Origin of the sequence: Mycobacterium sp. 2-64, from assembly GCF_035918375.1 — a bacterium.
Taxonomy (GTDB): Bacteria; Actinomycetota; Actinomycetes; order Mycobacteriales; family Mycobacteriaceae; genus Mycobacterium; species Mycobacterium intracellulare.
In genome coordinates, this window is sequence record NZ_CP142361.1 from 2382945 (window position 1) to 2439458 (window position 56514).

Consider the following 56514-nt stretch of genomic DNA (forward strand, 5'->3'; position numbering starts at 1 on the left):
CGGGATCAACAGCACCAGCACCCACAGCAGGCTGTAGCCGTAGTTCTGTCCGGCCTGCACGTACGTTGCGACACCTCCGGCGTCGTTGTCTCCGACCATCACGATCAAGCCGGGCCCGATGATCGCCAGCATGGTGGCCAGGCGGATTTGCAAGCTGCGCGGACGGGCGGTGTCGCTGAGGCTGATTCGGCCCAGTGCACCTTCGATGTCGCCGAGGTGTGCGCTGTCGAGCACCGCGGTGCCGTGCGGCGCCTCCAACACTGTGTCGGAACCGGGGCGGTCCAAGATCGTCATAGCCATTCTCCTTCTTTGCTGCTCATCCAGGTCAGGTCTTCGCGGCCGGGCCTGGCCCAGGCTCTCGCCGTCGCCAGCCGTCGGGGATCGTGGCTTTGAGCACGTCGTCGACGGTTACCACGCCCAGCACCTGAGCCTCGTCATCGACCGGAATGGTGTGCAGTTTGTAGTCGGCCATCAAGACCGCGACATCGCTCACATCGGCATCGGCAGCTACCAAGATGACATCCGAAAACATCAGTGTTACAGCCGCATCCGAACGTTCGTTTGCAACAGAGCGATCACTGACACCACGCCAGCCAGCTGCCCGCACTCGCCGAGGACGTGCAGCTGCATACGCCCATGTTTCGCAGGAGACGATGTCGACATTCATCAATCCGCCTGCGCTGTGCGGGTTGAATCCCAACAAAGGCAGACATTTAGGGTGCGCTGGGGTACGGACATCGACTCCAGAACACGGTGCCGGGTGGGAGCGGCGCGAATTGAAGGTCGCGTCGGCGGCGTCGTCGGCACGCATCCGAGCGAGCAACGCGGCGACTTCGTGGGAGGGCGGCCAATGTGGCCGCCGGGTGTCTTCAGCAGTCCGAACGGGTGGAGCGGTCCTCGGGCCTCGATCCACAACTTGTGCATGTGACCCCTCCTTGGCGCAACGTGTGGATCAGTGGTGGGTGGTGGTGGCACAGGCGCGGCAATACGGCTGCCGCGCTAGGGTTAGGCCCAGCTGGAGCCGACGGCGCTGTCGGTGCTGGCCATGTTGGAACCGGCCGTTTGTACTTTGCAGCCGTGGGCGTGGGCCTGGTCGTAGATCACCTGGAAGTGGCGGCCCAATTGTGTGATGAACTCTTCGCAGGCCGTCGAGCCCGCCCCGCCCCAGAAGTCTCCGGCGGCAAGCACATCGCGAATGATGGCCTGATGCTCGGCCTGTAGGGTGGCGGCTTGACCGCGGATCAGTGCCCCGTGGGCGTCGACGTCGCCGAACTGGTAGTTGATTGTCATCGGTGTTCTCCTCACGGGTGAAAAGCGGTTAGTTGCCCAGGATCTGCTGGGAGGCTTGCTCTTGGCCCTCGTAGTTGCTGGCGTCGCGGATGAGTCCGTCGCGCACCTCGTGCAGCATGGTGACGATATTGCGAAACGCGATGTTCATCTGGCTCACGGTGTCGTACGAGGTCGTCTGAGCGGTACCGCTCCAGCCGGCGCCGGCGATGTTTTGCGAGGATGCCCACATCTTGCGGGCCTCGTCCTCCACAGTTCGGGCGTGCACTTCGAAATGCCCTGCCATCGAGCGCATCTCGTGCGGGTCGGTCATAAAACGCGTAGTCATCTGAATGTCCTTACCTAGCACTCATCGAGTGCCATACAAGCGGTGAATGGTGGCCGGACGGCTTATGCGGTTTGGGGCCGTCGAACTGAGGCTCGCAGCCGATCCCCGTATCTGCTATCCGGCGATGGGTGAGCGGGCCATTACGGTGAGCCGGAGCCCGTATTTGGGAGCACTGCCTATGTGGTTCCCGGCCGTGCTCGCCATCGGCATGCCGGGCATCATGGGCATCACACCTCCCGGAGGCGCGCTTAGGGGTGTCGCGCCCAGCGCTGAGGCCAGAGGGCTTGTCGGTGGGGCTAGGGCGGTCCAGCTCGCGGGCACCGATAACGGGCCGATCGACGCGGCCTGACCCAGGGCCGCCGATGCGCCGCCGCCGGAGCCCAGGCCAGCCAGGCCCAATAGGCCTCCGAGGGGGCCGGTGGTGACAGCTTCTCCGATCGCGTTTCCCGCCGCGCCCCCGGCTGCGCCGGCGCCCAACAAGCTCGTAAAGGCACCCAAAGTGTTACTCGGGGTGTAGAACCCGGACGAAAAGATGGTGTTCCAGATATTCGCGTTGGGCCCCCACTGGTTCCAGAAGTCGTTGAGCTGCGGATTCCCAGACCCAGACCCAGGCAGTTGGCCAAGGATTTCCGAAAGTCCCGACGTCGACGACGAAGACGACGCGGGTGCCGCGAGGCTCTGCAGCTTCGTGGGCACCGCTGAAGTCAACTGCGACAGTGCGGTCTGCGTGCCCGCACCTGCCGGCGTACCAGTGGCCTGGCCGACTGCGGCGGCCTGCCCGGCCAGCCCGGCCGCATTCGTTGTCTGTTGTGGCGCGGTGAACGGCGTCACCTTCGAGGCGGTCGCCGAAGCGGCAGCGTATCCGTACATCGCGGCCGCGTCTTGCGCCCACATTTCGCCGTAGTGAGCCTCGGTGGTCGCGATCGCCGGCGTGTTCTGCCCCAAAACGTTGGTCGCGACCAACGCACACAAATGGCTACGATTGGCCGCGATGACAGGCGGGGGCACCGTCATCGAATACGCGGTCTCATAGGCACCCGCGGCCGCAATGGCCTGGGTGGCGGTTTGTTCAGCGTGCATCCCGGTCGTGTTCATCCAGGCGACAAGAGGTGCTGCGGCGGCCGCCATCGAGATCGACGCCGGGCCGCGCCAGCCTTCGCTGCTCAATCGCGAGATCGCCGAGCTGTAGGAGGTCGCCGCCGAACGCAATTCAGCGGCCAGCCCGTCCCAGGCCGCGGCGGCGCTGAGCAACGGCGCCGAGCCCGCGCCGGAATACATTCTTGCGGAATTGATTTCGGGCGGCAACGCGCCGAAATCCACCATCATGATCATTGCTACACGCCTCCTTTAGCGGGCCGCGATTGTGTTGAGGGCCTCGGTGGCGGCGTACGAAACGGCACTGGCCGCCAAGGTCTGCACGAACAGATCATGAACTGCTGCGGCTTGTGCGCTCACCGCTTGATACAGCTGGGCGTGGGCAGCGAACTGGACCGCGGTCAATGCCGAAACCTCTTCGGCCGCTGCAGGAATCACGCCCGCCGTGGGCCTAGACGCGGCCGCGTTCTGGGCAGCGAGCCCTGAACCGATATTGCGCAAATCATCGGCTGTCGTCGCCAGCAATTCTGGCTGTGCGGTCACAAAAGACATCGGACTTCTCCTCAACGGAATGCAGACTGAAGGCTGCGGATGTGGTCGTGTCAAAGCACGCCAAAACAACACACGCCCCGAAACGGACACGTGCAAGTGATAACCGAAGCGGCGCAAGCCGATTCAGATAGTGGAAACGATGCCGGGGCCGGATCCGAACGAAATGCTCATCGGACTCGGATAGGGACTATCACCGCGATTCATCTCGCTCTCACCTCCTCACGGCCAGGGCACACGGGGGTGCCAACAGTCGCACACCGGGGTAAGGCGACCCGGCGATTTGGCCGGGCGCGGCCCCCTCTCGTCAGAGCTTTGGCACCACACGGCGTATCCGGTTGAGCCGGAAGCCACTTGGGCTCAACCCTTAAGCCGAGAAGAGCTGTCCTGACCCGGGGCGTCTCTCGACGTTCGAGGTCAGTGGCCTATATCCGTGCAGACGCCTCACCTACCGAGGTTTATGCGAACGTTATCTTCGCACTCAAGGCGGCACCAGTCAACCCGGCGCGTTGACTCACCAACAATGCCCGCGTGCCCCCTTCGTTGTCCCAAAGAGAAATGCTGCCCGCGAAGTGGCGTGTTGAAGCGGCGAAACCGGTGCGGCGCAGCAGGCCCAGACGATGGGATTGACGGTGGGTGAACGCCAGCGTTGCACCGGGCCTCTACTAGGCCGTGCTGGGCATGCCGGCTGGCATGTGGCTGGCGCCGATGCCGGGTGAGCTGGTGAGGATCTTGCGGCGGTTCGGCGCACTGGACATTGATGGCGACACCGGGGGCGCTGCTGTGACCGCGCCATATCGTCGGCCATCGATTGCCGTGTGGCGCCCGAAGGCGAGAAGTACGAATTGACGGACCGTTGACGCAACCGAACCGAGATCATGCAAAGCAGCCAAACCGGCGCGGGTTAACGCTCGATCTGGTTCGTTAAGTGAGCTGGTGGTGAGCAAGCGCTGAACGAGTCGTGTCAAGTCGGGAACATATTGTCCCAGCAAGGCTTTCGCCGACGACATCGTTCCCGTGCGGTGCTAGCTTCGAGTTTGTCATGAGAATCGACGTTGCCGATCCGACAATGCCGCGATCCCGTTTGGTCGCGGTAACAGCCGCAGTATGGTTGATGTTGTGGATGGTAATCGGTGGCGCACACCACCACGAAAGTAGAACTAACTCAACGGATCTGGAAATCGTTGCCGGTGAAGCGGCAACTTCGCTTGAATCGTCGCAAGTGGTCAGGGATCAGCTACCCCCAGACCATGCACACGCAAAAAGAGATTCGTCGACACACCACGACGACCAGTTCATGGCCGTCGCCTTGACACCGTCCGTGGCCGCGTTGGCGAGTTTCGGCGCCGCAGTCAGCCCAGTTGGGGGGGCGGGGTGGTTGGCTTATCCCGCGGCGGCGCCGGTGCGGGGTCCGCCCGCTGCGCTTGCAGTGCGTTGCGCCGGTCGAGATCTGTTGATCCGGCTCTGTTTGTCTCGTCGCTGATCAGTTATCGTCAGGCCGCTGCGCGCTTCGCTTGGCCGGCCGGTGAACGTTTCTTACCAATTGTCGCGTGTCGCGCGCTAATGGAAGTGACGATCAAATGACTGACGTTAATCCCTGTGGCAACGATCCATATTGCTGGCCAACTGTTTCCGCCATTCGGGCGCGGTCCTGCTGGCGGCGCGGGCCTGCCGCCCATGTTCGGTTGGGCGTCTTGGCGGGGCATGCGCCGGCGCTGAGCGTCGCGGCGTTGCAGGGCGTTTCGGACGCGTGGTTTCTGGGCGAAGCTTTTCAACTTCGACCCAGGTGACAGCATGAAAGAATTCGTTGTCATCCACAGGGTCGAAAAGGCGCGCCCCCGCGCCGCATTGCTACCTGCGGCGCGGATCGTTGAGTCGGCTTGCGGCAGCCTGGGTTTGAGACCCGCTTTGGCGGGCTGGGTATGTGGGGATCCGGTAACGGTTGTCGCCGATACCGCGATGGAACCGAGCATTCGGCGGATGCTTGCTGCCTGCGCCGCCGATGTTGTCCTTGTCGATGCACCGGACCCAGTTGATGGATGGCGGCAAGCCCGCAAAAGTCGTGTCTCGCAGTCGTTTGCTACCGATCCCGGTGCATGGAATGCGGATCAGTACAACAACTGTTGCACCGTCGCCGGGCGTCGATTGCGGGTCTTTGAATTGCGCGTCCAGCAAGGCGAGATCGATGTGGTGGTGTGCGCAGCGGGTACCGGCCGCGATCCGTCCGGAGTCCTGCGACTGCTACCTCACCAGAGTGAGCAGGCGCCGAAATGCACCTCGGTTTTGCACGATTGGCGGATCTCCCTGGACAACCCGCCTTTTCTGCTTCTTTGCCGCGGCGATGATCGGTTCGTATGCATCGATCTTCCAGGTCGACCTCGACCTGCGTCTGCAGGCTTCGGTACTGACACTGCGGTTCCAAACGTTGTTCGGCGCAGTGACATTCGTTATCTTAGGTGTAGTGGCCGTCGTCGGCGAGTTGCGGATCACCCGCTGGTTCTCCGACAGGTAAGGTTGCGGGCCGAGCTTGACTGTCGGTCTAGTCATACCTGCTGTGTCGTACGTGCCGCTGATGGTCCTGCCCGTCAGTCAGGGTTTAGCGACGTCAGCTGCCTTCGGAGCACTTGTAGTCTCCGCAGCGCTGCTTGTGCTCGGTTCCGCCGCGGTGATCCCACTCGAAATGCCCATCGTAGCTACTTCTGGCGGCAACCGTTTAGTGACAACACATTACAGGTTCTGCAACTCCATGCTCGGAATCTCGCCCTTGATCGGCAATTCCGCGACGAGGGTGATTTTCGGCGTGGTACTACGTTGGAACCGTACCGCAATACTGCTGGACAGCAGCGTTTTTTGTGGGCGTTGCTGCGGTATTTGCGCTCAATCGCCTTCGTCCGACCAGCGGTCATCAAACCGGCATCGCCTGAACCGCAACAGAGCCTGCCTTGCGGCGGAGGAAGTCAACACCGAAGAAAGAAAATGACGCAATTCATATCAGGAAGCGAAATGGAATGTCCGACAAAGCAATTGTAACCGGGGATCTAGTCCCCAGCCGTTTCGAAAGGATGCGATCATGAGCGGACACGGCCACGCCCACGGGCATGGACATGGACATGGACGTACAGCGGATGCTGACCGGCGGTGGCTGGTTGGCGCCCTGGCGGTGATTACCACATTTATGGTCGGCGAAGTGGCGGTAGGAATCGTTGCACGATCGCTCGCCCTGATCTCGGATGCGGCGCACATGCTTACTGACGCGGCCTCAATCGCGTTGGCGCTGTGGGCTATCGGTTTGGCAGCACGGCCGGCGGCGGGCCGTATGACCTACGGATGGCGACGGGCAGAGATCTTGTCTGCGTTGGCCAACGGCCTGACTTTACTAGTATTGGCGGGGTGGCTGGCCTATGAGGCGGCCCGTCGGCTGATGGACCCGTCGCCGGTCACCGGCAAGCTGGTGCTGATGACGGCGCTGGTCGGGGTCGTGGTGAACGTGGCCGCGACGTGGATGATCAGTCGCGCTAATCGCTCCAGCCTCAACGTCGAGGGCGCTTTCCAGCACATCCTCAACGACCTGTTCGCGTTCATCGCCACGGCAGTCGCCGGCGTGGTGATGGTGTTCACCGGGTTTGCGCGTGCCGACGCGATCGCCACGCTTGTCGTGGTGGTGTTGATGGCAAAGGCTGGCACGGGGTTGGTGCGTGCGGCAAGCCTGGTGCTCTTAGAGGCCGCGCCTTGCGGGGTCGAGCCCGAAGCAATCGGACAGGCGATGGCGGCACGCGACGCGGTGGTGGAAGTTCACGATTTGCACGTTTGGGAAATAACGTCCGGGCAACCGGCGCTTTCGGCGCACGTGATCGTGGACGCGGACCGTGATTGCCATAACACCCGGGCCGAGTTAGCGGAGTTGCTGGCGCACACGCACGGAATTTCACACATCACGCTGCAGCTTGAGCACGAAAAGTCAAACGGCCTCAACGAACACGATTTGGACGGAGCCTGCGCGCACTGCGCAGACCCGCACGGTCCCACGCACCGCTCGACTAACAGGCGGGCCCACGACACCGAGTCGGCCACCAGAGGCATCAGCTCTTCGTCGTTGTCGGATATTCGCGGTTAGGAATTGGGCTGTTATGAGGTTCGGGAGCGGTAGCGGGCCACGGCTGCGGTGTGTGGTGGCGGTCTGCTTGGCCGTGTGGGGGGTCCTGATTGGCGCCGACAGTGTGATCATGAATTCGCAGGCTTTGGCAGTGCATCCGGCACCTGCGGTGTCCTCGGCAAGTGGTGGCGGTCAGCCTGCTCTCAGCGTCGATCATCCGCATCTGGGCAAGGGATCGCCGAGCGAGCATCCCGAGCAGTTCACGACGGCGGTGTTGCCGCGCTCGGGCGCTGCGGTGGCGATGCTGATCGTGTTGGGTGTGGTGGCGGCCGTGGCGGTGGCCGGTGGGCTGGGCCTGCTTGGGGTGCCCGCCGGGCGGGGCCCACCGGGCGCCCCGGCTTTTGCGCTCACCGGTCAAGAGGTCTTGACCCGGTTCTGCTTGTCTCGTCGCTGACTGGTCAGCGTCAGGTCGTTTCTGCCCTTTGTGGCGGCGGCGGCCGGTGACCGCTGACCCATGTCAACTGCCGCGCCCTGGTTCGCGGCTCCCGCATGAAAGCGACGAAATCCCATGAACGAAGCTCTTTCTTTTGACAACACTGGTGTTCACTCCCTCGCAGCGTTGAAGGTTCTCGAGCCGCGCGACTGCAGACAGCCCGCCCCCGCCACTTCCCGGCGACCCGCCGCCCTGGTCGGCGATACGCCGGTGCTGCGGGTCTCGGCGCCGCTGAGCCCGCCCGATCGCGGGTTTTGGGCCAAGTTGGAGGGGTTTAACCCCGGCGGCAGCATGAAAGACCGACCCGCCCTGCACATGGTCGAAGCCGCCCGCGCCCGCGGCGAACTCACACCCGGGGCGCGCATCGTGGAATCCACCAGCGGCAGTTTGGGTTTGGGGCTGGCGTTGGCCGGCCAGGCCTACGGGCACCCGGTCACCGTGGTCACCGACACCGGCATGGAACCCATCGTGCGCCACATGCTGGCCGCCTACGGCGCCGACGTCGAGCTGGTGAGCCGGGCGCACCCGGTCGGGGGCTGGCAGCAGGCCCGCAAAGACCGCGTCGCCCAAGTCCTGGCCACCCACCCTGGCGCCTGGTGCCCCGACCAGTACAGCAATCCCTACAACATCACCGGCTACCAATCACTGGCGCTGGAGCTGCTCGATCAGCTCGGCGGCGTCGATGTGCTGGTCTGCTCGGTGGGCACCGGCGGGCATTCGGCGGGGGTGGCGCGGGTGTTGCGCCAATTCAACCCCGACATGAAGCTGATCGGGGTCGACACCATCGGCTCGACGATTTTCGGCCAACCCGTCGCCAGCCGGTTGATGCGCGGGCTGGGCTCGAGCATCTATCCGGCCAACATCGACTACGACGCCTTCGACGAGGTGCACTGGGTGGCCCCCGCCGAGGCGGTGTGGGCGGCTCGCGCCCTAGCGGCCAGCAACTTCGCCAGCGGCGGGTGGAGCGTGGGGGCGGTGGCTTTGGTGGCCGGCTGGGCCGCGCGCACCCACCCCAAAGACACCCGCATCGCCGCGGTGTTTCCCGACGGGCCGCAACGCTACTTCGACACCATCTATAACGACGACTACTGCCGCGAGCACCAGCTGCTGGGCTGGCAGCCCATCCCAGGACCGGCGGTCATCACCGACCCCAGGCAACGCGTGGTGACCTCCTGGACCCGCACCACCACCGTCACCAACCCGGCTTTGGTGTTGCGATGAGGGGCTTTATCGCACGCTTTCGCGGGTTCGACGGGCCCAGTCGGGTACTGATGCTCAACCAGTTCGGTATCAACGTGGGTTTTTACATGCTGATGCCGTATCTGGCCGGGTACCTGGCTGGCCCGCTCGGGCTGGCCGCCTGGGCGGTCGGGCTGGTGCTAGGGGTGCGTAACTTCTCCCAGCAAGGCATGTTCATCGTGGGCGGCACTTTGGCTGACCGGCTGGGCTACAAGCCGTTGATCGTGGCCGGGTGTGTGTTGCGCACCGGCGGATTCGCGCTGCTGGTGGTGGCCCAATCGTTGCCGGCCGTGCTGATCGCCGCCGCGGCGACCGGGTTCGCCGGCGCCTTGTTCAACCCGGCGGTGCGTGCCTATCTGGCCGCTGACGCCGGGGATCGCCGCGTGGAGGCCTTCGCCATGTTCAACCTGTTCTATCAGGCCGGAATCCTGTTGGGCCCGCTGGTAGGACTGGTCCTGGTGGCCGTCGACTTTCAGGTCACGGCCGCGGCAGCGGCGGCCGTGTTCGCTGTGCTGACCGCGGCGCAGCTGTTGGCGTTGCCGCAGCGCGGTGTCGAGTCGGCGCCGCGTCAGAGTTCGTTTCTGCAGGATTGGCGGGTTATCGCCGGCAATCGGCCGTTCCTGCTCTTCGCGGCGGCGATGATCGGCTCATACGTGTTGACCTTCCAGGTGTATCTGGCGCTGCCGCTGCAGGCGTCGATGCTGACACCACGGTCCGGAAAAGCGTTGGTTGCAGCGCTTTTCGTCATCTCGGGCCTGGTTGCGGTGCTCGGACAGCTGCGCATCACCCGCTGGTTCACCAAACGCTGGGGACCCGGACGTAGCCTGGCGATCGGTGTGGCCATCCTGGCGGCCTCGTTTGTGCCGCTGACGGTCATTCCCGACGGCCATCGATTCGGGACACCGGCGGCGGTGGGAGCCCTGCTGCTATCGGCGGCGATGCTCGCCGTCGGTTCCGCCGCGGTCTTCCCGTTCGAGATGGACACCGTGGTCTCCCTGGCCGGGGGCCGACTCGTGGCCACCCACTATGGGTTCTACAACACCATTGTCGGAACAGGAATCCTCGTCGGCAACCTGGCCACCGGATCGATATTCGCTGCGGCACAACGCCTGAGCGCCGACGCACTGGTCTGGGGCGGGCTCGTTCTCATCGGCATCATCGCCACGGTTGCGCTCAACCGCCTCCAACCCGCGGGCCGCGCGGGACCTGCGTTTCCTGATGCGCGGGTGGGGTCTTGTCCATCAGAAGAAGTCCAGGCGGAAACAGTCAGGAGCAGATCATGACGTTTGTGACTACCCAGCCGGCGGCTTTGACGGCGTTGCAGTTTGCCGCACACGCGCAGATGTATCAGGCCGTCAGCGCCCAAGCTGCGGTGATCCAAAAATTGTTCGCGAACACCCTTGGCATTAGCGCTGATTCGTATGCGCTCACCGAGGTTGCCAACGCGGTCGCGGCCGGCTAGGCACTGCGAGGTGAAATGATGGATTTCGCAGCTTTGCCACCCGAGATCAACTCGGCAAGGATCTATGCCGGTCCGGGCCCGGGCTCGATGGTGTCCGCGGCGGCGGCCTGGGAGGGACTCGCCGAGCAGCTATATTCGGAGGCCGCCTTCTATTCCTCGGTGGTTTCAGGGCTGACCAGCGGACCGTGGCTGGGTCCGGCGTCGGCGGCGATGACCGCCGCGAGCGCCCCCTACGTGGCGTGGATGGACACCACTGCCGAAATGGCCCAGCAGACGGCTTCGCAGGCCATGGCGGCCGCGGCCGCCTATGAGGCGACGTTTGCGATGACGGTGCCGCCACCGTTCATCGCGGCCAACCGCAGCCTGTTGATGTCGCTGATCGCGACGAACATCCTCGGGCAAAACACACCGGCGATCGCGGCCACCGAAGCGCAGTACGCGGTGATGTGGGCCCAAGACGCCGCCGCCATGTACGGCTACGCTGCCGCCTCGGCGAGTGCGTCGACTTTGATCCCGTTCACCCCGCCGCAACCCACCACCAACCCGGCCGGCCCAGCCGGGCAAGGGGCCGCGGTCGCCCAAGCCGCCGCCAGCTCGGCCAGCACCGACACGCAGGCGGTCCTGTCGCAGGTGACCTCCACGGTGCCCACCGCCCTGCAACAGCTCGCATCGCCGCTGTCGTCCACGTCCGAGTCGTCCACCGGGTCGCTGTCGTCGCTGAGTTCGTCGCTAAGTTCCATGAATCCCGCGTTGTCGATGACAAGCTCGTTCGCGTGGATATCGAGTGCACTCCTCTCGAACGCGAATCAGATGAAGTCTCTGATACCGGCCGTCAGCGCCGCCAGCACCGCCCCTTCGGGATCGGGGCTTACGGGCGCACTCGCTTCCGGCGCGCTGGGAGCACCCGGCTCAGCAGGACTCGGTGGAGCGGCGGTATCGGCGGGTGTGGGCCGGGCGGCCACGGTCGGGGCGCTGTCGGTGCCGCAGACCTGGGCCTCGGCGGCCCCGGCACTGAGTCCTGCCCCGACGGCACCGTTCAGCCCCAACCTGGCCACTGTCCCAGGAGCCACAGCAGGCGCTCCCGCAAGCATGCTCGGCGCGCCGATGGCAACGATGGCCGGGCGCGGCATAGGCAACGTCGTCGAAACCGACCTCCGGTTCATGCCCCGCCTGACGGTGGTCCCGCCCTCGGCGACCCTCGGATAAAAGGAGGAACACCAATCCCTAGCCGCGGACGCGTGACGTGGCCTCGCCCTATTGAAGCCATAGCCACAATCGGTCTGTCAGAATCAACGGTCGAGTTCATCTTGCTCGGACACGCCGAGCGTAAGCTTGGCGGAAGACTGACCATGTCCAAAGCATTCGGTTCAGCCGCGGTGGAGCTAGGTCGAAGACCAGGAGCCTTCGGTCGCGGTCTTGTGCCCAGGCGCAGCGCCACGCGGATCGCGATAAGCGCCGAAATAATCGACGCGGCGTCGGTGCATTAACACAAGAAGTTGGCGCCCAGCCCGACGATCACCACGGCGACCAACAATGCCAGGATCGCGCCTCTCTAGATCCCAGAGACCCGAAGCTGCAGTGGCGGCTGAATTGATCGATAAAAGACAACCCGGCAGCGCATCAGTCAGAGCGGCGCGACACTTACCGGTACCAAACCACGACCAATCCCGACCGCCTGGAAACAATCAATGTCAGTGGTGCCCGCCACGGTATCCTCCGTGGCGACCACCGTAATAGCCCTCCCCGAACAAGCCACCCAAAAACCCTCGCGGGCGCGGATTTTCGACGTACCCCGGCTGGGCCGCGTACTGCTGAGGCGGGTACCCTGCCGGCGGTGGCTGTGGGGGTTGTTGTGGGGCGGCGTAGAACTTGGCCTCGGCTTCGGAGAGCTGCTCGAGTTCGCCGCGGTCAAGAAAAACGCCGCCGCAACCGGTGCACTGATCGATGGTCACCCCGAAGCGCTGCACCGGCAACATCTGCGACACGCACCGCGGACACAGCAGCGTCGATTCGTTGGTCTGTTTTGATTCACGTTCGCCTGTCACTTGAACCTCCCTAAAGAGGCAACGGCAAATGCCTCACCCACCTAGGCTAACAGACATAAATGCATGCGCATGTACGAATGCGGGCGATTTGGGTGTGCGGCTAGCCTGCTGGTGCTCGGTCAACAAGGGGGGCGTGCGCGGGCTCGAGGGCCGATATTGCGCTGGCCATTCGGCTGCTGCGCCGGCGGCTATACCACAGGATGGCCATCGCGATGGCCAGGCAGGCGGCGGCCGGAAGGAGCAGCGCGTTGTGGCCCAACCGGCCGCCGATGAGCGCTCCCGTGGCACCGCCGCCGATGAACAGCACCACGGTTGTCGCGAGCACAGTGGCTTTCCATCTATCCACTCCATGGTGGCGGCTGCGGCCCAATATTAAACCGAGGTCGGTGATGGTGCCGGTGAAGTGCGTGGTGCGGATTGTCATCCCGGGAAAGTTTGAGGTCATCGCGTTTTGCAGCCCGCACGCGGCCGCGGCTAGCAGGGCCTTGAACCCGGGAATCTCGATGCCGGCGGCGGCTAGCAGCAGTGCGGCCTCGGCAAGCAGGACCGCGGCGTGACGCGCACTGGTGTGGGTCTGCACCGTAGCCAGTACCGCTCCGGCCCCAGCGGCTCCAGCCAAGAAACCCCCCACGATCAGCGCGATCATGCAGCTCTCGTATAGCAATGGGTTGGCCGAATCCATGCCGAGCTGGGTGCTCAGAGCGGTCAGGTTGCCAACGGGAAACGCCAAAACCAGCAGTGCGACCGAATTGATGAATCCGGCGATTCCGGCCAGAATCCCACTGTAGCCCAGCACCAGCACCCGCAAGCGCGTTCCGCGGGTTTGCATGTGCGGCATGTTTTTCCCTGTCCGGTGATCGGTGGTGGCACAACGCTACCAAGACCGCGTTAACAGACGTCGCCCCGCCAACCTGCTGCCTGAGAAAACTACGGAATCTCGGGTCGGCCGCACTGCTGGCATCACCACAACCGTCCAGTCGCCGTAGTTGTCTGACCCAGGCGTGCGCCCACACAGCGGACCCTGTGGTTAACGCGAGTACGTAGTCGCCCCCAAGGCGGGTGGCGTGATGATGGCGATACGGCGCAACCCCGAGTCGGGTAGCGGCGGTCACCTACGCCCGCTTGTCCTGATACCGCCTCGACTGACGGCGCCAGCTGGCGTGTCGTTTCTGATTCAACAGCCGCAGTCCTCGCCGCGCCAGGCTCGGACGCCTTGCCAGACGGCGACGGTGGCGATGGCAAGCCCGACCGCCGGGTCAAACCACCAGCTGCTCGGCCAGTGGGCAGTTACCGCCAGGCCGATCAACACCGCGGCGGCTTGGGCCGCGCAAAGGTAATTTTGGGTACCTTCGCCGGCGGTGGCCGCCGAGCCCAGCCGCGCGGCTAGTTGCTTTTTGGCCCGGCCAAGGATCGGCATCGCCAGCAAGGTGACGCCCGTCAACACGATACCGACCATCGAAGTCTCCGCATGGTGCTCACCAGCCAGATGCCGAATAGACTCAACGGCGATGTAGGGGGCCGTCAGCCAAAACGACACGGCAACACCACGTTGGGCGCGTCGTTCGGCGCTCTCGGACAGCATCCGCGCGCCGGTGAACCGCCATACCACCATCGCGCTGGCCAAGCCCTCGGGCGCGCTGCTTAGCGCCCAAGCAGTAAGTGCGATGGACCCGACCGCTAGGCCCTGCCACAGCCCCACCGCGCCCTCGGTAAGCATCGCGATCAAGCTGACCCAGGCCAGCCGCCGCGCCCAGCGAGCGGCCCCGCGCCATCCCGCGTCCCGCGTCACCGAATTCCGCGCGACCTGCGTGGACTCCGCGCAGCACGTGTCACCTACAAATTCGGTGGGATCGCCGACTGGACGGAAACTACTCATAACGTTGGCTCCGTTGGCCAGCCGTCGGCGCCGCAGGTTGGGCGCAAACCCACCCGATGGCCGATCGCCGACGACACGGCCGCGGAGCACACGAGCCCATCAACGAGTGAGTGCTGCGTCAACCGGGACAACGAAGCGCGCCCTGGTGGGTCGGCCACCGCCACGCCCCAGTGATGTAGGTCGACAGCGCATCTCGATATCACCGACCGCTCCGAAACCACCAGCTGCAACTCACTAAAAGACTGCAACATTTGCACTGGGCCATCTTATAGCCGGCGCGCAACCGCCCCGGCACCGCCACACTGTGACGACTTCTGTTGATCTGCGCAACATGGTGCGCGCACGCTCAATCCCACCCCGGGGGTTTTGCGGTGGTAAACGTCGAGATCTCAGATGCCAGTTGTGATCCCGGCACGGAGTTTTCAGCCCCGGCGCTCAGCGCGGTGGACCCCGATGAGGTGACGACGTGGCACACCCAACCATCACCCCGCCGTCTGCCCGGTTACAGATCCTCAAATGTAATCCTTCTAGCCGATGCGGGCATATTTATGACTTATCGGTAAGGTGACATCTGTGAGGCGGTAACCCCCCGGTCCACCGCCGCCCCGCAGGGCGGCACGACGTCGTGGCGCCGGCCCGATCGAGGTCCGCGCCGGAACCGGTCGAAGCGCGCGCGGAGGGCCTCTGGACGCGGCGACGGTCGACTCGGCACTGATGAATCGAGGCCGACGCAGTGAGGAAAGCTCGCCCGCGGGGACCGTTCCGGACGGTTCGAATAAGTGCTTTCTGCATGTCTGCGCCGCTGCCGTTGAAGTCGCTACCCAGGCGTGGTGGCAAACGGCGGCAACAGATCCTTGAACATGGGGAAATGGCGCACATTGAGGGTTGCCAACTCGAGTCCCTTAACGTCGACGGTCGCTGCAATGAGGTAGTCGCCGAGGCCGATACCGTTGTGGCTGCTGCGATATCGGCGCATCATGTCGCCCGCGCGACGGGCAATGATCTCGGTCGCGGGTTCAGCGCGAAACGATGTCAACAACCGCCATACCTCGCGACGCTCGGCTGATCGCATTCCACCGATCAGCTCGGTGACCGACACCACGCTAATCGCGAGAGGCCCGCGCTTTCGCGCACCGGTGAGCCAGTCTCGGGCGGCATCGACGCCGCGCAGATGCGCGATCAACACATCGGAGTCGACCAGAATCACGATGAGCGGCGCCAGATGCGCGCCAGGTGGTCCTCGCGACCGCTCTGGCCGCGCACCGGCACCTCGATGTTAGCTAGCGCGCCGAACGAGTCGTCGATTGCTTGAAGGTCCGACGCGAGGCTCTCGTCGGCATTCGCAAGAACGCGATTCAGCAGTTGGCGGATCAGTTCGGCACGTGACACACCCTGTTGTGTTGCCAGCCGGTCGAGGGTCGTCGTCTGCTCCTCATCGAGGTAGATGTTCGTGCGTTTCATACGCCGCATCATACATCACAGCGGTGGTTCCGACTCGTGCAGCGCAGGACTTTGAACCGTGCAAGACGCACTTTGTAGGACAGCCCGGCGGTCCCTGCGCGGTGCTGCTCAGAGGGCGGTCGCGCGCGACGCGAAAGCCAAGTGCTGGACGCGGCAACAAGGGGGTAGCTTGGGAACTTGTCAGCAACCTGGTGCTGGTCTGCCCCTATCACCACCGGTTGCATCACCGGGGCGTTATCACCCTCACCGGACCCGCAGACGCCCTGACCGTGACCGACGACGCCGGCCGGGTACTGAGCCCGGGCTCACTGGCACACCCACCCACCCGACCCCCGCCCGCGGTGCCGCCGTGTCCGGGACCTACCGGGGAACGCGCCGACTGGTGGTGGTATGACCCCTTCCAACCCCAACCACCACCGACAAACAACTAGCCCGGCCAGTGCTAGCGATCAAACACGTTGGTGCATAACGAAATTCGTTCGCACCACCAGGTCGCACACCTACACCGCATCACGAAAGCTGTAGCCGCTCACCGCTATTCGAGCAATTCCGAAAGCTCCAGCCAACGGCTCTCGGTCGCGGCGACCTCGTCTTCGAGCGCGCGCAGCTCCTGCGTGAGCCGGGTGATGCCGACATGGTCGGACTGGTCGTGGGCGGCGAGTTCGTGGTGTTTGTCCTCGATCCGGTCCGCCAGCCGCGCGAGCTGGCGGTCGAGGGAGGCTACTTCTTTCTCGGCGGCGCGGCGCTGGGCGCCCGACATCGCGGGCCGCGACGCCTGCGACGGCTGCGACTCCTGCGCCGACCGCGAAGCCTGCGCCGGCCGCGCCTCTTCGGTGCCCGCCCCGTCCTGCCGCCGCTCGGCCAGCCGCAGGTACTCGTCGACGCCGCCGGGCAGGTGCCGCAACCGGCCGTCGAGCACCGCGTACTGCTGATCGGTGACCCGCTCCAGCAGATAGCGGTCGTGCGAGACGACGATCAGCGTTCCCGCCCAGGAGTCGAGCAGATCCTCCATTGCCGCCAGCGTGTCGGTGTCCACGTCGTTGGTCGGCTCGTCGAGCAGCAACACGTTGGGCTCGGACAGCAACGTGAGCATCAGCTGCAGCCGCCGACGCTCGCCGCCGGAGAGATCCGCCACGCGGGCGGACAGCTGGCCGCGTCCGAAGCCGAGCCGCTCGAGCAGCTGGGCCGGGGTCACCTCACGGCCGTCGACCTGGTAGGCGCCGGGCAGCCGGCCCAGCACGTCGGCGATCCGGTCGTCGTCGACCGCGCCCAGCGCGTCGCCCTGTTGGTCGAGGACCGCCAGCCGCACCGTCTTGCCGCGTTTGACGCGGCCGGCATCGGGCGCGATCGTGCCGTCGATCAACCCCAGCAGCGTGGACTTCCCGGCGCCGTTGGCCCCGACGATGCCGGTGCGCTCGCCCGGGGCGATCCGCCACTCGACGTCGCGCAGCACCGGCCGGCCGCCAAACGAGACCGACACGTCGAGCAGATCGATCACGTCCTTGCCGAGCCGGGCGCTCGCCAACTTGGCCAACTCGACGGTGTCACGCAGCGGCGGCACGTCGGCGATCAGCTGGTTGGCGGCCTCGATCCGGAACTTGGGCTTGGAGGTCCGCGCCGGGGCGCCGCGACGCAGCCACGCCAGCTCCTTGCGCATCAGGTTCTGCCGCTTGGCTTCGGCGGCGGCGGCCATCCGGTCTCGCTCGACGCGCTGCAGCACGTAGGCCGCGTACCCGCCGTCGAACGGCTCGACGATCCCGTCGTGCACCTCCCACGTCGTGGTGGCGACCTCATCGAGGAACCAGCGGTCGTGGGTGACGAGCAGCAGCCCGCCGGTGTTGCGCGCCCAGCGCCCCTTCAGGTGGCCGGCCAGCCAGGTGATCCCCTCGATGTCCAGGTGGTTGGTGGGCTCGTCGAGCGCGATGACGTCCCATTCGCCCACCAGCAACCTGGCCAGCTGCACCCGCCGGCGCTGCCCACCGGAGAGCGTGGCAACCGTTGCGTCCCAAGCGATGTCGGAGACCAGCCCGGTGACCACGTCGCGGACCCGCGGGTCGCCGGCCCACTGGTGTTCGGCGGCGTCGCCGACCAGGGTCCACCCCACGGTGTGGTCGGGGTCCAGGGTGTCGGCCTGGCTTAGCGCGCCGACCCGCAGCCCGCTGCGCCGGGTGACCCGGCCGGAGTCGGGCTGTTGCTGGCCGGTGAGCAGCCGCAGCAGGCTGGACTTGCCGTCGCCGTTGCGCCCGACGATGCCGATTCGCGCGCCGTCGTTGACCCCGAGCGTGATCGACCCGAACACCACCCGGGTCGGGTATTCGAGGTGTACGGCCTCGGCTCCGAGTAGGTGCGCCACCGGCCCGACCCTACTGGCGCGTGCTATTCCAGCGTCAGCAGCGCCTGGTCCACATGGCTTTGCGTTTCCGCTGACGCCTTGCTGGCCACGGCGTCCAGGAAGCGGCCGGCGACGTCGCGCACCTTGAGGTTGGACTCCTGGGAACGCCACACCAGGATGTCGAACGCCCGCTCGGCGGAAATGCCGTAGGTGACCATCAGCACGCCCTTGGCCTGCTCGATGCGGGCTCGGGCGTCGGCGACCGCCGACAGCACGTTGGTGATGTCGGTGTGCAGCGAGTCGGTGACGTCGACGTAGAAGCCGGACGTGCCGGCCAGCGCACCGGCGTCGTCGACCATCCGATCCCCGGCGACGACGACGCAGTGGGTGCGCCCGGCGGTGTCGATGATGCGGTGTCGGCTGCTGAACGGCTTCCCCTTAATCACCCGCTCCAGCACGGCGGCCACCCGTTCGCGGTCCTCGGGATGCTTGTGTTGCAGCAACAGTTCCGTGGTGGGCTGCACCTGTCCGGGCTTGTAGCCGTGCATGCGCGCCACCGCGTCCGACCATTCCCAGCGATGGCCGTCCAGAAAGAACCGGAACCGGCCGACGCGCTGCGGATCGCCGAGACCGAGCACCGAGTCGACCGCGCTGAGGTCGCGCTCCTCGACGACGTCACGCATGAGCGCCTCGTGGCGCTCCACGGTTTCGTCGTCCGAGTTCACTTTCATCGCGCCTTGCTCCATTTCCGTTTGTGAAAACCCTGGCGTATCGGTTCCCGTTTTTTGCCCCGTCCATGCCTGCCGGCAGCGGCGGGGTTCTCAGGCCACCCGGTACCGCTCGGCGTCGCTGTGCTTGAACTCCAGGCCGAACCCGGGCCGGTGTTGATCCGGCCGCAGGGCGCCGCCCTCGGGGGCGAGCGCGCCCTCGAAGAGCATGTGCTCGATGCGGTGGTGATCGTGGAAGTACTCCAGGTGCCGCAGATTCGGGATGGCGGTGGCGACGTGGGCGTGCAGGTTGGGGGCGCAGTGCCCGGAGACGTCCACGTTGCGGGCGGCGGCCACGGCGGCGGCGCGCACCCAGTCGGTGATGCCCCCGCAGCGGGTGACGTCGATCTGCAGGCAGTCGACCGCGCCGGCGGCCAGCATTCGGTGGAAATAGGCCAGGTCATAGCCGTATTCGCCGGCGGTGACGTCCGGGGTCACCTGGTCGCGCACCTCGCGGAGCCCGGCCAGGTCGTCCGAGGAGACGGGTTCTTCGAACCACGTGACGTCATGATCGGCCATGGCGTGGGCCACCCGGATCGCCTGCTTGCGTTGGTAGGCTCCGTTGGCGTCGACGTAGAGTTCGGTGCCGGGCCCTATCACCTTGCGTGCCAAGGCTATTCGATCAAGATCGCGACGCTCGTCGGAGCCCCATGACTCGCCGATCTTGATTTTGACGCGCGGGATCTGCCACTCGTCGACCCAGCGTTCGAGCTGGGCGCGGGTGGTGCGTTCGTCATACGTGGTGAAGCCGCCGCTGCCGTAGATCGGCACCGCGGGATGCGCCATGCCGAGCAGTCGGCACACCGGCAGCGCCAGCAGCTTGCCCTTGAGGTCCCACAGCGCGGTGTCGATCGCCGAAATCGCGCACGACACCAACCCCGGCCGCCCGTTGTTGCGCATCGCCTTGACCATCGACTCCCACCGGGCGGGGATGTCGACGGCGTTGTGCCCGGTGAGCGTGCCGGCCAGCGGCCCGGTGATCAGCTTGCCGCAGGCGCCGTCGCCATAGGTGTAGCCGATTCCGCGCTCGCCTCCGGCCGACACCTCGGCCAGCACCAGCGTGGTCGACGACCAGGCCAGGGTCCCGTCGGCTTCCGGTGCGTCGGTGGGGATCTTGTAGACCTGCGCGCTGACCTCGTCGATGGTCGTGTCGAGCCGGGCGGCGGTCGTCATCGCGCCCACCGGCGGCCGGCGCGCGCCGCGAGCCACGCGCCCACACCCGCGGCGCCCAGCGCGCCGGTGCCGCTGACGACCGGGTGCTGCGACGCCCACAGCTGCGGGCTGTGGGTGTGCGACTCGTCGTCGAATTCGCCGCGGGCGCCGTGATCGCTGCCGGGTTGCGAGTCGAGCGGTTCCCAGAGGTTGTGGGGCCGGCCGGCGCTGACGTGCTCCTCGGTCTGCTGCGAGTCGTATCCGGTGCGGCCGAGGTAGCGGTCCAGCAGCGGCGCGACGAACTTCTGCGCCAGCAGCGTCACCATGGTGGAGTCGCCGACCCAATACTGTTTGCGCCCTGGGTGATCCGCGGCGTACAGCACGCCGCGGGCGGCGACCTCGGGCTGATAGATCGGCGGCACCGGTTGGGGGTGGCGGGGCAGCCGGGACAGCACCCACGAGAACTGCGGGGTGTTGACCGCGGGCATCTGCACCACGGTGATCCGCACCTTCGAGCCCTCGTGAAGCAGCTCGCAGCGCACCGACTCGGTGAACCCGTTGATGGCGTGTTTGGCTCCGCAGTAGGCCGATTGGAGCGGGATGGATCGTTGCCCGAGCGCGGAGCCGACCTGCACGATGGTGCCGCGGTCGCGGGGGCGCATCTTGGCCAGCGCGGCCATGGTGCCGTGCACGTAGCCGAGGTAGGACACCTCGGTCACGCGTTTGAACTCCTCGGGGCTGATCTCGGTGAACGGCGCGAACACCGAGGTGAACGCGACGTTGACCCACACGTCGATGGGACCGAATGCGGCTTCGGCCTCGTCGGCGGCGGCGACGACGGCCGCGTGGTCGGCCACGTCGGTCGGGATGGCCAGGGCTTTGCCGCCGCCGTTCTCGACGTCACGGGCCGCGCCTTCCAGCCCGGCGGCGCCGCGGGCGAGCAGGGCGACGTTCGCGCCGCGCTGCCCGAACTCCTTCGCGGTGGCGCGCCCGATGCCGGCGCTGGCTCCCGTGATCACCACTGTCTGAGTCATCGCAATCCCTTTCGCTCGGTGTCGGGCACCCGATCAGTCATGGTGGGCGGCGTCGTCGGTGAGGGTGGCGGTGCATTCCAGCATCAGCGCGTGCGCGAATGCCTGTGGGAGGTTGCCGCGGAGCTGGCGCTGCTGCACGTCGTATTCCTCGCAGAACAGGCCCGGCGGCCCGCAGGCGGTGCGGTTGCGCTCGAACCACCGCATCGCGCAATGGGCATGGCCCTGTTGGTGTTCGGCCAGCGCCATCATGAACCCGCAGAGCAGGAACGCTCCCTCGGCGTCGCCGAGGTCGCGTTCGTCGTGCCGGAAGCGGTAGACGAACCCGTCGTCGGCGAGTTCCCGGCGAACGGCGTCCAGCGTGGCGATGGTCCGCGGGTCGTCGGCGGGCACGGCCCCGCGCACCGGCGGCAGCAGCAGCGATGCGTCGACCCCCTTCTGCCCGGGGCTGCGTTGCCAATACCCGTGCGGGTGCAGGCTTTCCGATGCGGTCTCGGCGAGGATCGCGTCGGCCAGCGGAGCGCACGCAGCCACCTCGGGTCCGGCGCCGGCCAGTTTCGCGACGGCGCGTAACCCCCCCACGCAGGCCAGCCGTGACTGCGTCCAGCGCTCGTTGTCGATCTCCCAGACGCCCGCATCCGGTTCGCGCCAACGCTTTTCGATGGCCTTGATCGCGGTCTGCGCCGCGCGCCAGCCGTCGGCATCGAGTCGGTCGGCGGCGCCCGCCTTGGCCAGCAGCTGGAGTGCCTCGCCGAAGGCATCCAGCTGGAATTGCTGATTGACCCAGTTGCCGATCTTGTCGGCGCCGCCGGGATAGCCGGGCAGGTCGAGCGTTTCCTCCCCGGGCACGGCGCCGCCGGTGATGGTGTAGGCGGGCTTGAGGTTCGGGCCGTCCTCGAGCAGCCGGGCGCTGATGAACTCCACCGCCCGGTCGAGCAGCTCGGTCGTGCCGACGGCGGCGGCGGCCATGCCCGCGTACACCTGGTCGCGGATCCAGGAATAGCGGTAGTCGTAATTCTGGTTGGAGTGCGCGCGTTCGGGCAGGCTCATGGTGGCGGCGGCGACCATGCCGCCGCCGCTGCTGGTCAGTCCCCGCAGCACGGCGTAGGAGCTGCGCCCGTCGCGGGGAGCGATGGTGCAGCTCAGCTCGGGCACGCTGCGCTGCCAGGCCGCGGGGGTGGCCTCCCAGGCCAGGTCGGGGTCCGGGGGCTGGTCGGGCAGTGCGTGTTCCGACAGTTCGAGCACCAGGTCGTGGTGCTGGCCCTCCTCGAGTGTGATCTCACAGGTGAGCAACTCGCCCTTCTCCTGGGCGGCCCGGACGGGGCGCGCGTCGCAACCGGCCTGCCAGCGCCAGCGCAGCGGCCCCGAGCGGGCGCTCCACACCCGGTCATGAACGGTCGCCTTGCCGGGGCCGTGCCGGCCGAATCCCGCACTCGGCGCCAGCAGCACCCGCACCCGCGCCGTCCCGCGGCAGCCGGTGAGCCGCCGCAGCAGCACCGCCCGGTCCGGGTCGCCCGGAAAGGCCAGCGCGTCACGGCATTCCACGATGCCGTCGCGGGTGGTCCACCGGTTGCGCCAGATCAGGCTGCCCGGTTCGTAGTAGCCGCCCCAGACGTGCCGCACGTCGGTCGGGGTGACGGCGTAAACCCCGCCGCCGCCAATGAGATTGGAGAAGACGGCGTCGGAATCCCAGTGCGGCGCGCACATCCACGCCACGTCGCCCTGCGGTCCGATCAGCGCGCCCCGCTCGCCGTCTGCGAGCAGCGCGTACTCGCGCAGCACGCGGGGGGCGAAGGTGGTCGCGGTGTCGATCTTCAGGTCAGCCACGGGCTCCAGCCTTCGACCCCCGCCCCACGCCGGTATCGATCTTTCCGGTGGCCATTCGTTCGGCGAGCCGCGAGGCCAACGCCATGATCGTCAGCGCGGGATTGGCGGAACCCTGGGTGGGGCACACCGAGCCGTCGGCGAGAAACAGGTTCGGCATGCCCCAGACCCGGTGATCGGAGTCGACCACCGAATTCTGTGGCCCGGTGCCCATGCGGGCGCCGCCGATCAGGTGGGCGAAGCGCTCGATGGTCAGCACGTCCTGGGCGTCGGCGGCGTGCAGGATGTCGCCGATCACCTTGGTGGAGTAGGCCATGTTGGCCTTGTCGTTGTCGCAGAGCGTGTAGTCGAACCGGGCGACCGGGATGCCGTACGGGTCCTTCTCTTCGGCCAGCGTCACCCGATTGTCCGGCAGCGGTAACAACTCGTTGAGCACGCCGACGGTCGCCCAGTGGTTGTAGTCGCGCATGTACTCGCGCAGGGCGCGGCCCCAGTGCCCGTCCGCCATCACGTGTTCGGCCCAGCCGATGGGCATGGGCGACACCGTCTGGATGGAGAACCCGCGGGCGAACCCGCGAGAGAGGTCGGTCTCGTAGAACTGTTCGGAGGTCACCTCCGGGGGAGGCGCCTTGTACATCCGGACCTCCTCGGACCAGCGGCCCGCGGACTGGGTGGCGCCCTGCACCATCACGTAGCGCCCGACCTGATCGTCGTTGTTGCCCAACCCGTTCGGAAAGCGCTCGCTCACCGAGTTCAACAACAGGCGCGGTGTTTCGATCGAATACCCAGCTACGGCAACAACTTTGGCGCGCTGCAACCGTTCTTTGCCGCCCACCTCGTCGTAGTAGACCACACCCCGCGCCGCGCCCGTCTCGTCGAGTTCGACGCGCGAGGCCATGCAGTTGGCGCGGATCTCCACGTCGTGGGCCAGCGCGTCGGGAAGGTGCGTGACGTACGGGCTGGCCTTGGCGTTGACCTTGCAGCCCTGCAGGCAGTAGCCGCGGTAGATGCAGTGCGGGCGGTTGCCGAACGTGCCGTTGACGATGCCCACAGGCCCCACCCGCATCTCAATACCGAGCTTGAGCGCGCCCCGCCAGATTTTGGCTGCCGCCCCCGAAATGGGATGCGGGGCAAAGGGATAGCGATGCGGGTCGCCCCACGGCCAATTCTGGCCGGCCACCGGCAACTCGAGCTCGACCTGCTCGTAGTGGGGTCGGATGTCCTCGTAGCGCAGGGGCCAGTCGGCGCCCACCCCGTCGAGGGTGCGGGTCGCGAAATCGCTGGGGTGGAACCGCGGGGTGTAGCCGGCGTAGTGCACCATGGAGCCGCCCACCCCGCGCCCGGAGTTGTTCTTGCCCAGCTCAATTGGGTCGTCACCGCCGATGATGCGCTTCTGGGTCCAGTACAGCGCGTGGGAGCCGGCCTCGTCGGACACCCAGTCCTCGTCGGGGTGCCAGAAAGGGCCGGCCTCGAGGATCACGACCCGCCAGCCCGCACGCGCCAGCCGCTGCGCCAGCACCGAGCCACCGGCGCCGGCCCCGACGACCACCAGGTCGACCTCGTCGTCGTCGCGGTAGCGGCGCATGGTCTTTTCGCCGGGCAGGTCGCGCGAGTGCACGTCGAGCAGGAACCGCGACTCGTTGTCCTTCGGGCCGACGGCCCCCTTGAGCAGGCCCCGCCAGAAGTCGCCCATCACAACTCACCGTTCTGCACGACCTGCACGGGGTCTTCGTCGGTGGCGCCGGGCATCTCGTACGGTTCGCGCGCGGCGTCGGGCCCGGTGGCGCCGCCCAGGCGCATGAATCCGCGCGGGTAGGCGGGGCCGCCGAACCCGATCTCGTTCCAGGCCCACGGGTGGGAGTAGAAGCCGGACAGCGTCATTCGCATGCACACCGACCAGGCGCGCTTGACGTTCAGGTTCTCCCAGGCGCCGCCCTCCAGCTCGCCCTGCGAGAACTGCCCGACGATCTGTTCGCGGGTTTCGGTCCCGGCGGCGGCGAAGGAGGATGCGCCGTATCTGGCGGCGGTCTCGTCGAGCCCGCGCAGCACCAACCGCCACGTGTCGCGGTCGTCGGGCATGTCCGCGTACTGGTAGCCGTCGAGGCGCCCGTCGGCGAGCTTGGAGTCGACCGATTCGGCCGCCGGGACGCGCGGCTCGGCGTCCTGCGCGAGCACCGTGTCGCAGAACGCGCGCAGGCACGGCTCCTCCTCTGCGGTGAAAAACCGCAGGGGGCCGGGAGGTTCGAGCCGGGCCAGCACGACTTTCCTGGTGGCCTCGTCCCAGGTGCCGGCGGTTTCCAGCACGTCGAAATCGGGGTAGCGCCCGATCATCTGGGGCGTGGTGCCGCGGCGCTGCTTGGGCAGCCAGGACGGGTGCGGCGGCTTGCCGTCGGGGCGCAGGTTGGGCAGGTGGTCGGGGCGTGAGGTGTCAGCCATCTCAGTGATCCCGATGCCTAACCCCGGAACCGTTCGCGGCGCAGGATCGACGCCAGCAGCCCCATTCCGCCGACCATGCACATCAATCCCGGTGCCGCGATCGGCGGGCCCATGGGCACGTTGTAGGACGCGTGCTTCCATCCGCCCGGCTTGCGGGCGACGCCGCGCGCGTGCAGGTATTCGCCCATCAGACCGTTGGCCGTGTAGATGCCGGCGGTGATCGGGAGCCACAGCTTGGCCCAGCGCCGCGAGAACACGCCCCCGACGCCGGCGACCACCACCGGCGGCGTCACCACGATCGGGCTCCACATCCACTTGTTGCCGAAGCTTGCCTTGTAGTGCTCGAAGTAGATTTCGGCCGTCGTGACGAGCGCCGCAACGGCGGTCAGCCCGGACAGCGAGCGTTCGAAACGACCGTGTGCGACGTCGTACAGCGCCCGCTCGGCCAGGTGCGAGACCTCGCCCAGTCCGTCACTTCCGGCGGTGCGGCCTTTGCGCCGTCCGCCGCTGCCGAGCAACAACATGTGAAGTCCCTTCTGCGCTTGCGTCGTGCCGGATCACCGGCCCGGGCTGGTTTCCTGGGTGAGTCGTGGGGTGCGCAGCGGCACTGCGCTGGGGTGTGCCGTGACCGTGCCGGCCGAGTACGTCCATCGCGTCATGCAGTGACCTCTCCTTCGGGCTGGAAGGAACGCGGTCCGGCGGTCTCATAGCGCCCAGCTGTGGATTTCAACCGAAACGGTCGCGACGACGCGTCGTGACCGAAGCGCATCGACTGCGTACCCCGTGCCCTGCCGCACAAACTGCGCGCAGGTGATTCACAGCGAGCCACCAGGCGGGGCGCCGGTGGCTAACGACCTACCGCCGCGGCACACGCCGAGTCGTCGGCCGAAGCCGACGGCGAGCCACCGCCTTCCCAGCGGAGCGCGGGTCTGTTCGCACGGCGCCCGCCGCCGCCGGATCGGTGTAACCACCGCCCTTCTAGCTGCCCAGATGTGCCATGATGTCCAAGCTGTCAAGACTCAGGGAGCAGCAGTGGATGTCAATCTTTCGATGGTCACACGACCGGTCGCGCGGCTGATCGCTACCGCGCAGAACGGGCTGGAAGTCTTGCGACTGGGGGGCTTGGAAACCGGCACGGTGCCGTCGCCGTCCCAGATCGTCGAGAGCGTGCCGATGTACAAGCTCCGGCGGTACTTCCCGCCGGACAGTCGGCCCGGCCAATCGCCCGTCGGGCCGCCGGTGCTGATGGTGCATCCGATGATGATGTCCGCCGACATGTGGGACGTCACCCGCGACGAAGGCGCGGTGGGGATCCTGCACAGCCGGGGGCTCGATCCCTGGGTCATCGACTTCGGCGAACCCGACAAGGTCGAAGGCGGCATGCGCCGCACGCTGGCCGATCACATCGTCGCGCTCAGTCAGGCCATCGACACGGTCCGGGACACCACGGGCAGCGACATCCATCTGGTCGGCTATTCGCAGGGCGGCATGTGGTGTTACCAGGTCGCCGCCTACCGGCGTTCGAAGAGCCTGGCCAGCATCGTCACCTTCGGCTCCCCGGTCGACACCCTGGCCGCCTTGCCGATGGGCATCCCGGCAAACTTCGCCGCGCCCGCCGCCAACTTCATGGCCGACCACGTCTTCAGCCGGCTGGCCATCCCCAGCTGGATGGCGCGCACCGGCTTCCAGATGCTCGACCCCCTCAAGACCGCCAAGGCGCGGGTCGACTTCGTCCGCCAGCTGCACGACCGCGAGGCGCTGCTGCCGCGCGAGCAGCAGCGGCGCTTCCTCGAACGCGAAGGCTGGATCGCGTGGTCCGGTCCCGCGATCTCCGAGCTGCTCAAGCAGTTCATCGCCCACAACCGGATGATGACCGGCGGTTTCGCCGTCAACGGACAGATGGTCACCCTGACCGACATCACCTGCCCGGTGCTGGCCTTCGTCGGCGAGGTCGACGACATCGGCCAGCCGGCCTCGGTGCGCGGCATCCGGCGCGCGGCACCGGACGCCGACGTCTACGAATCCACCATCCGCACGGGCCACTTCGGCCTGGTCGTCGGGTCCAAGGCGGCCCAACAAAGCTGGCCGACCGTCGCGGAATGGGTGCGATGGCTGTCCGCCGGCGGCGATAAGCCCACCAGCATCGCGCCGATGGCCGACCAGCCCGCCGAGCACACCGACAGCGGCGTGGCACTGAGCTCCCGGCTCGCGCACGGCATCGGGGAGGCCTCCGAGGCGGCGCTGGGCATGGTCCGCGGGGCGGCCAACACCGTCGTCGCGGCCAACAAATCCGTGCGCACCCTGGCCGTCGAAACGGCCCGCACGCTGCCGCGACTGGTCCGGCTGGGGCAGATCAACGACCACACCAGGATCTCGCTGGGCCGCATCATCGAGGAGCAGGCGCACGACGCCCCGCAGGGCGAATTCCTGTTGTTCGACGGGCGGGTGCACACCTACGAGGCGGTGAACCGGCGCATCAACAACGTCGTCCGCGGCCTCATCGAGGTCGGGGTGCGGCAGGGCGACCGGGTCGGCGTGCTGATGGAGACCCGGCCCAGCGCGCTGGTGGCCATCGCCGCGCTGTCCCGCCTGGGCGCCATCGCGGTGGTGATGCGGCCCGACGCCGACCTGGCCGCCTCGGTGCGGCTCGGGGGAGTGACCGAGATCCTCACCGACCCCACCAACCTCGACGCGGTGCTGGAGTCGGACGGGCAACTGCTGCGGCAGGTGCTGGTGCTCGGCGGCGGCGAGACGCGGGACCTGCACCTGCCCGAGGATTCCGACGAGCAGCCCCAGGTCATCGACATGGAACAGATCGACCCGGACGCCGTCGAGCTGCCCGGCTGGTATCGGCCCAACCCGGGGCTGGCCCGGGACCTGGCGTTCATCGCGTTCAGCTCGGCCGGCGGCGAGCTGGTGGCCAAGCAGATCACCAACTACCGCTGGGCGGTCTCGGCGTTCGGTACGGCCTCGACGGCCGCCCTCGACCGCCGCGACACCGTGTACTGCCTGACACCGCTGCACCACGAGTCCGCGCTGCTGGTCAGCCTGGGCGGCGCGGTGGTCGGCGGCACCCGCATCGCGCTGTCGCGCGGCCTGGACCGGACCCGATTCATCCAGGAGGTGCGCCAGTACGGCGTCACCGTGGTGTCCTACACCTGGGCCATGCTCGGCGAGATCCTCGACAACCCGGCCGATCCGCCCTTCGTCCTGCACGGCAACCACCCGGTGCGCCTGTTCATCGGCTCCGGCATGCCGACCGGGCTGTGGGGGCGTGTCGTCGAGGCGTTCGCGCCCGCTCACGTCGTCGAGTTCTTCGCCACCACCGACGGTCAGGCGGTGCTGGCCAACGTGTCCGGCGCCAAGGTCGGCAGCAAGGGCCGCCCGCTGCCGGGCGCCGGGCGCATCGAGTTGGGCGCCTACGACACCGAACACGACCTGATCCTGGAAAACGAGCGGGGCTTCGTGCAGATCGCCGAACCCAAACAGGTCGGGGTTCTGCTCGCCGCGTCCAACGGCCCGATCGATCCGAGCGCCTCCGTCAAGCGCGGGGTGTTCGCCGCCGGCGACACCTGGATCTCGACCGAGTACCTCTTCTACCGCGACGACGACGGCGACTACTGGCTGGCGGGCCGGCGCGGCTCGGTGGTGCGGACCCCGCGCGGGCTGGTCTACGCCGAGCCGGTCACCGACGCGCTGGGTTGCATCAACGGCGTCGACCTCGCGGTGACCTACAACGTGCCCGTGCGCGACCACGAGGTGGCGGTGTCGGCGGTGACGCTGTTGCCGGGCGCCTCCATCACGGCGGCCGACCTGACCGAGGCCTTCGCGAAGATCCCGATCGGGCTGGGGCCCGACATCGTCTGCGTGGTCGCGGAGATGACGCTGAGCGCGACCTACCGCCCGACCGTCAGCGCGCTGCGGGCCGCCGGGATTCCCAAGGCGGGACGGCACGTCTGGTATTTCGATGCGGAGACCGAACACTACCGCCGGCTGACTCCCGGGGTGCGTTCCGAGCTCAGCGGGGCGCGATCATGATCGACGACGCACTGCTGAACATCCTGGTGTGCCCGGCCGACCGCGGCCCGCTGGTGTTGGTATCCCGAACGGGCGGTGGGGAAGTGCTCTACAACCCCCGGTTGCGCCGCGCCTACCGGATCGAGGACGGCATCCCGGTGCTGCTGATCGATGAGGCCCGCGACGTCGACGACGACGAGCACGCCCGGCTCATGGCGCAAGGCCCTCCGGCAGATCCCCAGTGAGGTAGCGCTGCAGGTTGGGCGCGATGGTTCGCGCGACCTGCTCGGCCGGCAGCGACGCGAACGGCTCCAGTTGCAGGATGTAGCGCGCCATCACCACACCCACCAGTTGCGACGCCACGAATTGGATGCGAATAATTCCGCTTCCCGGCGGATCGTCCACGCGGGCACCGACTTCGACGGCGATCACGTCCTGAATGAACGCGCGAAACAGGTTGATCTCCGACCCCGCCAGGATCGAGCGCAGCGTCGCGATGAACGCCGCGCCGATCTCGGAATCCCACAGCGGCAACAACATCGACGGAATCTGGTAGCCGAGCTCCTCGACGGGCACCTCGCGCAGCGGGCCGATGACGTCCATCGGATCGACCGGGATGTGGACGGCCGCGGCGAACAGCTGCTCCTTGGTGCCGAAGTAATGGTGCACCAACGCCGAATCCACCCCCGCCGACGCGGCCACCGCACGTATCGACGTGTTACGAATACCGTTGCGCGCGAATAATTCCCGGGCGCTGGCCAGTATCCGCTCCCGGGTATCGGAGTTCCCGGAGGGCCGGCCCCGTCGCCGGCGGCCGGTGTTGGTAGTCGTCACTGGGCGCTCGCCACTATCTGATGGTGGCGACCCGCTGCGCCCGGCTGCGCCGCGCTTGCGATCGCCACTAGCCGGTCCGTCGCCGCAGCGTCGCCGCCGCCAGGCACAGCGCCGCCAGGGCGAAGCCCAACACCACGATGATGTCGCGCACCGCGATGAAGGTCAGCTCCGGGTGCGCGCCCACCTGTTGCAGGGCCTCGAGCGCGTAGCTGGCCGGCAGCACATTGCTGATCCATTGCAGCCAGTGTGGCATCACCGCCCGCGGCACGATGATGCCGGCCAGCAGCAGCTGCGGCACCATCACCAGCGGGATGAACTGCACGGCCTGAAACTCGGTGCGCGCGAACGCACTACATAACAGGCCCAGGCCGACTCCCAGCACGGCGTTGACGATCGCGATCACGAACACCCACAACGGGCTGCCCGCCGTGTCGAAGCCGAGCAGCCAGAACGACACGATGCACGCCAGAACGGCTTGCGCCGCAGCGGCCGTCGAGAAGGCGGTGCCGTAGGCGATCAGCAGGTCGAGCCGGCGCAGCGGAGTGGTCAGGATGCGCTCCAGCGTTCCCGAGGCCCGTTCGCGTTGCATGGTGATCGCCGTGATGATGAACATCACGAACAGCGGGAACAGGCCGAGCAGGATCAGGCAGGCGTTGTTGAACGGGGTCGGGCTGCCCGGGCGGTGCGGGGCGTTTTCGAACATGAAGTACATCAGGGTGATCACCAGGACCGGCACCAACAGGATCATCGCGACGCTGCGGTGATCGGCGGCCAACTGGCGCAGGATCCGCGTCGTGGTCGCCGTATACCCGTTGAGCCCTAACCGGCTTCGCGCATGGTGCTGCGCTTGATGATGGACAGAAACGCGTCCTCCAGTGACGTGCATCCGGTGTCCTCTCGCAGTTGGGACGGGGTGGTGTGGGCGACCAGCCGGCCTTCGCGCATCAGCAGCAGGTCCCCGCAGTGGTCGGCCTCGTCCATGACGTGGCTGGAAACCAGCAATGTGGTCCCCGCGCGGGCCAATTCGGCGAACTGGTCCCACAGGTCCGCGCGCAGCACCGGATCGAGTCCCACGGTGGGCTCGTCGAGCACCAGCAGATCGGGCTGGCAGACCAGCGCGCAGGCCAGCGACACCCGGGTGCGTTGGCCACCGGACAGGTTGCCGCACAAGGCCGTTCGGTGATCGCTGAGCCCGACTCGTTCGATGGCGGCGTCGGCGGCCCGGCCGTCGAACCCGTACAGCGTGGCGAAGTAGCGAACGTTGTCGATGATGCGAAGGTCGTTGTAGATGGTCGGGTCCTGCGGCAGGTAGCCGACGCGACGGCGCAGTTCGGCGCTGCCGGCAGGCTTGCCGAGCACGAAGACGCGGCCCGAGGTCACGATCTGGGTGCCGACGATGCATCGGATCAGCGTGGTCTTGCCGCAGCCGGACGGGCCGAGCAGGCCGGTGATGCTGCCCGCCGCGATCTGCACGGAGAAGTCGTGCAGGGCCGGGCGTTTACCGCGGATCACGCGCAGGTGATCGATCTCTACCGCCGGCTCGGCCCGGTCCGGGATTAATTCATCACGGGATGAACTCATCATGTGATGAATATTCGTCGCGCGTGGCCGCGCTGTCAAGGGGTCGCAGCATCCGGGCCTTCGCAGCCCCGGGCGGGCCTAGTTGAAGCGCTCGCCGATCGCCGGGCGTCGCTGCGGCAGGTGCCCGTGCACGCCTTCGGCGTAGGCGGTTTCGGCGTGCTGGGTGAGGTCGGCGCCGGTGGTTTCGTCTTCGGTACTGAGCCGGAAACCCACCACCCGATCGATCACCTTGGCGAGCACGAACGACACGGTGAACGCGTAGAACGCGACGACCGCGATCGCCAGCGTCTGCTTGCCCAGCTGGCCGACGCCGCCGCCGTAGAACAGGCCGCGCGGGCCCGCCGTCATGACCGCCGTGGCGAGCAGCCCGATCAGGAACACACCGACCACGCCGCCGACGAAGTGCACGCCCACCACGTCGAGCGAATCGTCATAGTTGAAGCGCAACTTCGCGCCCACCGCGAACGAGCACACGACACCCGCCGCCAGGCCGACGATCGTCGCGCCGAGGGTGTTGACGGTCCCGCACGATGGGGTGATGGCCACCAGGCCGGCGACCACGCCCGACGCCGCACCGAACGTGGTGGGCCTGCCGTCGCGAATCTGTTCGACCGCAAGCCAACCCAGCATGCCCAGACATCCCGCGACCAAGGTGTTGAGGAAGATGGCCGCGGCGGTTCCGTTGGCGGCCAGGGCGGAGCCGGCGTTGAACCCGAACCAGCCGAACCACAGCAGCCCGACACCGACGAACAGCAGCGGCAGGTTGTGCGGCCGCATGGCGTCCTTCTTGAAACCGATGCGCGGCCCGAGCACCAGCGCCAGCGCCAGCGCGGAGGAACCCGAGACGATCTCGACGACCAGCCCGCCCGCATAGTCGAGGACGCCCAACTTGGCCAGCCAGCCGCCCGGCCCCCAGACCCAGTGGGCGACAATCGAATACACGGCGATCGTCCAGACCGGGACGAAAACCATCCAGGCGGCGAACTTCGCGCGGTCGGCGATCGCGCCACTGACCAGCGCGGCCGTGATGATCGCGAACGTCAATTGGAACGTGGCATACAGCAACTCGGGCACCGCCGTGCCGTGCACCGTGTCGGGGGTGATGCCGAGCATCCCGAAATGCCTGAGGTTGCCGACGAACCCGCTGGCCCCGTCTTCGGAGAACGCGAGGGTGTAGCCGATCAGCAGCCACGCCACGGTCACCAGCGGGATGGAGATGAAGCTCATCATCATCATGTTGAGCACCCCGGTGGTGCGGACCATGCCGCCGTAGAAGATCGCCAGGCCGGGCGTCATCAGCAAGACCAGCGCGGTGCTGGCCAGCAGCCACGCCGTGGCGGCCGGGTCTATCGCGTGCATGTCGGCCTCCTTCGGGTCCCGGACACCGGGATACTGCCATGTTCGGGCCGCCGGTAGGTTCGTTGGGTTACTGAAAAGAGGATTCAGGATCTTCAATTGGTCGAGGCTGGACGACGATCTCGCGCAAGCACGGCGGCGGCGCAGCTGTTGGTCGACCCGGTCGAGGCCGCGCGCCGGTTACTGGGCGCCACCCTCACCGCGCGGGGTGTGAGCGGGATAGTCGTCGAGGTCGAGGCCTACGGGGGAGTGCCCGACGGTCCGTGGCCGGACGCCGCGGCGCACTCTTACAAGGGCCTGCGCGCCCGCAATTTCGTGATGTTCGGGCCGCCGGGGCGGCTCTACACCTACCGCAGCCACGGCATCCATGTCTGCGCGAACGTCTCGTGCGGTCCCGACGGCACCGCGGCCGCGGTGTTGCTGCGGGCGGCCGCGATCGAGGACGGCACCGACGCCGCCCGGGCCCGCCGCGGCGAGCTGGTGCACACCGCCGCGCTGGCGCGCGGGCCGGGGAACCTGTGCGCTGCCATGGGAATCACCATGGACGACAACGGAATCGACCTGTTCGACGGCAACAGCCCGGTGACGCTCGAGCTGCACGAACCGCTGAGCTCGATGTCCGGCCCGCGGGTCGGTGTCAGCCAGGCCGCCGACCGGCCCTGGCGGTTGTGGCTTCCCGGGCGCCCGGAGGTGTCGGCGTATCGCCGCAGCCCGCGCGCGCCGGCCCCGGGTGCCAGCGACTAACCCGCGGCGAACGTCGGGTCGCTGGGGGAAGCGCCCCGAATCCGCGCCACAAGTCGACGCCCGCCGTCGGCGCTCTGGAAGACTCGTACACCATGATCCTCGACGAGCTGGGCTGGCGCGGCCTGATCGCGCAGTCCACCGACCTCGATGCGCTGGCGGCCGAAGCCCGGCGCGGGCCGATGACGGTGTACGCCGGCTTCGACCCCACCGCGCCGAGCCTGCACGCCGGCCACCTGGTGCCCCTGCTGGCACTGCGCCGCTTCCAGCGCGCCGGCCACCGCCCCATCGTGCTCGCCGGCGGCGCCACCGGGATGATCGGCGACCCCCGCGACGTTGGTGAGCGCACCCTCAACGAGGCCGACACCGTCGCCGAGTGGACCGAACGGATCGGCGGACAGTTGCAACGCTTCGTCGACTTCGACGATTCACCGACCGGCGCCGTCGTCGTCAACAACCTGGACTGGACGCGCCCGCTGTCGGCGATCGAGTTCCTGCGCGACATCGGCAAGCACTTCTCGGTCAACGTCATGCTGGACCGCGACACCGTGCGGCGCCGCCTGGACGGCGACGGCATCTCCTACACCGAATTCAGCTACATGCTCCTTCAGGCCAACGACTACGTCGAACTGCACCGCCGCTACGGCTGTCGCCTGCAGATCGGCGGCTCCGACCAGTGGGGCAACATCATCGCCGGGGTCCGGCTGGTCCGCCAGCAGCTCGGCGCCTCGGTCCACGCGCTGACCGTGCCCCTGGTGACCGCCGCCGACGGCACCAAGTTCGGCAAGTCCACCGGTGGCGGCAGCCTGTGGCTGGACCCCGCGCTGACCACCCCGTATGCCTGGTACCAGTACTTCTTCAACACCGCCGACGCCGACGTGATCCGCTACTTGCGCTGGTTCACCTTCCTGTCGGCCGACGAGCTGGGCGAGCTGGAGCAGGCCACGGCCGAGCGCCCCCAACAACGCGCCGCGCAGCGGCGGCTGGCGCGCGAACTGACCGTGCTGGTGCACGGCGAGGCGGCCACCGAGGCCGTCGAGCACGCCAGCCGGGCGCTCTTCGGGCAGGGCGAGCTGGGCCGGCTGGACGAGGCCACGCTGTCCGCGGCGCTGCGCGAGACGTCGGTCGCCGAGCTCAAACCCGGTGGCCCCGACGGGATCGTCGACCTGCTGGTGGCCAGCGGGCTGTCCGAGAGCCGCAAGGCCGCGCGGCGCACCATCGGCGAGGGCGGCGTCTCGGTCAACAACGTCCGCATCGAAAGCGAGGAGTGGGCCCCGCAGCCGGCGGACTTCCTGCACGGCCGGTGGCTGGTGCTGCGCCGCGGCAAGCGCACCGTCGCGGGGGTCGAAAAAGTCTAGACCGCCCGGGCGCCGTAGAGCCTCCGCGAAACACGCGCGTGCACAGATCTTTACCTCACCGTGTCGTCGGCGTGACCCGAAAGGACCACTGTTGTCACGGTGATTTTCGCGACGCGTGTGCGGTCGACCGTCCTGCGGAGCCTGGGGGTGATCACGGGCCTGGTGGCGCTGGCCGCGGCTCTGTCGGGGGCGATGTCGGCGCCGATCCGCGCGGACATGCTCAGCAATGCGTTCCTGTCGGCGCTGACGAACGCCGGGATCGCCTATAGCCAGCCGACCGGCACCACCGCGATGGGACAGTCGGTGTGCCCGATGCTGTTCGAGCCCGGCGGGTCCTTCGACGCGGTGACGTCCAAGATGGCCGAGGGCAACGGCATGTCGTACGAGACGGCCGGCAGGTTCACCATCGTGGCGATCGCGACCTACTGCCCGGCGCTGATCGCGCCGCTCCTGGGCAACCGGCTGCCGAGTTAGGTGTGGCGCTGCCCGTATTCTCGGCAGCGTGGTCGACGACAGGCAGAGGCACCGCGGCGAGCGGAGGGCGCGGCCGGCATCCGGCAACTGGTCCGGTCCGGGCCGTGCGCGGCCGGCTCAGCCGCAGAGCGGCCCGCGCCGCGACGCCCAGGCCGATCGCGCCCCGCAGGACGGGCCGCCGATCCCGCCCGGCGTGGAAGCCAAGCAGCTGGCACCCGACGTTCGCCGCGAACTGAGCACCCTGGACCGGGCCACCGCCGACGCGGTGGCCCGCCACCTCGTCGCCGCGGGCGAGCTGCTCGACGAGGACCCGGAGGCGGCGTTGCGTCACGCCCGCGCGGCGCGGGCCCGGTCCAGCCGCATCGCCACCATCCGGGAGGCGGTCGGCATCGCCGCCTACCACTGCGGCGACTGGTCGCAGGCGCTGGCGGAGTTCCGCGCCGCACGCCGCATGGGCAGCAAGTCCGCGTTGCTCCCGCTGATCGCCGATTGCGAACGCGGACTTGGCCGTCCGGAGCGCGCCATCGAGCTCGCGCGCGGACCGGAGGCCGCCGAGCTGTCCGGGGACGACGCCGACGAGCTCCGCATCGTCGCCGCCGGGGCGCGCGCGGACCTCGGGCAGCTGGAGCAGGCGCTGACCGTATTGTCCACGCCGCAACTGGATCCCAGCCGCACCGGCTCCACGGCCGCGCGGCTCTTTTACGCCTACGCGGACACGCTGCTCGCGCTCGACCGCACCGACGATGCGCTGCAATGGTTCCTGCGTTCGGCCGCCGCCGACGTCGACGGAGTCACCGACGCCGAAGACCGGGTCAGTGAACTCGGCTGACACGACGGAACCGACGACGTGAAAAGCCTTGCGCAGGAATACGATTGCCTACTGATCGACCTCGACGGGACGGCATTTCGCGGCCGCCAGCCCACCGAGGGCGCCGTTGAGGCGCTGGCCGAGGTGCGCAGTCGCGCGTATTTCGTCACCAACAACGCCTCCCGCAGCGCCGACGAGGTCGCCGCGCACCTGACCGAACTCGGCTTCACCGCCACCGCCGACGACGTCGCCACCAGCGCCCAGAGCGCGGCCCGGCTGCTCGCCGACCAGCTGCCCCCGGACTCGCCGGTGCTGATCGTGGGCACCGAGGCCCTGGCCGGCGAGATCACCGCCGTCGGGCTGCGCCCAGTGCGCAGCAACGACGACGACCCGGCCGCCGTCGTGCAGGGCCTGTCCCTGACCATCGGCTGGCCCGAGCTCGCCGAGGCGGCGCTGGCGATCCGGGCCGGCGCGCGATGGGTGGCGGCCAACGTCGACCTCACCCTGCCCACCGAGCGCGGGTTGCTGCCCGGCAACGGCTCGTTGGTGGCCGCGCTGCGGGCGGCCACCGGCGCCGAACCCCAGGTGGCGGGCAAGCCGGCGCCCGCCCTGCTGCGCGACGCGGCGGCCCGGGGCGACTTCCGCGCGCCCCTGGTGATCGGCGACCGGCTCGACACCGACATCGAGGGCGCCAACGCCGCCGAGCTGCCCAGCCTGATGGTGCTCACCGGGGTCAACTCCGCGCGGGACGCGGTGTACGCCAAGCCCGCCCAGCGCCCCACCTACATCGGCCACGATCTGCGCTCGCTGCACGCCGACGCCGGGCGCCTCGCGGTCGGCCCGCAACCGGGCTGGCGGGTCGACGTCGCGGACGGGGCGGTCACGGTCCGCGGGGACGGGCCGGACGACGGGGACGGCCTGTCGATCGTGCGCGCGGTCGCCGGCGCGGTGTGGGGCGCCCCGGGGTCTGGCGCCGTGCGCATCGAGGCCGGCGACGACCGGGCGCGCGCCGCGCTGCAGCGCTGGTCTTTGGTGCGCACCGACTAACGTAGGAACGCGATGAGTATCGACCCCGATCAGATTCGCGCCGAGATCGACGCCCTGCTGGCCCGGCTGCCCCGACCCGGCGACCAGGAGGACCCCGAGAAGGCGCCCTCGCTCGACGAGCTCGAAGAGATCGCGCGCCGGCTCTCCGAGGCCCACGACGTCCTGTTGGCCGCGCTGGAGTCGGCGGAGAAGGGCTGAGTGCGCGCATGTCTCGACGCGCCCGCGTTGACGCCGAGCTGGTGCGGCGCGGCCTGGCCCGGTCGCGTCAGCAGGCCGCGGAGTTGATCGGCGCCGGCAAGGTGAGCATCGACGGGATGCCGGCGCGCAAGCCCGGCACCGCCGTCGCCGTCACCGCCGCCCTGACCGTGGCCACCGACGGCGAACGCGGCTGGGTCTCGCGCGGCGCGCACAAACTCATCGGCGCGCTGGACGCCTTCGGGATCTCCGTCGCGGGCCGCCGCTGCCTGGACGCCGGCGCGTCGACGGGCGGCTTCACCGAAGTCCTGCTGGACCGCGGGGCCGCCGAAGTGGTGGCCGTGGACGTGGGATACGGCCAGCTGGCGTGGTCGCTGCGCAGCGATGCGCGGGTCGTCGTCGTCGAGCGGACCAACGTTCGTGACCTGACGCCCGAGGCGATCGGCGGGCCGGCCGACCTCGTCGTGGCCGACCTGTCGTTCATCTCGTTGGCCACAGTGTTGCCGGCGCTGGCTGGATGCGCCGCACCGAACGCGGATATCGTTCCCATGGTGAAGCCACAGTTTGAGGTGGGGAAGGGCCAGGTCGGCGCGGGCGGTGTGGTGCACGACCCCGGCCTGCGCGCCGACGCCGTGACGTCGGTCGCGCGCCGCGCCGCCGAGCTGGGTTGGCACACCGTCGACGTCACCGCGAGCCCGCTGCCGGGGCCGTCGGGCAACGTCGAATATTTCCTTCGGCTGCGCGCCCAGGCCGATCGTCCGCTCGCCGGCGACGCCCTGGTGGCGGCGGTGCGGCACGCGGTGGAAAGCGGGCCGCAGTGACTCCAGCCGAACGCACCGTCTTGATGGTCGTCCACACCGGCCGCGAAGAAGCCACCGAGACGGCCCGCCGTGTACAGAAAACGCTGGGCGACAACGGAATCGGGCTTCGGGTGCTGTCCGCCGAGGCTGTCGACCGGGGACCGTTGCACCTGGCCCCCGACGACATGCGGGCGATGGGCGTCGAGATCGAGGTCGTCGACGCCGACCCCCGGGCCGCCGAAGGCTGCGAACTGGTGCTGGTACTCGGCGGCGACGGGACGTTCCTGCGGGCCGCCGAGCTCGCGCGCAACGCCGGCATCCCGGTGCTGGGCGTGAACCTCGGGCGGATCGGCTTTCTGGCCGAGGCCGAGGCCGAGGCCATCGACCGGGTGCTGGACCACGTTGTCGCACAGGACTACCGGGTGGAGAACCGCCTGACGCTCGACGTGGTCGTGCGCCAGGGCGGCCGGGTCTCCGCGCACGGCTGGGCCCTCAACGAGGTCAGCCTGGAAAAGGGCCCCCGGCTCGGCGTACTCGGGGTGGTGGTCGAAATCGACGGGCGGCCGGTGTCCGCCTTCGGCTGCGACGGCGTCCTGGTGTCGACCCCGACGGGTTCCACCGCCTACGCGTTCTCCGCGGGCGGCCCGGTGCTCTGGCCCGACCTGGAGGCAATCCTGGTGGTACCCAACAACGCTCACGCGCTGTTCGGTCGCCCCATGGTCACCAGCCCGAACGCCACCATCGCGATCGAGGTGGAGGCGGACGGCCACGACGCCCTGGTGTTCTGCGACGGCCGCCGCGAGATGCTCATCCCGGCCGGCAGCCGCATCGAGGTGAAACGTTGTGACACGGCGGTGAAATGGGCCCGGCTGGACAGCGCCCCGTTCACGGACCGGTTGGTGCGCAAGTTCCGGCTGCCGGTGACCGGGTGGCGCGGAAACTGACGGCACAGCACGGGATCCTGACTGAATGCTGACTGAAATCCGGATCGAGTCGCTCGGGGCGATCAGCTCGGCGGTCGGCGAGTTCGACCGCGGCCTGACCGTGCTGACGGGGGAGACCGGCACTGGAAAGACCATGGTGGTCACCGGCTTGCATCTGCTCGGCGGCGCCCGCGCCGACGCCACCCGGGTCCGGTCGGGGGCCGAGCGGGCCCTCGTCGAAGGGCGGTTCAGCACAACGGATCTCGACGAGGCCATGGTCGTGCGGCTCGACGAGATGCTCGACGCGTCGGGCGCCGAACGCGACGAGGACGGCAGCGTCATCGCGCTGCGCTCGGTCAGCCGTGACGGGCCGTCGCGGGCCTACCTCGGCGGCCGCAGCGTGCCCGCCAAATCGCTGGGCGACTTCACCGCCGGGCTGCTGACCCTGCACGGGCAGAACGACCAGCTGCGCCTCATCCGGCCCGAGGAGCAGTGCGCGGCGCTGGACCGCTTCGCCAAGGCCGGACCCGCGCTCGAGCGGTACTGCAAACTGCGCGACGCCTGGCTGTCGGCGCGGCGCGACCTGCTCGACCGCCGCAACCGCATGCGCGAGCTCGCACTGGAGGCCGACCGGCTGACGTTCGCCCTCAACGAGATCGACGCCGTCGACCCGCAACCGGGCGAGGACGACGCCCTGGTCGCCGAGATCGTGCGGCTCTCCGAACTGGACACCCTGCGCGAGGCCGCCACCACCGCCCGCGCGGCGCTGTCCTCCGAGGAGACCGACGGCCTCAGTGCCACCGACAGCCTGGGAAAGGCAAGGGCCGCACTGGAATCCACCGGCGACGCCAAGCTGACGGCGCTGGCCGGCCAGATCGGCGAGGTGCTGACCGTGCTCGTCGACGCGGCCGGCGAACTGGGCGGCTTCCTCGAGGAGCTGCCGGTCGACGCCAGCGCCCTGGAATCCAAGCTGGCCCGTCAGGCCGAACTGCGCACCCTGACCCGCAAGTACGCCGCGGACATCGACGGCGTGATCGGGTGGGCCCAGGAGTCGCGGCAACGGCTGGCCCAGCTCGACGTCTCCGAGGAGGGTTTGGCGGCGCTGGCAGCCCGGGTCGACGAGCTCGGCCGCGAATTGGCCCAGGCCGCGGTCGATCTCAGCGCCACGCGGCGCAAGGCCGCCAAGCGGCTCGCCAAGGAGGTCACCGCCGAGCTGTCCGGGCTGGCGATGGCCGACGCCCAATTCACCATCGACGTGACCCTGGATGCCGCGCCGGACACCGCGTCGGACCCCGACGATTCGGCCGCGCTGCGGCTGCCGTCGGGCGAGCTCGTCCACGCCGGCGCCGACGGCGTCGACCAGGTCGAGTTCGGTTTCGCCGCGCACCGGGGCATGGACCAGCTGCCGCTGGCCAAGAGCGCCTCCGGTGGCGAGCTGTCCCGGGTGATGCTCGCCCTGGAGGTGGTGCTGGCCACCTCCCGCAAAGAGGCCGCGGGCACCACCATGGTGTTCGACGAGGTCGACGCCGGGGTGGGCGGCCGCGCGGCGGTGCAGATCGGGCGCCGGCTGGCGCGGCTGGCGCGCACCCACCAGGTCATCGTGGTCACGCACCTGCCGCAGGTTGCGGCGTACGCCGACGTGCACCTGGTGGTGCACGCCGCGGGGCCCAAGGGGACCAGCGTGGTACGGCGCCTGGGCGGCGACGAGCGGGTCGCCGAGCTGGCGCGGATGCTGGCCGGGCTGGGCGAATCCGACAGCGGCCGCGCGCACGCCCGCGAGCTGCTCGAGGCGGCGCAAAAGGACGAGATCTAGGCCCGTGTTGCGGCCGCGGCCGTCTCCGCCCCTGTGTCCGCGCCCCTGTCTCCGCGAGCGTCGACTTGTGGCGGCCAACCCCGGCGTGTCGCCGCATCAAGTCGACGTTCGAGACCAGTTCGGCACAGAGCTGTTACTAATGGGACTCTAGATAACTTCTGGGGCTAATGTTACGGCGCGCCTCCCCGCGTCGTCCGCGCATCACCGACAGAATCGCCCCCATGAAGATGTCAGGCCTGCTTTCCCGTAATCCCGCCCGGCCGGGCCTCGTCGGCACTGCCCGCGTTGACCGCAACATCGACCGATTGCTGCGCAGGGTCTGCCCCGGCGACATCGTCGTGCTCGACATCCTCGATCTGGATCGCATCACGGCGGACGCCCTGGTGGAGGCCGACATCGCCGCCGTCGTCAACGCCTCGCCGTCGGTGTCGGGCCGCTACCCCAACCTGGGGCCCGAGGTCCTGGTCAACAACGGGGTCACGCTGATCGACGAGGCCGGACCCGACGTCTTCAAGAAGGTCAAAGACGGCGCCAAGATCCGCCTGCACGAGGGCGGGGTGTACGCCGGCGACCGGCGGCTGGTCCGCGGCACCGAGCGCACCGACCACGACATCGCCGATTTGATGCGGGAGGCCAAGAGCGGCCTGTCCGCCCATCTGGAGGCGTTCGCCGGCAACACCATCGAGTTCATCAAGAGCGAGAGCCCGCTGCTGATCGACGGCATCGGCATCCCCGACGTCGACGTCGACCTGCGCCGCCGGCACGTGGTGATCGTCGCCGACGAGCCCAGCGCCGAGGACGACCTCAAGTCGCTCAAGCCGTTCATCAAGGAGTATCAGCCGGCGCTGATCGGGGTGGGCAGCGGCGCGGACGTGTTGCGCAAGGCGGGGTATCGCCCGCAGGTGATCGTTGGCGACCCCGACCAGATCAGCACCGACGCCCTGAAGTGCGGGGCCCAGGTCGTGCTGCCCGCCGACGCCGACGGGCACGCGCCGGGGCTCGAACGCATCCAGGACCTGGGCGTCGGCGCGATGACGTTCCCGGCCGCGGGGTCGGCGATCGATTTGGCCCTGCTGCTGGCCGACCACCACGGCGCCGCGCTGCTGGTGACCGCCGGCCACACCGCCAACATCGAGACGTTCTTCGACCGCACCCGCGCCCACAGCAACCCGTCCACGTTCCTGACCCGGCTGCGGGTGGGGGAGAAGGTGGTGGACGCCAAGGCCGTGGCCACCCTGTACCGCAACCACATCTCGGCGGGGGCCATCGCGCTGCTGGCGCTGACGATGCTGATCGCCGTCATCGTCGCGCTGTGGGTGTCTCGCACCGACGGTGTGGTGCTGCACTGGGTCACCGACTACTGGAACCACTTCTGCCTGATGGTGCAGAAGTGGGTCACCTAGATGATCTCGCTGCGCCAACACGCCCTGTCGCTGGCCGCCGTGTTCCTGGCGCTGGCCGTGGGCGTCGTGCTGGGTTCCGGCTTCCTGTCGGACACGTTGCTGTCCAGCCTGCGTGACGAGAAGAAGGAGCTCAACACCCAGATCAGCGGGCTCAACGACCAGAAGAACGTGCTGAACGAAAAGCTCAGCGCGGCAAACAATTTCGACACCCAGCTGGCCGGCCGGATCGTGCACGACGCGCTGGCCGGCAAGTCGGTGGTAGTGTTCCGCACCCCGGACGCCAAGGACGACGACGTGGCCGCGGTGTCGAAGTTCATCGGTCAGGCCGGCGGGACGGTGACCGGGACGGTGTCGTTGACGCAGGAGTTCGTCGAGGCCAACTCGGCGGAGAAGCTGCAGACGGTGGTGAACTCGTCGGTGCTGCCCGCCGGACAGCAGCTGAGCACCAAGCTCGTCGACCAGGGTTCGCAGGCGGGTGACCTGATGGGCATCGCCCTGCTGGCCAACCCCGACCCCGCGGTGCCCCCGGTGGACGACACCCAGCGCAACACCGTGCTGGCGGCGCTGCGCGACACCGGCTTCATCACCTATCAGGCGAGCGATCACATGGGCGCGGCCAACGCCGCGCTCGTCGTCACTGGTGGCGCGCTACCGCAGGACGCCGGGAACCAGGGGGCGAGCGTGGCGCGGTTCTCCGCCGCGCTGGCCCCGCACGGCTCGGGCACGCTGCTCGCCGGGCGCGACGGTTCGGCGACCGGCGGCGGCGCCGTCGCGGTGGCCCGCGCCGACGCCGGCCTGAACTCCGCGATCAGCACGGTCGACGACGTGGACGCCGCGCCGGGACGCATCACCGCGGTGCTCGGCCTGCACGACCTGCTGGGCGGCGGTCACGCGGGCCAGTACGGCACCGGTCACGGGGCGACGTCGATCACGGTGCCTCAGTAGCGGGCGTGTTCACCGCGGCTCGGCGCCGTGGATGTTAGGGTGGGTTTCCGTGGGTCGGCAGGCCCATCTAGTTGTTCGCTAGAAACATTTTTCAAGCCCTGCCCGTCTTCACGGAGGTCGCCTGTTGCGAAAGCACCCGCAAACCGCCACCAAGCACCTCTTCGTCAGCGGGGGCGTCGCATCCTCGTTGGGTAAGGGATTGACCGCCAGCAGCCTCGGTCAGCTCCTGACGGCGCGCGGGCTGTACGTGACGATGCAAAAGCTCGATCCGTACCTCAACGTCGACCCGGGCACCATGAACCCGTTCCAGCACGGCGAGGTCTTCGTCACCGAGGACGGCGCCGAGACCGACCTCGACGTCGGCCACTACGAGCGCTTCCTGGATCGCGATCTGTCCGGCTCGGCGAATGTCACTACGGGGCAGGTGTATTCGAGCGTCATCGCCAAGGAACGCCGCGGTGAGTACCTCGGCGACACCGTCCAGGTGATCCCACACATCACCGACGAGATCAAAGGGCGCATCATGGCGATGGCCCAGCCCGACGCGCAGGGCAACCGCCCCGACGTGGTCATCACCGAAATCGGCGGCACCGTCGGTGACATCGAGTCGCAGCCCTTTCTGGAGGCGGCCCGCCAGGTGCGCCACGACCTGGGTCGCGAGAACGTCTTCTTCCTACACGTCTCGCTGGTGCCCTACCTGGCCCCGTCGGGCGAGCTCAAGACCAAACCCACGCAGCACTCGGTGGCCGCGCTGCGCAGCATCGGTATCACCCCGGACGCGCTGATCCTGCGCTGCGACCGCGACGTTCCCGAGGCGCTGAAGAACAAGATCGCGCTGATGTGCGACGTCGACATCGACGGCGTCATCTCCACCCCGGACGCGCCGTCGATCTATGACATTCCGAAGGTGCTGCACCGCGAAGAACTCGACGCCTATGTGGTGCGCCGGCTCAACCTGCCGTTCCGCGATGTCGACTGGACCGAATGGGACGACCTGCTGCGCCGGGTGCATGAGCCGCATGAAACGGTGCGAATCGCCTTGGTGGGCAAGTACGTTGAACTCTCCGACGCCTACCTGTCGGTCACCGAGGCGCTGCGTGCCGGCGGTTTCAAGCACCACGCCAAGGTCGAGTTGCTCTGGGTGGCGTCCGACGACTGCGAGACCGGGCCCGGTGCGGCGGCGGCGCTGGCCGACGTGCAGGGTGTGCTGATTCCGGGCGGGTTCGGCATCCGCGGCATCGAGGGCAAGCTCGGCGCCATCCACTACGCGCGCGCCCGGGGCCTGCCGGTGCTCGGCCTGTGCCTCGGGCTGCAATGCATCGTGATCGAGGCCGCCCGCTCGGCCGGCCTGACCGAAGCCAACTCGGCCGAATTCGACCCGGACACACCGGATCCCGTCATCTCCACGATGGCCGACCAGGTCGACATCGTCGCCGGCGAGGCCGACCTCGGCGGCACCATGCGGCTGGGCGCCTATCCCGCCGTGCTGGAACCGGATTCGATTGTGGCCCAGGCGTATGGCGCCACGGAGGTGTCCGAACGCCACCGGCACCGCTACGAGGTCAACAACGCCTACCGCGACAAGATCGCGGAAAGCGGCCTCAGGTTTTCCGGCACCTCACCCGACGGCCACCTGGTCGAGTTCGTCGAGTACCCGCCGGACGTGCACCCCTTCATCGTCGGCACGCAGGCTCACCCGGAGCTCAAGAGCCGGCCCACCCGGCCGCACCCGTTGTTCGTCGCGTTCGTCGGGGCGGCCCTCGAATACAAGGCCGGCGAACGGTTGCCGGTGGAAATCCCCGAGCAGTCGTCCAACGGCATCCAGCATCGGGACAGCGCCGCGCGGCCCATACCTGAGCCCGCGTCCCGTGGCTGAACACGTCTTCTCCACGGCGTCCTCCGAAACGCTGTACACCGGAAAGATTTTCGCGCTGCGCAGCGACCGGGTGCGGATGCCGGGCGACACCACCGCGGTGCGCGAGGTCGTCGAGCACTACGGCGCCGTGGCCGTCGCGGCGCTGGACGCCGACAACAACATCCCGCTGGTCTACCAATACCGGCACGCGTTCGGGCGGCGGCTCTGGGAGTTGCCTGCCGGCTTGCTCGACGTCGCGGGGGAGCCGCCGCAGCAGACGGCCGCCCGCGAACTCCACGAGGAGGTCGGCCTGCGGGCGGACACCTGGCGGGTGCTGGTCGACCTCAACTCCGCGCCGGGCTTCAGCGACGAATCCGTGCGGATTTATCTGGCCACCGGGCTGACCGAGGTGGGCAGGCCCGAGGCGCACCACGAGGAAGCCGACATGACGATGAGCTGGGTTCCCATCGCGGAGGCCGCCCGTCGGGTGTTCAGCGGCGACATCGTGAACTCGATTGCCATCGCGGGGATCTTGGCGGCCCACGCCGTCACCGAGGGGTTCGCGCAGCCACGGCCGGTGGACAGTCCCTGGATCGACCGGCCGACGGCGTTCGCGGCCCGAAAGGCCGGGCCATGACGACGGTGGCGCTGGATTCCCAACTCCAGGGTTACCTCGACCACCTCACGATCGAGCGCGGCGTCGCGGCGAACACCCTGAGCTCGTATCGCCGCGATTTGCGCCGCTACACAAAACACTTGTCGGACCGTGGAATTCACGATCTGGCCAAGGTGGGCGAGGACGACGTCAGCGAGTTCCTGGTGGCGCTGCGCCGCGGCGACCCCGAGACCGGGGCGGCGGCGCTGTCGGCGGTGTCGGCGGCGCGGGCCCTGATCGCGGTGCGCGGCCTGCACCGCTTCGCCGCCGCCGAGGGGCTGGCCGAACTCGACGTAGCCCGCGCGGTCCGCCCGCCCACGCCCGGCCGCCGGCTGCCCAAGAGCCTGACCGTCGACCAGGTCTTGGCGCTGCTGGAGGGCGCGGGGGGCGACAGCCCGGCCGACGGCCCGCTGACCCTGCGCAACCGCGCGCTGCTGGAGCTGCTGTATTCGACCGGCGCGCGGATCTCCGAGGCCGTCGGCCTCGATGTGGACGACGTCGACACGCAGGCCCGCTCAGTGTTGTTGCGCGGCAAGGGCGCTAAGCAGCGGCTGGTGCCGATCGGGCGCCCCGCCGTGGCCGCGCTGGACGCCTATCTGGTGCGCGGACGTTCGGATCTGGCGCGCCGGGGGCGCGGGACGCCGGCCATCTTCCTCAACGTCCGCGGCGGGCGACTGTCGCGTCAGAGCGCGTGGCAGGTCCTGCAGGACGCGGCCGAGCGCTCCGGCATCACCTCGGGGGTGTCGCCGCACATGCTGCGGCACTCGTTCGCCACGCATCTGCTCGAGGGCGGCGCCGACGTGCGGGTCGTGCAGGAGTTGCTCGGGCACGCCTCGGTGACGACGACGCAGATCTACACCATGGTGACCGTGCACGCGTTGCGCGAAGTGTGGGCCGAGGCCCACCCGCGGGCGCGATAATCCGCGCTCGGGCGCGCTCCCTTTGCGTCCCCCGCCGAACGTGGAGTTGTTGCGCGAAAACGGCGAAATCGTCGACAACAAGTCGACGCTCGAGCGTCAGTTCAGCCCAGGAATTCGGACTCCAGCACCAGGTCGGACACCAACGATTGGTACTCGAGGTGGGTCTTGTGCTCGACGGTGTTCCACCGCGTGCCCTGATGCCGGTGCATGTACCCGCGGTACTTCGGTGCGCCCGGCACCCGCACATTGTCGGCGACCACGATCGAGCCCGGATGCAGCCAGCCCCGATCCAGGATGCTCTTCAGGTCGTCGAGGTAGGCGTCCTTGTCGTGATCGAGGAACACGAAATCGAGTGCGCCAGCGGCAAACCCGTGTTCGGCCAGCGCATCCAGGGTGCGGCCGCCGTCGCCGATGGTGCCGACCACACACGTCACACGGTCGGCCACGCCGGCATGCGCCCAGATCTGGCGGGCGTTGGCGGCGTTGGCCTCGGCGAGTTCGACCGAGAACACCTTGGCCTTCGGCGCGGCCCGGGCGATGCGCAGCGCGCCGTAGCCGCAGTAGGTGCCCAATTCGAGCGCCAGCGCCGGATCGGCGCGCCGCACCGCGGCGTCGAGCAGCAGTCCCTTCTCGTCGCCGACGTTGATCAACATCGACTTCTCGTAGGCGAACTTGTCGATGGTCGTCAGCACGTCGTCGACGTCGCCGGCCCGGGCGTTGCGCAGCACGTATTCGACGGCGGCGGCTTCGCGCCCGTCGCCGATCTGGCCCGTGGTGGTGATGTTGCGATTCCCGACGGCCATCCGCCAGACCGACCACCGCAGCAGGGGTATCCGTCGCTTGAGATCCATAGGGGCCACGATAGGCCGACCGCCGGCGGTGCCCTCGCTGGCGACAGCTTTTCGCGGCCGGCATATCGCCCCCAAACTGGTGCTGCTGTGACTGGAGTGAATAGGCTGTCGGGATGTGCGTTTCACCACCGATTTCCGCTCATATTGGCTGGTTAATTGCCTGCGGGTCGCCGGGTTTCGGCGCGCGGACCCGTTAGACTTTCGGTCGATGTTCACCTCCCGAACACCCCCGCCATGACCGAGCAGCCGGACAACGGCGTCGAGCTCGGCCTGACCGGGCGGCCGCCACGGGCGATCCCGGAGCCACAGCCGCGCACCTCGCACGGCCCGGCCAAAGTCGTCGCCATGTGCAACCAGAAGGGGGGCGTCGGGAAAACCACGTCGACCATCAATCTGGGTGCCGCGCTCGCCGAGTACGGCCGCCGGGTGCTGCTGGTGGACATGGACCCGCAGGGCGCGCTGTCCGCCGGCCTGGGCGTCCCGCACTACGAGCTGGAAAAGACCATCCACAACGTGCTGGTGGAGCCGCGCGTGTCGATCGACGACGTGCTGCTGCAGACCCGGGTCAAGCACATGGATCTGGTGCCGTCCAACATCGACCTGTCGGCCGCCGAGATCCAGTTGGTCAACGAGGTGGGACGCGAGCAGACGCTGGGCCGGGCGCTGCACCCGGTGCTGGATCGCTACGACTACGTGCTGATCGACTGCCAGCCGTCGCTGGGTCTGCTCACCGTCAACGGCCTGGCCTGTTCGGACGGGGTGGTGATTCCCACCGAGTGCGAGTACTTCTCGCTGCGCGGTCTGGCGCTGCTCACCGACACCGTCGACAAGGTGCGCGACCGGCTGAACCCGAAGCTGGAGATCAGCGGGATCCTGTTGACCCGGTACGACCCGCGCACGGTCAACTCGCGCGAGGTGATGGCCCGGGTGGTGGAGCGGTTCGGCGACCTGGTGTTCGACACCGTCATCACCCGCACCGTCCGGTTCCCGGAGACCAGCGTGGCCGGCGAACCCATCACCACGTGGGCCCCGCGATCGACCGGGGCCATCGCCTATCGCGCGCTGGCCCGCGAATTCATCGACCGATTCGGCGCGTGAACGCGACCGCAAATGGTGAGGCGCCCCAGCAGAACGGCTTTCAGGTCCGCCTGACCAATTTCGAGGGGCCGTTCGATCTGCTGCTGCAGCTGATCTTCGCCCATCGCCTGGACGTGACCGAGGTGGCACTGCACCAGGTCACCGACGACTTCATCGCCTACACCCGCGAAATCGGTCCCCAGCTGGAGCTCGAGGAGACCACCGCGTTCCTGGTGGTGGCCGCGACCCTGCTCGACCTGAAGGCCGCCCGGCTGCTGCCGGCCGGGCAGGTCGACGACGACGAAGACCTGGCGCTGCTGGAGGTGCGCGACCTGTTGTTCGCCCGGCTGCTGCAGTACCGCGCGTTCAAGCACGTCGCCGAGATGTTCGCCGAGCTGGAGGCCACCGCGCTGCGCAGCTACCCGCGCGCCGTGTCGCTGGAGGACCGGTTCACCGAGCTGTTGCCCGAGGTGATGATCGGCGTCGACGCCGACCGCTTCGCCCAGATCGCGGCGATCGCGTTCAGCCCGCGGCCCGTCCCGACAGTGTCGGTGGCGCACCTGCACGAGGTGCAGGTCTCCGTCCCCGAGCAGGCCAAGAAGTTGCTGGCGATCCTTCAGGCGCGGGGCAGCGGGGCGTGGGCGACGTTCTCCGAGCTGGTCGCCGATTGTGAGGCGTCGATGGAGGTGGTCGGGCGGTTCCTGGCGCTGCTCGAACTGTATCGGTCGCGGGCGGTAGCATTCGACCAGTCAGAGCCGCTTGGCGTGCTCCAAATTTCGTGGACCGGGGAACGTCCGGTCAGTGAAGCCTTGGTAGAAGTGCGGGACGAATCATGATGGGCGCCGGTGACGACGCAGAGCGCAGCGATGCGGAGGAACGGCATCTGAACGGTGCGGAGCCCAGCGACGCCGCGCAACCCGAAGTCGACCTGGATTCCGACCTCGACGTGGGCATCCCGGACATCGCCGAGGCCGCGCCGATGGAGTCCGAGGAACTCGGCTCGGTGCTCGAGGCGCTGCTGCTGGTGGTGGACACCCCGGTCACCGCGGAGGCGCTGGCGTCCGCCACGCAACAGCCGGTGTATCGGATCGCCACCAAGCTGCAGGAGATGGCCGAGGAACTGACCGCGCGCGACAGCGGCATCGACCTGCGGAAGAACAGCGAGGGCTGGCGCATGTATACCCGCGCCCGGTTCGCGCCGTACGTGGAAAAGCTGCTGCTGGACGGCGCGCGGTCCAAGCTCACCCGGGCCGCGCTGGAGACGCTGGCCGTGGTCGCCTACCGCCAGCCCGTGACGCGTGCGCGGGTGAGCGCGGTGCGCGGCGTCAACGTCGACGCGGTGATGCGCACGCTGCTGGCGCGCGGCCTGATCACCGAAGCCGGGGTGGACGACGACAGCGGCGCGACGACGTTCGCGACCACCGAGCTTTTCTTGGAGCGCCTGGGGCTGACGTCGCTGGCCGACCTGCCGGACATCGCGCCGCTGCTGCCCGACGTGGACACGATCGAGGATCTCAGCGAATCCCTGGACAGCGAGCCACGTTTCATCAAACTTTCCGGCGGCCAGGCGGCCGACCCGGCGCTGACCTTCGACGTGGACCAGGATTGATGGTCGAAGCTGAGGGGATCCGGCTGCAAAAGGTGTTGTCCCAGGCCGGAATTGCGTCGCGGCGGGCCGCCGAGAAGTTGATCATCGAGGGCCGCGTCGAGGTGGACGGGCAGGTGGTGACCGAATTGGGCACCCGCGTCGACCCGGACGTCTCGGTGATCCGTGTGGACGGGGCCCGGATCGTCCTCGACGATTCGCAGGTGTATCTGGCGCTGAACAAGCCGCGCGGCGTGCACTCGACCATGTCGGACGACCGCGGGCGGCCGTGTATCGGTGATTTGATCGAACGGCGAGTTCGCGGGAACAAGAACCTGTTTCACGTCGGGCGCTTGGACGCGGACACCGAAGGGCTGATCCTGCTGACCAACGACGGTGAACTCGCGCACCGGTTGATGCATCCCTCCCACGAGGTGCCCAAGACGTACCTGGCGACGGTGACCGGGTCGGTGCCCCGCGGTGTCGGCAAGGCGCTGCGTGCCGGGATCGAGTTGGAGGACGGTCCCGCGCGGGTCGACGAGTTCGCGGTGGTGGACGCGATCCCGGGTAAGACGCTGGTGCGGGTCACGTTGCACGAGGGCCGCAATCGCATCGTGCGCCGGCTGCTGGCGGCGGCCGGGTTCCCGGTGGAAGCGTTGGTGCGCACCGACATTGGGCCGGTGTCGCTCGGCAAGCAGCGCCCGGGCAGCTTCCGGGCGCTGGGCCGCGACGAGATCGGGCAGCTCTACAAGGCGGTGGGCCTGTGAGTGGGGTAGTGGTGGCCATCGACGGCCCGGCGGGTACCGGAAAGTCTTCGGTGTCAAAGGGATTGGCGTGCGCTTTAGGGGCCCGCTACCTCGATACGGGGGCGATGTACCGGATGGTGACGCTGGCCGTGTTGCGTGCGGGCGTCGATCCGGGCGACGTCGACGCGGTCGGCCGGGTCGGGTCGACGGCGCAGCTGTCGGTGGACGGCGATCGGTGTTTGCTTGCCGGAGAGGACGTTTCCACCGAGATTCGGGGGGATGCCGTCACCGGCGCCGTCTCGGCGGTGTCGGCGGTGCCCGCGGTGCGCGCCCGGCTGGTCGAGTTGCAGCGCGAGATGGCCGCTGGGCCGGGCGATGTCGTCGTCGAGGGCCGCGACATCGGCACCGTCGTCCTGCCCGACGCGCCGGTGAAGATCTTTTTGACCGCGTCGGCAGAAACGCGGGCGCGTCGGCGCAACGACCAGAACGTGGCGGCCGGGCTGGCCGACGACTACGACGCCGCGCTCGCCGACGTCCGCCGTCGCGACCATCTGGATTCCACGCGGGCGGTGTCGCCGCTGCGGGCCGCCCCCGACGCGGTGGTCGTCGACACCAGCAAGATGACCGAGGCGCAGGTGATCACCCATCTGCGGGACTTGGTCGACCAGCGAAGCGGGGCGGTGCGGTGACCCAGGACGGCACATGGAGTGACGAAAGCGACTGGGAATCCGTCGAATTCGGCATCGACGAACAGGAGGAGGCCGGCCCGGCGCCCGTGGTGGCGGTGGTGGGCCGGCCCAACGTCGGCAAGTCCACGCTGGTGAACCGGATCCTGGGCCGTCGCGAAGCGGTGGTTCAGGACATCCCGGGCGTCACCCGCGACCGGGTGTCCTACGACGCGCTGTGGACCGGCCGCCGGTTCGTCGTGCAGGACACCGGCGGATGGGAGCCCGACGCCAAGGGGCTGCAGCAGCTGGTGGCCGAGCAGGCCTCGGTGGCCATGCGCACCGCGGACGCGGTGATCCTGGTGGTCGACGCCGTCGTCGGCGCCACCTCGGCCGACGAAGCCGCCGCCCGGATCCTCCTGCGGTCGGGAAAGCCAGTGTTCCTGGCCGCCAACAAGGTTGACAGCGACAAGGCCGAAGCGGACGCGGCGATGTTGTGGTCGCTGGGGCTCGGTGAGCCGCACGCGATCAGCGCCATGCACGGCCGCGGGGTGGCCGATCTGCTTGACGAGGTGCTGGCCGCGCTGCCCGCGGTGTCGGAGGTGGGCCCCAAACCCGGTGGCCCGCGGCGCGTGGCGCTGGTCGGTAAACCCAACGTGGGCAAGAGCTCGCTGCTGAACAAGCTAGCCGGCGATCAGCGCTCGGTGGTGCACGATGTCGCGGGGACGACGGTGGACCCGGTGGACTCCCTCATCGAGCTGGGCGACAGGGTGTGGCGGTTCGTCGACACGGCGGGTTTGCGGCGCAAGGTCGGTCAGGCCAGCGGCCACGAGTTCTACGCATCGGTGCGCACGCACTCGGCCATCGACGCGGCCGAGGTGGTGATCGTGCTGATCGATGCGTCGGACCCGCTGACCGAACAGGACCAGCGGGTGCTGTCGATGGTCATCGAAGCCGGCCGGGCCCTGGTGCTGGCGTTCAACAAGTGGGACCTGGTCGACGAGGACCGGCGCGAGCTGCTGGAGCGCGAGATCGACCGCGAACTCGTGCAGCTGCGGTGGGCGCCGCGCGTCAACATCTCCGCCAAGACCGGCCGCGCCGTGCAAAAGCTGGTGCCGGCCATGGAGACCTCGCTGGCGTCGTGGGATGCGCGGATCGCCACCGGCCCGCTGAATTCCTGGCTGAAAGAGGTGGTGGCGGCCACCCCGCCACCGGTGCGCGGCGGCAAGCAGCCGCGGATCCTGTTCGCCACCCAGGCCACCGCCCGGCCCCCGACGTTCGTGCTGTTCACCACCGGCTTCCTCGAGGCGGGCTATCGGCGTTTCCTGGAGCGCCGGCTGCGCGAGACCTTCGGCTTCGAGGGGTCGCCGATGCGGATCAACGTGCGCGTGCGCGAAAAGCGGGGCGCCCGGCGGCGCTGAGCGCCGGGGCTCTCGCGACGGTGTCGGTCACTTCCGGACCAGGTGGTGATTCTCGAACCCGATAGCGCATGCGCTAGCACGTTGGATGACGAGGCGCTGGTCGCCCAGACGCTGGGCGCCTGGCGAATTGGTGGAGCGCTTACGGTAGGCTTTCGACCTGCTGCCGGTGGAACCACTGGCGCGCGGGCTGTGGCGCAGTTTGGTAGCGCACTTGACTGGGGGTCAAGTGGTCGCAGGTTCAAATCCTGTCAGCCCGACCAGAGAAGACGTGTCCTGATCTGCGGTGACGCGATTAGGTCAGGATGAGATGACGCTTAGTTGGGGACCACTTGGGGACCACAAGTGCCGCTCAAGCAGGTCGCCCGCGTTGATGACGGATTGCCGGTCGGGGTGCAGATAGCGCTGGGTCGTTGTGAGTGCTCCGTGACCGGCGATCTTGCGGAGGATGTGTACCGGAACGCCGGCATCGGCCATCCACGTCAGTCCCGTATGCCGTAAGCCATGACGCGTGAGCTTTTCGTAGCCGAGCTGGGTGACCACGGCGTCCCAAGAGGTGGCGTCGCGCAGCGTGGCTGTGGTGATCCTTCCGCCCCTGGGGCCGATGAAGAGTCGCGCATCGGGGTTGCTTGCGACGACGTCCATCCGTCGCTGGACGAGTTCGCGGACAGCCGGGATCAACGGGACTTCGCGCGCACGTTTGCCCTTAGTGTTCTTGTCCACCAAGCCACCCGGCGATGGGGTGGTCTGACGGCGCACCGTCCATATCCACTCGTGGGTGTTGATGTCGCGCACCAGGCATCCGGCCACTTCGCCGATGCGGGCGGCGGTGCACGCCTCGAAGATGACTGCATCACCCCAACCCCGATAACGGCCCGCCGACCGGGCGACGAGTGCATCGGCGAGGGTGGTGAGGGCAGTCCAATTCGGGAGCGCAAGTGCCCGTGGATCGTCGAGTTCGTCCTCGGCGAGCTTGTATTGGCGCTGCCAACCGGAGACTCGAGCCGGATTGCGGTCAATGATGCCGTCTCGCAGCGCTTGTTCCATGATCCGGACGAGCACGGCGAGGCTGTTCTTGACAGTTGATCGACTGCATTCGTCCGCGATCCACGCGTGCACAGCTCGATCCACTGCACCATTGGTGACCATGGCAATGGGCAGGTGTCCGAGCGTCGGGACAACGCGTTTGCGCCAGCCGGCCAGGTAGGGATCGGTGGTCTTGGACTCAAGCCCCCGCAGCGCCAATGCCATGTTCGTGGTGCCGTATTCCGCCAGCGTCGTCGTGGCCGTCTTCGGGTCGACCCCGTGCGCCGCGGCGCGTTCCATCCGGGCGGCCCAGTCGACCGCGGCTTCACGCGTTGCAAACGAAGCTGATTTCGAAGCGCGGCTCTTGGTGATCGGGTCGATCCACCGAACCCGAGCGCGGAAGGGAGCGGCCCGGGTGGGGCGCTCCTCGATGTCAACTGATAACGAAACACCAAGTGGAAGTGTCAGTTCTTTGGCCATCACGCGACCTCGCCGGGGTCAACGTGCCGACTGGACAACCATGCCTCGACGTCGTTGGAGTTATACATGTACACCCGGTCCGAAACGCGTACAAAGGCCGGGCCTTTGGGCGGATGCGACGTACGCCAGCGTCGAATGGTGGATGCGTCGACGTGGAGCAGCTCGGCAAGTTCGGCTGAGCTGTACCAGTGCCCGTCTAGCAAGGCCATCGTGCTGCGTTCCCTTCCCGCATCGGCCGGCGCGAGCTTTCGGGCGCCAGTGTCATGCGGTACCTCGTTTTTAAAGGCTAGAGCTGGCGGTGGCGTTACGCGACGGTCGGCCGTGACGAGAATTGGCGCATCTTCCCGCGCTCACCGGGTGGTCGGCAGTCGTGCGCCGCCGCTCCACTCCGGCGCGGTGTGTGTGGCCGCCGGCTTAGTAGCGACCTTTGCGGGCCGCGCGTTCTGCTGCGCGGCGCTGCTGGCGGCTGAGCATGACGTCGTGCTGGCCAGCTTGGTGCAGCGGGTAAGCGGCGCTCGCCACGACAGACTCCAATTCCGCCACGCGGATTCGCAATTGCCGCAACTCCTCAGACTCATGGCGCAGGCGGGCCAGTTCCTGGTCGCGCTGATCGGCCGCGTCGACGTCATGGCGGAGACGCTTGCGGAGCGTCTCGATCTCGTCGCGGGCCTGCCGGTACGACGGATCATCCGACAGAACCCGCTGGAGATCTACCGAGGCCGCGAACTGCTCCATCGCGGACCGCAACTCGTCGCCGATGTCGCCCGACGCGTACCGGTGCACAAGGGATTGCAGGAGGGTTTTGCATTGGTAGTCCGAGCTAAGAAACAGGCGCGCCAAGGTCTCCATGGAGGGCAGCGGTAGGCGCGCATCAGGGTCGGGGCGGTGCGCGCGAGGCACCTCGACGACACGCACCGCCGCGCCGGAATCAAGGGCTGCGATGCGCTCCGCGGATGCTCGCCGCCGGCAACGCGCGGAGCACCACACAGGCCGTCGACCCGGCCCCTTATCGGGTACTTCGAAAGATGCACCGCAGCGCGGGCACACCCGTTCCGAAACCGTTCTTGCCTCTAAGGCCACTGCGCTAACGCCCACTACCACACGGCTCCTAGAAAACGTCTGGACGAAATGTTATCAATACGAGACCTTAGTGCAAGAGGTGTGATGTTCGGCGGACGGTGAAAATTAGCAGCGCTAACTTCCAGGAAAGTGCACCCGAGCGCACGGGTCATTTGCACTGCAAAGAGCGTTTGGCCGGTTGACGCGCCAGGCAGTGCGGTGGGACGTGAACCGAAATGATCGGGGCGCGGATGGTTGAGCCATGGCGCGGTGATGGTTCTACCGGCGCGCGGCGCTTCTGCGAACCGATGGTCCTCCGTCGTGCGACCTAGAAAACCGCGCGCCGGGTTATCCCGCCACGCTCGAGGGGAGAGCGGCTCTGGCACGGACACGACCTAGGGCACGGAGACGA

Annotated in this window: 54 protein-coding genes, 1 tRNA gene, 4 pseudogenes and 1 riboswitch (1 of these 60 cut by a window edge); of the genes and pseudogenes, 32 read left to right on the forward strand and 27 right to left on the reverse strand. The window is 68.1% G+C overall.

The features are described from left to right. The 6 genes and pseudogenes from QGN31_RS11270 to QGN31_RS11295 form a co-directional block, all read right to left on the reverse strand. A protein-coding gene (locus QGN31_RS11270; protein WP_054585848.1) for an NRAMP family divalent metal transporter crosses the window boundary here: on the reverse strand, window positions 1-294 show its start. It extends 1374 nt beyond the left edge of the window; the window shows 294 of its 1668 coding nt (coding positions 1-294); the start codon lies at window positions 292-294; its stop codon lies off the left edge, out of view. A 31-nt stretch (window positions 295-325) separates the two neighbouring features. After that, window positions 326-835: pseudogene (locus QGN31_RS11275) on the reverse strand (CBS domain-containing protein); the annotation flags it as partial. Between the two features lie 170 nt (window positions 836-1005). Then, on the reverse strand, window positions 1006-1290 hold the full coding sequence (locus QGN31_RS11280; RefSeq protein ID WP_054585850.1) for a WXG100 family type VII secretion target: 285 nt from the start codon (window positions 1288-1290) through the stop codon (window positions 1006-1008). A 28-nt stretch (window positions 1291-1318) separates the two neighbouring features. Beyond that, window positions 1319-1615, reverse strand: a complete 297-nt coding sequence (locus QGN31_RS11285; RefSeq protein ID WP_054585851.1) for a WXG100 family type VII secretion target — start codon at window positions 1613-1615, stop codon at window positions 1319-1321. 114 nt (window positions 1616-1729) lie between these two features. Next, on the reverse strand, window positions 1730-2947 hold the full coding sequence (locus QGN31_RS11290) for a PPE family protein (RefSeq protein ID WP_082385944.1): 1218 nt from the start codon (window positions 2945-2947) through the stop codon (window positions 1730-1732). A gap of 15 nt (window positions 2948-2962) precedes the next feature. Then, window positions 2963-3262: a PE family protein gene (locus QGN31_RS11295; RefSeq protein ID WP_054585852.1), complete on the reverse strand. Its 300-nt coding sequence runs from the start codon at window positions 3260-3262 to the stop codon at window positions 2963-2965. A 289-nt stretch (window positions 3263-3551) separates the two neighbouring features. Further along, a riboswitch (M-box (ykoK) riboswitch) is annotated at window positions 3552-3722 on the reverse strand. A 1331-nt stretch (window positions 3723-5053) separates the two neighbouring features. Between QGN31_RS11295 and QGN31_RS26345 the strand changes: the two are divergent. The 8 genes and pseudogenes from QGN31_RS26345 to QGN31_RS11335 all read left to right on the forward strand — a co-directional run. After that, window positions 5054-5452 (forward strand): annotated as a pseudogene (locus QGN31_RS26345) (pyridoxal-phosphate dependent enzyme); the annotation flags it as partial. Between the two features lie 370 nt (window positions 5453-5822). After that, complete coding sequence (locus QGN31_RS11305) at window positions 5823-6239, forward strand: hypothetical protein (protein WP_224188588.1); 417 nt, start codon at window positions 5823-5825, stop codon at window positions 6237-6239. Window positions 6240-6329: 90 nt separating this feature from the next. Then, complete coding sequence (locus QGN31_RS11310; RefSeq protein WP_085165636.1) at window positions 6330-7373, forward strand: cation diffusion facilitator family transporter; 1044 nt, start codon at window positions 6330-6332, stop codon at window positions 7371-7373. Between the two features lie 109 nt (window positions 7374-7482). Continuing rightward, window positions 7483-7806 carry a hypothetical protein gene (locus QGN31_RS11315; RefSeq protein ID WP_082408947.1) on the forward strand — a complete coding sequence of 108 codons (324 nt, stop codon included), beginning with the start codon at window positions 7483-7485 and terminating at the stop codon, window positions 7804-7806. Window positions 7807-7920: 114 nt separating this feature from the next. Next, complete coding sequence (locus tag QGN31_RS11320; protein ID WP_082408946.1) at window positions 7921-9066, forward strand: PLP-dependent cysteine synthase family protein; 1146 nt, start codon at window positions 7921-7923, stop codon at window positions 9064-9066. Further along, window positions 9063-10367 carry an MFS transporter gene (locus QGN31_RS11325; RefSeq protein WP_054585609.1) on the forward strand — a complete coding sequence of 435 codons (1305 nt, stop codon included), beginning with the start codon at window positions 9063-9065 and terminating at the stop codon, window positions 10365-10367. The genes QGN31_RS11320 and QGN31_RS11325 overlap by 4 nt, the downstream gene beginning before the upstream one ends. Before the next feature lie 20 nt (window positions 10368-10387). Next, window positions 10388-10546: pseudogene (locus QGN31_RS11330) on the forward strand (PE family protein); the annotation flags it as partial. Window positions 10547-10561: 15 nt separating this feature from the next. Further along, the gene (locus QGN31_RS11335; protein ID WP_054585610.1) at window positions 10562-11752 is read left to right on the forward strand and encodes a PPE family protein; all 1191 of its coding nucleotides are present in this window, start codon (window positions 10562-10564) and stop codon (window positions 11750-11752) included. A gap of 485 nt (window positions 11753-12237) precedes the next feature. Here QGN31_RS11335 and QGN31_RS11340 read toward each other — a convergent pair whose 3' ends face one another. From QGN31_RS11340 to QGN31_RS11360, 5 genes are all read right to left on the reverse strand, one after another. After that, the gene (locus tag QGN31_RS11340; protein WP_054585617.1) at window positions 12238-12522 is read right to left on the reverse strand and encodes a TFIIB-type zinc ribbon-containing protein; all 285 of its coding nucleotides are present in this window, start codon (window positions 12520-12522) and stop codon (window positions 12238-12240) included. A gap of 169 nt (window positions 12523-12691) precedes the next feature. Further along, the gene (locus QGN31_RS11345) at window positions 12692-13429 is read right to left on the reverse strand and encodes a DUF1275 family protein (protein WP_054585611.1); all 738 of its coding nucleotides are present in this window, start codon (window positions 13427-13429) and stop codon (window positions 12692-12694) included. Between the two features lie 336 nt (window positions 13430-13765). Next, window positions 13766-14467 carry a cation transporter gene (locus QGN31_RS11350; protein ID WP_054585612.1) on the reverse strand — a complete coding sequence of 234 codons (702 nt, stop codon included), beginning with the start codon at window positions 14465-14467 and terminating at the stop codon, window positions 13766-13768. A gap of 817 nt (window positions 14468-15284) precedes the next feature. After that, window positions 15285-15674, reverse strand: a complete 390-nt coding sequence (locus QGN31_RS11355; RefSeq protein ID WP_054585613.1) for a type II toxin-antitoxin system VapC family toxin — start codon at window positions 15672-15674, stop codon at window positions 15285-15287. Beyond that, window positions 15671-15928 (reverse strand): CopG family transcriptional regulator, encoded by a 258-nt coding sequence (locus QGN31_RS11360; RefSeq protein ID WP_054585614.1) that lies wholly within the window; start codon window positions 15926-15928, stop codon window positions 15671-15673. The genes QGN31_RS11355 and QGN31_RS11360 overlap by 4 nt, the downstream gene beginning before the upstream one ends. Window positions 15929-16089: 161 nt before the next feature. On the opposite strand from QGN31_RS11360, the pseudogene QGN31_RS11365 reads away from it, so the two are divergent. Beyond that, window positions 16090-16359, forward strand: a pseudogene (locus tag QGN31_RS11365) (hypothetical protein); the annotation flags it as partial. A 104-nt stretch (window positions 16360-16463) separates the two neighbouring features. On the opposite strand, the gene QGN31_RS11370 reads toward QGN31_RS11365, so the two are convergent. From QGN31_RS11370 to QGN31_RS11405, 8 genes are all read right to left on the reverse strand, one after another. After that, complete coding sequence (locus tag QGN31_RS11370) at window positions 16464-18281, reverse strand: ABC-F family ATP-binding cassette domain-containing protein (protein ID WP_014385088.1); 1818 nt, start codon at window positions 18279-18281, stop codon at window positions 16464-16466. 23 nt (window positions 18282-18304) lie between these two features. Continuing rightward, entirely contained in the window at window positions 18305-18991 is a 687-nt protein-coding gene (locus QGN31_RS11375) for a PAS and ANTAR domain-containing protein (RefSeq protein ID WP_179960077.1), read from the reverse strand. 90 nt (window positions 18992-19081) lie between these two features. Next, window positions 19082-20200 (reverse strand): enolase C-terminal domain-like protein, encoded by a 1119-nt coding sequence (locus QGN31_RS11380; RefSeq protein WP_051019787.1) that lies wholly within the window; start codon window positions 20198-20200, stop codon window positions 19082-19084. Next, window positions 20197-21213 (reverse strand): SDR family oxidoreductase, encoded by a 1017-nt coding sequence (locus QGN31_RS11385; RefSeq protein WP_014380313.1) that lies wholly within the window; start codon window positions 21211-21213, stop codon window positions 20197-20199. Before QGN31_RS11385 ends, QGN31_RS11380 begins: the two co-directional genes overlap by 4 nt. 33 nt (window positions 21214-21246) lie before the next feature. Next, window positions 21247-23037 (reverse strand): glycoside hydrolase family 15 protein, encoded by a 1791-nt coding sequence (locus QGN31_RS11390; RefSeq protein WP_008257603.1) that lies wholly within the window; start codon window positions 23035-23037, stop codon window positions 21247-21249. Continuing rightward, on the reverse strand, window positions 23030-24727 hold the full coding sequence (locus QGN31_RS11395; protein WP_008257601.1) for a GMC family oxidoreductase: 1698 nt from the start codon (window positions 24725-24727) through the stop codon (window positions 23030-23032). Before QGN31_RS11395 ends, QGN31_RS11390 begins: the two co-directional genes overlap by 8 nt. Beyond that, entirely contained in the window at window positions 24727-25470 is a 744-nt protein-coding gene (locus tag QGN31_RS11400; RefSeq protein ID WP_014382739.1) for a gluconate 2-dehydrogenase subunit 3 family protein, read from the reverse strand. Before QGN31_RS11400 ends, QGN31_RS11395 begins: the two co-directional genes overlap by 1 nt. A gap of 17 nt (window positions 25471-25487) precedes the next feature. Next, complete coding sequence (locus QGN31_RS11405) at window positions 25488-25994, reverse strand: hypothetical protein (RefSeq protein WP_008257599.1); 507 nt, start codon at window positions 25992-25994, stop codon at window positions 25488-25490. A gap of 466 nt (window positions 25995-26460) precedes the next feature. On the opposite strand from QGN31_RS11405, the gene QGN31_RS11410 reads away from it, so the two are divergent. Both QGN31_RS11410 and QGN31_RS11415 read left to right on the forward strand, forming a co-directional pair. After that, the gene (locus tag QGN31_RS11410; RefSeq protein ID WP_201407472.1) at window positions 26461-29508 is read left to right on the forward strand and encodes an acyl-CoA synthetase; all 3048 of its coding nucleotides are present in this window, start codon (window positions 26461-26463) and stop codon (window positions 29506-29508) included. Further along, entirely contained in the window at window positions 29505-29732 is a 228-nt protein-coding gene (locus QGN31_RS11415) for a Trm112 family protein (RefSeq protein WP_014382737.1), read from the forward strand. The genes QGN31_RS11410 and QGN31_RS11415 overlap by 4 nt, the downstream gene beginning before the upstream one ends. Here QGN31_RS11415 and QGN31_RS11420 read toward each other — a convergent pair. From QGN31_RS11420 to QGN31_RS11435, 4 genes are all read right to left on the reverse strand, one after another. After that, window positions 29698-30321, reverse strand: a complete 624-nt coding sequence (locus QGN31_RS11420) for a TetR/AcrR family transcriptional regulator (RefSeq protein WP_009953469.1) — start codon at window positions 30319-30321, stop codon at window positions 29698-29700. The genes QGN31_RS11415 and QGN31_RS11420 overlap by 35 nt on opposite strands. Before the next feature lie 67 nt (window positions 30322-30388). Next, complete coding sequence (locus QGN31_RS11425) at window positions 30389-31207, reverse strand: ABC transporter permease (protein WP_201407473.1); 819 nt, start codon at window positions 31205-31207, stop codon at window positions 30389-30391. Beyond that, window positions 31141-31905 (reverse strand): ABC transporter ATP-binding protein, encoded by a 765-nt coding sequence (locus QGN31_RS11430; RefSeq protein ID WP_014382735.1) that lies wholly within the window; start codon window positions 31903-31905, stop codon window positions 31141-31143. The genes QGN31_RS11425 and QGN31_RS11430 overlap by 67 nt, the downstream gene beginning before the upstream one ends. Before the next feature lie 75 nt (window positions 31906-31980). Beyond that, window positions 31981-33261: an ammonium transporter gene (locus QGN31_RS11435; protein ID WP_020188604.1), complete on the reverse strand. Its 1281-nt coding sequence runs from the start codon at window positions 33259-33261 to the stop codon at window positions 31981-31983. A 96-nt stretch (window positions 33262-33357) separates the two neighbouring features. On the opposite strand from QGN31_RS11435, the gene QGN31_RS11440 reads away from it, so the two are divergent. The 14 genes from QGN31_RS11440 to xerD all read left to right on the forward strand — a co-directional run bounded on the left by QGN31_RS11440 (window position 33358) and on the right by xerD (window position 47195). Next, complete coding sequence (locus QGN31_RS11440) at window positions 33358-34002, forward strand: DNA-3-methyladenine glycosylase (RefSeq protein WP_014380308.1); 645 nt, start codon at window positions 33358-33360, stop codon at window positions 34000-34002. A gap of 92 nt (window positions 34003-34094) precedes the next feature. Beyond that, complete coding sequence (tyrS, locus tag QGN31_RS11445; RefSeq protein WP_009955608.1) at window positions 34095-35357, forward strand: tyrosine--tRNA ligase; 1263 nt, start codon at window positions 34095-34097, stop codon at window positions 35355-35357. Window positions 35358-35456: 99 nt separating this feature from the next. Next, window positions 35457-35831 (forward strand): DUF732 domain-containing protein, encoded by a 375-nt coding sequence (locus tag QGN31_RS11450; protein ID WP_009955607.1) that lies wholly within the window; start codon window positions 35457-35459, stop codon window positions 35829-35831. A 28-nt stretch (window positions 35832-35859) separates the two neighbouring features. Beyond that, window positions 35860-36660, forward strand: a complete 801-nt coding sequence (locus tag QGN31_RS11455; protein ID WP_225331121.1) for a tetratricopeptide repeat protein — start codon at window positions 35860-35862, stop codon at window positions 36658-36660. Between the two features lie 18 nt (window positions 36661-36678). Further along, a complete protein-coding gene (locus QGN31_RS11460; RefSeq protein WP_014380305.1) occupies window positions 36679-37686 on the forward strand; it encodes an HAD-IIA family hydrolase in 1008 nt (335 codons plus the stop codon). 12 nt (window positions 37687-37698) lie between these two features. After that, complete coding sequence (locus tag QGN31_RS11465) at window positions 37699-37884, forward strand: hypothetical protein (RefSeq protein ID WP_009955065.1); 186 nt, start codon at window positions 37699-37701, stop codon at window positions 37882-37884. Between the two features lie 8 nt (window positions 37885-37892). Continuing rightward, the gene (locus tag QGN31_RS11470; RefSeq protein WP_009955066.1) at window positions 37893-38702 is read left to right on the forward strand and encodes a TlyA family RNA methyltransferase; all 810 of its coding nucleotides are present in this window, start codon (window positions 37893-37895) and stop codon (window positions 38700-38702) included. A gap of 23 nt (window positions 38703-38725) precedes the next feature. Further along, entirely contained in the window at window positions 38726-39625 is a 900-nt protein-coding gene (locus tag QGN31_RS11475) for an NAD kinase (protein ID WP_014380303.1), read from the forward strand. A 25-nt stretch (window positions 39626-39650) separates the two neighbouring features. Beyond that, window positions 39651-41417: a DNA repair protein RecN gene (recN, locus tag QGN31_RS11480; protein WP_201409481.1), complete on the forward strand. Its 1767-nt coding sequence runs from the start codon at window positions 39651-39653 to the stop codon at window positions 41415-41417. Between the two features lie 221 nt (window positions 41418-41638). After that, entirely contained in the window at window positions 41639-42820 is a 1182-nt protein-coding gene (gene steA, locus QGN31_RS11485; RefSeq protein WP_009955069.1) for a putative cytokinetic ring protein SteA, read from the forward strand. Further along, window positions 42821-43765 carry a copper transporter gene (locus QGN31_RS11490; RefSeq protein WP_201409480.1) on the forward strand — a complete coding sequence of 315 codons (945 nt, stop codon included), beginning with the start codon at window positions 42821-42823 and terminating at the stop codon, window positions 43763-43765. It begins immediately after the preceding gene. A 124-nt stretch (window positions 43766-43889) separates the two neighbouring features. Next, complete coding sequence (locus QGN31_RS11495) at window positions 43890-45641, forward strand: CTP synthase (protein ID WP_014382727.1); 1752 nt, start codon at window positions 43890-43892, stop codon at window positions 45639-45641. After that, window positions 45634-46257 carry an NUDIX domain-containing protein gene (locus QGN31_RS11500; protein ID WP_009955788.1) on the forward strand — a complete coding sequence of 208 codons (624 nt, stop codon included), beginning with the start codon at window positions 45634-45636 and terminating at the stop codon, window positions 46255-46257. The genes QGN31_RS11495 and QGN31_RS11500 overlap by 8 nt, the downstream gene beginning before the upstream one ends. After that, on the forward strand, window positions 46254-47195 hold the full coding sequence (gene xerD, locus QGN31_RS11505; RefSeq protein WP_008257558.1) for a site-specific tyrosine recombinase XerD: 942 nt from the start codon (window positions 46254-46256) through the stop codon (window positions 47193-47195). The genes QGN31_RS11500 and xerD overlap by 4 nt, the downstream gene beginning before the upstream one ends. Window positions 47196-47296: 101 nt before the next feature. On the opposite strand, the gene QGN31_RS11510 is transcribed toward xerD, so the two are convergent. Beyond that, the gene (locus tag QGN31_RS11510; RefSeq protein WP_201359482.1) at window positions 47297-48046 is read right to left on the reverse strand and encodes an O-methyltransferase; all 750 of its coding nucleotides are present in this window, start codon (window positions 48044-48046) and stop codon (window positions 47297-47299) included. Between the two features lie 234 nt (window positions 48047-48280). Here QGN31_RS11510 and QGN31_RS11515 point away from each other — a divergent pair, with 234 nt between their 5' ends. The 7 genes from QGN31_RS11515 to QGN31_RS11545 all read left to right on the forward strand — a co-directional run bounded on the left by QGN31_RS11515 (window position 48281) and on the right by QGN31_RS11545 (window position 53800). After that, window positions 48281-49144, forward strand: coding sequence for a ParA family protein (locus QGN31_RS11515; protein WP_008257550.1), 864 nt, complete (start codon window positions 48281-48283; stop codon window positions 49142-49144). Continuing rightward, window positions 49141-49959 carry a segregation/condensation protein A gene (locus QGN31_RS11520; RefSeq protein WP_008257548.1) on the forward strand — a complete coding sequence of 273 codons (819 nt, stop codon included), beginning with the start codon at window positions 49141-49143 and terminating at the stop codon, window positions 49957-49959. Before QGN31_RS11515 ends, QGN31_RS11520 begins: the two co-directional genes overlap by 4 nt. Continuing rightward, a complete protein-coding gene (gene scpB / locus QGN31_RS11525) occupies window positions 49956-50732 on the forward strand; it encodes an SMC-Scp complex subunit ScpB (protein ID WP_225336783.1) in 777 nt (258 codons plus the stop codon). The genes QGN31_RS11520 and scpB overlap by 4 nt, the downstream gene beginning before the upstream one ends. Next, a complete protein-coding gene (locus QGN31_RS11530) occupies window positions 50732-51475 on the forward strand; it encodes a pseudouridine synthase (protein WP_008257544.1) in 744 nt (247 codons plus the stop codon). Before scpB ends, QGN31_RS11530 begins: the two co-directional genes overlap by 1 nt. Continuing rightward, window positions 51472-52143, forward strand: a complete 672-nt coding sequence (gene cmk, locus QGN31_RS11535) for a (d)CMP kinase (RefSeq protein WP_139826592.1) — start codon at window positions 51472-51474, stop codon at window positions 52141-52143. The genes QGN31_RS11530 and cmk overlap by 4 nt, the downstream gene beginning before the upstream one ends. After that, entirely contained in the window at window positions 52140-53540 is a 1401-nt protein-coding gene (der, locus tag QGN31_RS11540) for a ribosome biogenesis GTPase Der (protein WP_008257539.1), read from the forward strand. Before cmk ends, der begins: the two co-directional genes overlap by 4 nt. Window positions 53541-53723: 183 nt before the next feature. Then, a tRNA-Pro gene (locus QGN31_RS11545) sits at window positions 53724-53800 on the forward strand. Between the two features lie 37 nt (window positions 53801-53837). Here QGN31_RS11545 and QGN31_RS11550 read toward each other — a convergent pair. From QGN31_RS11550 to QGN31_RS11560, 3 genes are all read right to left on the reverse strand, one after another. Further along, complete coding sequence (locus tag QGN31_RS11550) at window positions 53838-55043, reverse strand: tyrosine-type recombinase/integrase (protein ID WP_236593172.1); 1206 nt, start codon at window positions 55041-55043, stop codon at window positions 53838-53840. Beyond that, on the reverse strand, window positions 55043-55252 hold the full coding sequence (locus QGN31_RS11555) for a helix-turn-helix transcriptional regulator (RefSeq protein WP_008257535.1): 210 nt from the start codon (window positions 55250-55252) through the stop codon (window positions 55043-55045). Before QGN31_RS11555 ends, QGN31_RS11550 begins: the two co-directional genes overlap by 1 nt. 205 nt (window positions 55253-55457) lie before the next feature. Next, complete coding sequence (locus tag QGN31_RS11560) at window positions 55458-55892, reverse strand: hypothetical protein (RefSeq protein ID WP_041785691.1); 435 nt, start codon at window positions 55890-55892, stop codon at window positions 55458-55460. Between the last annotated feature and the right edge of the window lie 622 nt (window positions 55893-56514).

Coding starts and splice junctions, on each gene's coding strand:
- QGN31_RS11560 (WP_041785691.1), bottom strand. CDS start 55,892: ATGGAGACCTTGGCGCGCCTGTTTCTTAGCTCGGACTACCAATGCAAA.
- QGN31_RS11310 (WP_085165636.1), top strand. CDS start 6,330: ATGAGCGGACACGGCCACGCCCACGGGCATGGACATGGACATGGACGT.
- xerD (WP_008257558.1), top strand. CDS start 46,254: ATGACGACGGTGGCGCTGGATTCCCAACTCCAGGGTTACCTCGACCAC.
- QGN31_RS11340 (WP_054585617.1), bottom strand. CDS start 12,522: ATGTTGCCGGTGCAGCGCTTCGGGGTGACCATCGATCAGTGCACCGGT.
- QGN31_RS11280 (WP_054585850.1), bottom strand. CDS start 1,290: ATGACAATCAACTACCAGTTCGGCGACGTCGACGCCCACGGGGCACTG.
- QGN31_RS11490 (WP_201409480.1), top strand. CDS start 42,821: ATGATCTCGCTGCGCCAACACGCCCTGTCGCTGGCCGCCGTGTTCCTG.
- QGN31_RS11295 (WP_054585852.1), bottom strand. CDS start 3,262: ATGTCTTTTGTGACCGCACAGCCAGAATTGCTGGCGACGACAGCCGAT.
- QGN31_RS11405 (WP_008257599.1), bottom strand. CDS start 25,994: ATGTTGTTGCTCGGCAGCGGCGGACGGCGCAAAGGCCGCACCGCCGGA.
- QGN31_RS11430 (WP_014382735.1), bottom strand. CDS start 31,905: ATGATGAGTTCATCCCGTGATGAATTAATCCCGGACCGGGCCGAGCCG.
- QGN31_RS11315 (WP_082408947.1), top strand. CDS start 7,483: ATGAATTCGCAGGCTTTGGCAGTGCATCCGGCACCTGCGGTGTCCTCG.
- QGN31_RS11465 (WP_009955065.1), top strand. CDS start 37,699: ATGAGTATCGACCCCGATCAGATTCGCGCCGAGATCGACGCCCTGCTG.
- steA (WP_009955069.1), top strand. CDS start 41,639: ATGAAGATGTCAGGCCTGCTTTCCCGTAATCCCGCCCGGCCGGGCCTC.
- QGN31_RS11375 (WP_179960077.1), bottom strand. CDS start 18,991: ATGAAAGTGAACTCGGACGACGAAACCGTGGAGCGCCACGAGGCGCTC.
- QGN31_RS11350 (WP_054585612.1), bottom strand. CDS start 14,467: ATGAGTAGTTTCCGTCCAGTCGGCGATCCCACCGAATTTGTAGGTGAC.
- QGN31_RS11285 (WP_054585851.1), bottom strand. CDS start 1,615: ATGACTACGCGTTTTATGACCGACCCGCACGAGATGCGCTCGATGGCA.
- QGN31_RS11360 (WP_054585614.1), bottom strand. CDS start 15,928: ATGAAACGCACGAACATCTACCTCGATGAGGAGCAGACGACGACCCTC.
- QGN31_RS11400 (WP_014382739.1), bottom strand. CDS start 25,470: ATGGCTGACACCTCACGCCCCGACCACCTGCCCAACCTGCGCCCCGAC.
- tyrS (WP_009955608.1), top strand. CDS start 34,095: ATGATCCTCGACGAGCTGGGCTGGCGCGGCCTGATCGCGCAGTCCACC.
- QGN31_RS11335 (WP_054585610.1), top strand. CDS start 10,562: ATGATGGATTTCGCAGCTTTGCCACCCGAGATCAACTCGGCAAGGATC.
- QGN31_RS11325 (WP_054585609.1), top strand. CDS start 9,063: ATGAGGGGCTTTATCGCACGCTTTCGCGGGTTCGACGGGCCCAGTCGG.
- QGN31_RS11395 (WP_008257601.1), bottom strand. CDS start 24,727: ATGGGCGACTTCTGGCGGGGCCTGCTCAAGGGGGCCGTCGGCCCGAAG.
- QGN31_RS11530 (WP_008257544.1), top strand. CDS start 50,732: ATGGTCGAAGCTGAGGGGATCCGGCTGCAAAAGGTGTTGTCCCAGGCC.
- QGN31_RS11415 (WP_014382737.1), top strand. CDS start 29,505: ATGATCGACGACGCACTGCTGAACATCCTGGTGTGCCCGGCCGACCGC.
- QGN31_RS11380 (WP_051019787.1), bottom strand. CDS start 20,200: ATGACGACCGCCGCCCGGCTCGACACGACCATCGACGAGGTCAGCGCG.
- QGN31_RS11515 (WP_008257550.1), top strand. CDS start 48,281: ATGACCGAGCAGCCGGACAACGGCGTCGAGCTCGGCCTGACCGGGCGG.
- scpB (WP_225336783.1), top strand. CDS start 49,956: ATGATGGGCGCCGGTGACGACGCAGAGCGCAGCGATGCGGAGGAACGG.
- QGN31_RS11345 (WP_054585611.1), bottom strand. CDS start 13,429: ATGCCGCACATGCAAACCCGCGGAACGCGCTTGCGGGTGCTGGTGCTG.
- QGN31_RS11550 (WP_236593172.1), bottom strand. CDS start 55,043: ATGGCCAAAGAACTGACACTTCCACTTGGTGTTTCGTTATCAGTTGAC.
- QGN31_RS11475 (WP_014380303.1), top strand. CDS start 38,726: ATGGTCGTCCACACCGGCCGCGAAGAAGCCACCGAGACGGCCCGCCGT.
- QGN31_RS11510 (WP_201359482.1), bottom strand. CDS start 48,046: ATGGATCTCAAGCGACGGATACCCCTGCTGCGGTGGTCGGTCTGGCGG.
- QGN31_RS11320 (WP_082408946.1), top strand. CDS start 7,921: ATGAACGAAGCTCTTTCTTTTGACAACACTGGTGTTCACTCCCTCGCA.
- QGN31_RS11385 (WP_014380313.1), bottom strand. CDS start 21,213: ATGACTCAGACAGTGGTGATCACGGGAGCCAGCGCCGGCATCGGGCGC.
- QGN31_RS11425 (WP_201407473.1), bottom strand. CDS start 31,207: ATGCACGTCACTGGAGGACGCGTTTCTGTCCATCATCAAGCGCAGCAC.
- QGN31_RS11435 (WP_020188604.1), bottom strand. CDS start 33,261: ATGCACGCGATAGACCCGGCCGCCACGGCGTGGCTGCTGGCCAGCACC.
- QGN31_RS11470 (WP_009955066.1), top strand. CDS start 37,893: ATGTCTCGACGCGCCCGCGTTGACGCCGAGCTGGTGCGGCGCGGCCTG.
- recN (WP_201409481.1), top strand. CDS start 39,651: ATGCTGACTGAAATCCGGATCGAGTCGCTCGGGGCGATCAGCTCGGCG.
- QGN31_RS11555 (WP_008257535.1), bottom strand. CDS start 55,252: ATGGCCTTGCTAGACGGGCACTGGTACAGCTCAGCCGAACTTGCCGAG.
- QGN31_RS11290 (WP_082385944.1), bottom strand. CDS start 2,947: ATGATCATGATGGTGGATTTCGGCGCGTTGCCGCCCGAAATCAATTCC.
- QGN31_RS11410 (WP_201407472.1), top strand. CDS start 26,461: ATGTGCCATGATGTCCAAGCTGTCAAGACTCAGGGAGCAGCAGTGGAT.